The following is a 56,076-nucleotide window of genomic DNA, read 5'->3' as shown; positions in this document are numbered from 1 at the left end:
GTACCTTTGTCGAGCAGCACTGGACGTGGGAAGCCCATTTCCTCAAGCTCGAACAGGCCTTTTACGACAGCCTGAGCCCTGAAGTGAAAGCGGGCACGCCGATCCTGTCCGGCGCGGGGATCGCGGCTTGATGTCGCAAGCCATGGGGACGGCGTGGGACGGACGTGCGGCCATGTCGGTGGCCGCGCCCGATATGCTGGGGCGCATCGCGCTCGCGGTGGCGCTGGTGCTTTGCTGCCTGCCTTATCTCGTCTTTGGGCCCATCGCCGCGCCATCGCAGGTGCAGCCTTGGGCGGCGCTGCTGTGCTGGGCGTTCCTCGTGCACCGGCTTTTGACCGCGACGTTGCGCGTCACCGGATTCCACCTGCTCGTGCTGTGCTTCGCCTTGTGGTTCATGCTCTATGTTTCCGAACCCGGCTCGGTCGGTCTCGACTATTATCTCCGCCGCTCGGCCAGTTTCGTCATCTGCTGGGCGATCCTGGTCGCCGCCACCTATGTGTCGCCATCCTTGTTGTGGCGGGTGCTGGCGTTCACCTTGCCGTTGTGGACCATGTTCGCGCTGCTGGGATTTGTCAGCAAGGGGGCTTATCTGGCCGTCACGCGCCCGCTGGTTCCGACTGCTAGCGGCATCATCGGAGGACGTGGCGCCACTAGCCTGGCGCCGGAAGCCACCGATTTCGGCTTTACCATGGCGTTCATGCTGTTGCTGACGCTGGTAACGCGCAAGGCGCTGTCGCGCGACGGGGCGGTTGTGCCGGTCTGGCCGGTGGGTCTCGCGCTGTTCAACGTGCTGCTGTCCCAGTCCGGCTCCGGCTTCTTCGCGGTGATGGTGCTGGGCGGGCTATGGTATCTCACCCAGCGCACGGCGGGGCGGGGGCGCCTGTGGCCGCGCTATCTGGTCGTTGGCCTGATGGTCCTGGCCGCATTGTTCCTGATCGGCACCATTCCCGAAACGGGCATTCGTGGCGTTGACCTGATCTTGCTGACTCTGCGCTCGCCGACGGGCTTGTTGGACACGACATTGTCCTATCGCATCGTTCAGAATGCCGTCGGCATCCTCGGCATGATGGACTCGCACGGGCTTGGCTATGGGGCGGGCGCGTTCCTCAAGCTGGGGGGGGCGATCTATGCGCGGCACGACCTTGGCGCCTTCTTCGGACTGACCGGCTATTACGCGACCAGCGTTCCGCTGAGCTTCGACGGATCGCCGCTGGCTTATTTCCCGGTGCTGTTCCTCGAATATGGCCTGATCGGCCTGACATTCGCGGTGCTCCTGTTCCGCACGGTCGCCCTGTCGGGCATATCGTTTCGGCCGCTCTGCCTCGCGATGATGTTCATGACGTGGGTGCAGAGCTTTCCGGCGGCCTATCCGCCCTTCTGGCTGCTGATCGGACTGGCGCTGAACCCCGGCTTCTGGATCGCTCCGGCCCGGCAAGGCGGTGTGGCATGAGCGGCGTATCCACCAGCGCGACGGCGCGCTTCGGTTATGTCGCCGGTCTGGACGGGTTGCGGCTGCTCGCAGTGGCGATCGTCATTGTTGCACATTACCAACTGCTGCCGAGTGTTCCGGGCGGATTTGGCGTCTCGATCTTCTTCTTCATCAGCGGTTTCCTGATCTCGCGCCTGTTGTTGGCCGAGGAAAAGACCTATGGTCGGATCGCGCTCGGCCGGTTCTATGTCCGACGGCTCATCCGGCTGTTGCCGCCGCTGCTGTTGATGGGCGTGGTCGCCGTTCCACTGCTCGTGTGGATCGACCCTGTCGGTTTTTCCTGGTCACAACTGCTCCTGTCCTTCGCCTATCTCGGCAATGTCCAGAAGATCGGTGCGCGACTATTGGGATGGGATGCCGGCTATGACGCACTGGAGCCGCTGTGGAGCCTGGCGGTCGAGGAACATTTCTACCTGCTCCTGCCGCCGGTATTGCTGTTCGTACGCAGGCGGACAAGCCGGATCATCCTGCTGGCGGCGATACTGGGTGGAGCGCTGGCGTTGCGCATGGCCGTCTGGTCGATGGCACCGCAGCAGGCCGACAGCATCAACTACAACTTCACCCTGACCCGCATCGACGCGATCGGCTGGGGCGTGTTGTTGACGCTGTTGCTCGATGCTGGTGTGCTGCGCGTTTCCTGCTTCGAACGACGTGCTTACTGGCTGCTGTGGGGCGGATCGGCCGCCATGATCGCGTCTTTGGTCCACTGGGCCAATTGGTATGAGGTCGCGTTCAAATATACGCCGCAGAGTGTCGCGATCGGCGTGGCTTTCTGCGGGCTGATCTTCCCTGAGCGAACGCTATGGGTGCGTCGGATCGCCGAATGGTCGACCGTCCGCTACCTCGGACGGATCAGCTACGAGCTCTATCTCTGGCATTTCCCGATCTATTTCATCGTGGGGCATTTTCTTCCCGCGCCCAATCCACGGGCTCTCCTGTCCCTCGTCCTCACCGCAGCCGTTTCGGCATTGGCCTATTCGGTCACGACGCAGCGACTGGGCCCTCTTAGGAAACGTTATGGTAGTCATCCCGTTTGATGCCGGGCGGCGGCAATCGCCCGGCATCGCCGCCCTTGCTCGCGCTGTCGCGTCGGCGCTTCCGCTGGGATGCGGCGCGGTGCTGGCGCTGTTGAGCGGCTGCGCCCGGCCCGACATGCCCCGCGACGGTGCGGCCTATCGGGTGATCCCGGTCGTCGCGCCGGAAGCTGGGCGGGAATATGTGCTCGGCGCTGCCGATGTCATCAGCCTGACGGTGCTCAACGAACCCGATCTGAGCCTTAAGGAGGTGCAGATCACCAGTGGTGGCTATATCTCGCTGCCGTTGATCGGGCAGGTTAAGGCCAGTGGCCTGACGACCGACGGACTCGCTCATGCGATTGCCCGCCGGCTGGGACAGCACATGCTGATCAATCCCGATGTGGCCGTCAACCTGTCGACCGCCGCGTCGCTGAAGCTGGTTGTCGAGGGCGCCGTCAACAAGCCGGGCATCTACCCTTTGCAGGGCAAGACCAGCCTCTTGGGCGCGATCGCGATGGCCGAGGGAACGACGCGCGTATCGGCATTGGGAGAGGTCGTCATATTGCGCACCATCGACGGCCAGCCGATGGGCGCGGTGTTCGATGTGGGAAAGATCCGCCGGGGCAAGATGCCTGACCCGGAAATGCAGCCCGGCGACACGGTGGTGGTCGGTTTTTCCGCGCTCAAGGCGGCGTGGCGCGATGTGTTGAGCACCGCGCCGCTGGTCGCCGTTTTTCGGCCCTATCGATAAGCGCGGCACGGCCACGCGCCTGTGCCGATCGCACCCTGATCGGATCTGTCATTGATGCCCACATTTTCAAAAGCTACTCCAGTAACTGCGGCCGGCAGTGATGCGGTCGTGGAAGAATCCTGGCTCTTCTCCGGCACGCAGATCGACCTGCAGGGCGTGCGGCTCGCGCTGATGCGCAATCGCTGGTTCGTTGTGGCCATCTGCTGCGCAGGGCTTTTGCTGGGGTTGAGCGTGACATTGCTCACCACGCCGACCTATCGCGCCGAAGCCAGCCTGCAAATTGACCAGCAGGCGTCGCGCGTGCTCGACGCGCCCGATGTCGAACCCGTGCAGGCGGTGCAGGACGCAGACCGCTTCCTCCAGACCCAGACCGAAATCCTGGGCAGCCGCACGCTGGCGATCCGCGTTGCCGAGACGCTGGGTCTGTTCAAGAATAGAGCGTTTCTCGACGCCATGCGCGTCAAATGGGATGACCGCGCGCCGGGGCGGGGGGATGCCGACGCTGCGCTGCGCGAACGGGTCTTGGCAACCTTGCGCGAGCATCTGAACGTGACGCTGCCCGATGGGTCGCGCATCGCCAGGGTGACCTTCGACAGCCCCGATCCCGCCCTGGCCGCAAGGATCGCCAACGCCTTTGCCGATGCGATGATCGCCAGTAACCTGTCCCGCCGGTTCGACACGTCAGGCTATGCCCGGCAATTCCTGCGCGAGCAGCTCCAGCAGGCGAAGGAGCGTCTGGAGGAATCCGAGCGGAGCATGGTGGCCTATGCTCGTTCGACCGGCATCATTGATACCGACGCGATCAAATCGGCGAACCAGCAGACAAACGGCACCCCGTCGCTCGTCGGGGCGAGCCTGGTCGAGGCCAACAACGCCTTGTCGCAGGCCCGGGCAAGGCGGATCGATGCCGAAGAGTTTTGGCGTAACACCCAGGCGGCACCGTTGATGAGCCTGCCCGACGTGCTGTCCAATCCTGTCGTGCAGACGATGATGGAACGGCGCGCCGAACTGGATGCGAGCTATGCCGAGCAGAGTCAGCGCCGGCAGAGTGATCACCCCGACCTGATCCGCCTTCGCGGCCAGATCGCCGCGCTCGACCAGCGACTGGCAAGGCTTGCGGGGAATATCCGTGACTCGATCCGCAACCGCTTCCTGACCGCCGAATTGCAGGAACGGCAGATGCAGGCGGAAGTCGATCGACTGAAAGGTGCGACGTTGACCGAACAGGATCGGTCGATCCGCTACACGATCCTGCGGCGCGAGGTGCGCACCAACCGCGAACTCTATGACGGCCTGCTCCAGCGGTTCCGACAGGTAAGCACGGCGGCGGGCGTATCGTCCAACAACATCGCCATTGTCGACCCTGCATCGGTGCCCGAACGGCCGGTCGCGCCGCAACTGGGCGTCAATCTGGGGTTGGCGCTGTTGGGATCGCTGATCGTCGCGCTGGGCTTTGTCTATCTGCGTGAGAATCTGGATGATGCCGTGGGTTCCGTCGAGCAAACAGAACGCAAGCTCGGCGTCACCGGTTTGGGCATGGTACCGCGACTGAAGGCTGGGCTGGTGTTCCGTGAGGAACTGGAAAAGCCCAATTCGGCCCTGACCGAAGCGATCCACACGATCCGCTCGACCGTCGAGTTGTCGGACAGTGCCGGCCCCCCACGGACGACCTTTGTCACCAGTTGCGGCAAGAGCGAGGGCAAGACCAGCATCACCTATGCATTGGCACGGGATTTCGCGCAGACCGGTCGCCGGGTGCTGCTGGTCGATGCCGATATGCGCCGCCCTTCGATGCACAAGCTCTTCGGGCTGGAAAACCGGAATGGACTGGTCGACCTGCTCCGGCGCGATGCGGAGATCGCCGATGTCGTGCACTCCACGACGATTCCCAATCTCGCGTTCATCGCCACCGGCGGATCAGCGGCCAACCCGGCCGAGTTGCTTGCGCTGGGCACGCTGCCCTGGCTGATGGGCCAGTTTGAGGAGCGGTACGACCTGGTGCTGCTCGATGGTCCGCCCGTGCTGGGGCTTGCCGATGCGCCCAGCATCGCCGCCCATGTCGATGCCACGCTATTCGTCGTGGATAGCAGCAAGGCCAATCGCCGCACCATCCGCGCCGCGCTGCGCCGCCTGCATCTGAGCCGCGCGGTCCTGCGGGGCATCATCCTCAATCGGGTCGAGGTGCAGGCGTTCGGCTATGGCTATGCCTATTATAATTACAGTCATGACGACGCCCCTCGAAAGCGTTCTTGGTGGCGTCGATGATGCGATCGCCCCGAGCCTCTCGCGCCGATCCGTTGCGCGTGGCGATCATGCTGACGGTATTGGCGGGGGCGGTGCTGATCCTCGTTCGGATCATGGGCTTGCTGTCCGATCGCACGGACCCGGGGCAGCGGCTGGCGGTCTCGCTCTATGACCAGGCGGCGCTGCGGGACCTTGCGCTCGCCGAACGCGCGACCGGGCACGGGGACTCGGCCGACGCGCTGGCCGAACTGAGCGGGAAGCTGGGCTGGCGAGACGGGGAGACGCAGCGACTATTGATCGACGCGGCGATCCGACGCGGCGACGATGGAGAGGCCATGCGCCATGTCGATGCGCTGCTGCGGCGCAGGCCCGCGCTCGAACCCGCCTTGCTGCCAGCGCTGCACGCGGCCGCGGTGGACGGCCCCGGGCGAACCGCCCTGCTGCAGCGTCTGATGGCCCGGCCGGCATGGCGCACCGCGTTCTTCCAGCGGATCGACGGCATCCCGCCTGCTTTGCGCGACGCGCACGAGGCTTTGCTCGAGCTGTTGGCACGGCAGGGACAACTCGACCGGAAAGGCGAACTGGTGCCCTATGTCCAGGCGCTTGCCGCGACAGGAGAGGCGGCACGCGCGCGTAATCTCTGGCTGCGATTGACCGGAGCGGAGCAAGGGGCGGTGCTCGATCCGGATTTCCAACGGCTTCGTCTGGACAGAACAGCGGACCGGATCGCGCCGTTCGAATGGACGACGCGGCGCCAGCCGGGCGCGGACATGCAACTGGTTTCGCGGGCGGGGGGGCGTTCACTCATTGTCGGTGTCGACCGATCGGCTTTCGGCGTGCTGCTGCTTCAACAACTGGTGCTTGGGCCGCGGCGATATCGGTTGATGACTGTCACCCCATCCTATCAGGCGATGGGACTTGGCGTGCTCCGCTGGACACTGCGGTGCCTGCCCGGCGGCACCATGGTCGCCATGGCGGGGGCACCGGAGACGTTTGGCTGGCACGAGGATTTCGCGGTGCCGGTGGACGGCTGCACGACGCAGATCCTGGCGCTGGAAGCGCGGCGTGCCGATGGTCCGTCATACAGCGAGGCACGCTTCGACCGTGTCACGATCATGCCGGTCGGGGAGGAGGGTCGGTGACGTTCCACGACCGTTCGGCCGGTAGCGGTCAACTCGTCCTGCGCGCGGCGGTGATCCTAGTGGTCGCGTTCGTGCTCGGTGGTGGAGGCAGCGGCCATCCGGTTGCGGAACTGCTCATCGAGGCGGTGGCCCTGACCATACTGGCATCGCTCGTGCTGCGGCCATTGCCGTCGCGTTCGCCGGGGGCTGTCATGCCCCTGGTACTGCTGCTGATCGTCGCGGTGCTGATCGTCGCACAACTCGTGCCTTTGCCGCCCGGTTGGTGGCGCGCTCTGCCGGGGCGGTCGCTGGCCGCCGTCATCGCCGATCACGTGGGATTGGGAGATAGCGCCTATCCGATCAGCCTCGATCCCGCTGCGACGCGACGATCGCTGGTCGCGTTGTTGCCCTCCGCCGCGATGCTGACGCTGGTCATCCATATGGACCTGCGCCAGCGGACCCTGCTCGCCTGCATCGTGATCGGTTGTGCGCTGGCCAGTCTGATGCTGGCCGTGGTGCAGCTTGCGACGGCAGGGGCATGGGGGACCATCTATCCCGAAGGGCATGTCGGCTATGCCACCGGCCTGTTCGCCAATCGCAATCATCAGGCGGCGTTCCTGCTGGTCGCGACCGCTCTGACCGGCGCATTGCCACAATCGCGTTCGATGGGGGCCCTTCTGCCGCTATCGCTGGCGGTGGCGCTTGGGGCGGGGGTGATCGCCACCACGTCGCGCGCCGGATTCGTGTTGCTGCCGATCGCGCTATTGCCGGTATTGCTGGGCCAGTGGCGCATCCGCTGGTGGTGGATGGCGCCGCTATGGTGCCTGGCAGTGACCGCCGCGGTATCGCTCGCACGGCATAATACGGTCATCGCGCTGGTGGTCGAGCGGTTGCACAGCGGCAATCTCGAGCGTTTCCGCTTCTGGGGCGATAGCTGGACGGCGATCACGCGCTTTTGGCCGGTCGGGTCTGGCTTTGGCACATTCGAGACCATTTTTCGGTCGGTCGAGCCGCTTGATCATGTGGGTCCGCATTACGTCAATCACGCGCATAATGAATATCTCGAACTGATACTCGAGGGCGGTTTGCCAGCCATGCTGCTGCTGCTCCTTGCCGTTGTCTGGGCGATCAGGCGCTGCGTCGCCATTCCCCGGCTTGGCCGGGATGCCAGGCGGCTAGCCTGGGCTTCGGCAGCCGGATTGCTGGCGCTGCTGCTCCATTCGCTGGTCGATTATCCGACGCGGATTCTCGCGATCCAGTTGCTGGCCGCGATGCTGGCCGGCTTCCTTACCAAGCCTGCGCCGTCACTGTCCATGATCGGCCAGTCCATCCCTCGGCTTCGGGCGAGCTTCCTTCCATCGATCGACAAGGCCGGTTTCCGATGATCTCTCACCCGATGGCGCATGCGCTGCGTCGTATTCCCTTGCCCGTGTTGGCGCACCAACTGCGCCGCAAGCTGCGCGATCATGTCGTGCCCGTGGCGCCCCGCCATTATGCCCGTCGGCTCGCGCGATGGACCGATGCCACGCCGGAACTGCCACAACCATGCGTGTTGGATGCAGGCCTCGCCGACCTGATCGGTCGCTACTATCGGGTCGATGCCGCGGCTCGCGCCGAAGCGGCGCGCGGCACCTTTCGGCTGATGGGGCGGCAGGTCGATTTCGGCGGCATGACCGACATCGACTGGCGGTACTGCCTGCCCGAGGAGAAGGATCATCATCTCTGGCGCATGAAGCTGTGCCAGCTCGAAGTGATGCATTCTCTACTCGCGGAGGGCGATGCCGACGACGCGCAGACCGCGCTTACCCTGCTCGACGCATTTGAACGGGCGACGGGGTTCGATCTTCCGGCGCCGTTCCAGACGATCTGGTCGCCCTATGGCGCATCACACCGCATTCTGGCCCTATTGAGCGGCCTCGCCTTGGCACAAGCGCGGGGCAAGAGCGATCCGCAGCTCCATGACCGGGTTGCCGGGCTGCTGCGCCGCGACGCGGCATTCGTCCGCGCCAATGTCGAACATGATCTGCGCAACAACCATACCGAGCGCAACCTGGCGGCACTGTGTCTCTATGGCATGGCATGCGGCGGCTATGGCGGGGCGGCAAACCGGCGTCTCGATGGTGAGGTCGCGGCGATCATTGCCCAGACCATTTTGCCCGACGGCATGCAGATCGAACGATCGGCGATGTATCAGGGACTGAGCGTGATGGCGTTGCGCATTTTTGCGGCGACGCCTTTTCTGCAAGCGGAAACAAGGGCTTTAGCGCGAGATCGTGGCGACGCGGCGGCTCGCGCCTGGGCGTTGCTTTCGCATCGGGATGGGCAGATCGCGCTGTTCAACGACGCGTGGATGGGCGAGGTGCCGCCGGTGGCGAGCGTGCTGGCCGACGTTTTGCGAACTGATGGCAGTTCGTCTTTACCCGATGCGGGCTATGCGCACCTTGCCCATGGTGTGATCGATGTGTGGATGGATGCCGGGGCGATCGGGCCAGTGTGGAACCCGGGGCATGGTCATGCCGATTTCCTTGCGCTCGAACTGGATGTCGCGGGGGAGCGCCTGTTCGTCGATCCGGGTACGTCGCAATATTCGACCGGTCCGCGCCGTGCCCATGAGCGGTCGGCCGCCAGCCATAATGGTCCTTGTTTCGACGGAGCCGAACCCGTCGACTATCTGGGCTGTTTCAAGGTCGGTCGCCTCGCCGCGGCGCGGCCGCTCGACCGGAGCGAACTGGCGGGTCTGCCCGATCACACGATCGGCGGCGTATTGCGGACCGGGGCAGGCAAGGTCCGTCGGCTGGTCACGCCATTGCCAGACGGTGCGCTGCTGATTGCGGACGGTTGGTCGTCCGGACCTGCCCCGACCCGATCACGGTTCCTCATTCCAGCCGATTGGCAGATCATGATGGAGAACGCCTCGCTATTTCGTCTGTGCAAAGGCGCGACCGTGGTCTGGCTGGATATTCTGGAGGGAGCGGCCGTACTCACGCGGCCGGATCATTGGTCCCGCCACTATATGACGCTTGAGCGGGCGCACGTGCTGGACATCCTGCCGGTAAGCCATGACGATTGGCGGTTCGGCATCATGCGGCTTCGCACCACGCCGTCTGCTTCGGCAGAACGGATCGAGACGCTGCAACTGCTACGCGAACGGGTGCGTGAGGGGCTATGACCATCAACGCTGCTTTCGCATGGACATCGCTCAAACTGTGGATCGAGCGCGCCGTCGGGATTGCGCCGGATGCCCTTCATGCCTTTGTCGGCGTGCTGCTGCTCATGCTGTTCCATCTGCTCGTGCGGCGCCCGTCGCTGGGCTGGCCGTGGTTCTGTGTGCTGATCTTCGAACTGATCAACGAAGCGCTCGACATGTCTCGTCCGGCCGGAGCGACGGAAAGCGATATGGCTGCGTCGCTGCATGACCTGTGCATCACTCTGTTTCTGCCGAGCGTCCTGTCGCTGCTTTGGCCGCTGCTGGTGCGGGCCAGTCTGGGCGAACCGGTGGAACGCCCGCTGCCCTCCGCCAAGGCGGATCGAGAGGAGGGGGCGTGATGAGGCTGGCCGCGACCTTCATCCTTCACGCCTTCCAGATCGGCTATCCGGCGTTCATCACCTGGTTGGCCGCTGCGATGGCCAGTCAGGCGACCGGGTCGGAAGTCGTCTTCTATCTCGGGCTGGGATCGCTGATCCTGGTTGGGCTGGAATATGGCTTTCGCTATTCGGGCGCGCGGGAAATATCGCTGGCGCTGGGCGATGCCCCGCGCATCGCGGCACTGATCGCCGCCATCCTGCTGATCCAGACGGTGCTGTTGCTGGTCACGCTGCTGGTCGCCGGAGGGGCGATGAGCATTTCGGTGCCGGCGATCGGCATCGGCCCGGCTATGTGCGTGCTGGTGTTCATGATCATGAACGGCATCATCCCGACCTGGATATTCATCGCACTGTCCTTGCAGAAGGAGTTTCTGCTCTACACCGCGCCGGTGCGGCTGATCGGCCTCGCCGCCGCGATGACGGCGGGGCATTTCCATAGTCTGAACGGCCTGTTCCTGTCGCAATGCGTCGCCATGTTCGCAATCCATGTGGCGGGCCTGACGCTCTTGTGGCGCAGCGGCTATCTGGAGCGTGTATTGCCGCTTCGCCTCGCCACCGCGCTGCTGCGCGACGGGCGTGACGTTTTCGTGATGAAGCTGGGTGTGTTCTCCTACACCAGCGCCGGCGTGCTCGTCCTGGGGATCGTCCAGTCCCCCGAAATGGTCGGCGCGTTCGGGCTTTGCCAGCGGCTGGTGACGGCGTTGCAGCAGGCGTCGGCGCCGTTGTTCATGTCGGCCTATCCATTAAGCGTTCGCCATGTGGCGGGAGAAAAGGGGCTGGCGAACAGCCTTTTGCGGTTGAACGGCGGGGCGCTGCTGTCCTCCCTGGCGATGAGCCTGGGGATCGCGATCGGCGGTACGTCGCTGTTGCGGTTGATCCAGCTTGACCATTATGCCGGTATTCTCGACTGCATCCGGATCATGGCGCCCTTGCCCATGTTGCTGGGAATATCGACCTTCCTCGTCAACAATGCCGTCCTGGCCGCCAAGCGCGATGACATCGTTCGCACGGTCACGCTGGTGTGCGGCGGCATCGGCATTCCTGCCTATTTCGTGATGTCGCAACACTATGGCCTGATCGGCACGGCAATCACGCTGACCGCGATCGAGGGCTGCGTGGCGCTGACCTATTCGATCATCTGCCTGCGGGCGGGACTCCTTCCCCCCTTGCTTTACTGGAGGTGCCGCCATGAAAATTAGCGTCGTGACGCCGACCCTCGCGCTGGATGATTTCCTGACCGAAGCCCGGCAATCCGTCGCGCGGCAGGACATCGATTGCGAGATCGAGCATCTGATTGCCGTCGACGACCGCCATGTCGTGCTTCCCCCCGACGAGATCACGGGGCGGTTGATGACCCGCTTTGTCTACAATCGGCGGGGGAAGGGCCCCGGCGGCGCGCGGAACAGCGCGCTGGATCATGCGACCGGTGCGATCATATTCTTCCTCGACGCCGATGATCTATGGCCCGTCGACTATATCCGGCGTGTCGTTGCGGTTTATGCGGCTCATTCTGCGGTCGATTGCGTCTCGGTCGCGGGTCTGAGCTTTGGTGAGGCAATCGAACGGCCAAAGCTGACCATCCCCGCGCTGCCAAGCGGGATCATTCCCCGTACGACGATGGCATGGAACCCGATCGGTGGGCCCAGTGGGTTCAGTTATCGCCGCAATGCCGCGACCCGATCGGTCCGCTTCCAGGACGCGATCTACTTCCAGGATATTCTCTTCTATCTCGACCTGTTGCGGCAGGGGAGCGTCTTCTGGCGCGAAACGGGCGTATATTACTGGTACAGGCGTTCACCGGGGCAACTGATCTCCACCATCGCCATCGACAAGGTGCGCGCGTCGAGGATCCTGGTCGAGCAGTCGATCGCAAGGTGGTGCAACGCCGGCCTGACGCGGTGGGAGGCGGGAGTGGCCCATGTCCAGATCCAGCGCCTGAGCGCCAATCGCGAACGCCGCCGGGACTGGCGCAATACGTTGCTTCTGGTGGCGATGGCACCGGGCTGGGCCATCGCACAAGTTCGACGGCAGGCGCAGAACCGGCGTCTGGCCCAATGTCAATTGCGGGGGGCGTTGACCATGCCCGGCCGACATGCGGCATCCAGACCGGTCGGGTCGAGTCCTTTCCACGGCAAGCAGCAGGACACGATCGACCAACGAGATTAGGGTCAGGACCAATGATATGAGGATCGCGATCCTCATATCATTGGTCCTGACCCTAGTCCGATGGAGCCCATCTATCACCTGTGCGACTTAGTACCCGACCCAGAGTCGCTTTTGGTGCTCGAGCCAGAGGAGTTAGCAGGCTTACTGCTTCAGGCCTTCAAGATGAGCGGGCACAAGCAGTTTAGCCGGCATAATATCATGTTATCGTTTACGCACGGGACGCCCCCGCCGTACCAAGTACCTTACGCAAATCAAATCCCGCCTGTGATTGCCGAGGCCTGGGCATGGCTTGAACGCGAATGCTTGTTGATCACGAAGCCAACTGATCCGCTATGGCAGTTATTGAGTCGGCGCGCCGAGAGAATTGATACGCCTGCCGAATTCGAAGTTTATCGGGGCGCGAGCTCGTTCCTCCGATCTTTGCTTCATCCAAGCATTGAGAGGGAGGCTTGGCCGAGTTTCAGCCGCGGAAGGTTCGACACAGCCATATTCGAAGCATTTCGGGAAGTAGAGATTGCGGTTCGGGACGCTGCAGGTTTTGATCAGCATGACCATGGTGTCCCGATGGTGCGTCGAGCCTTCCACAAAGGCACCGGGCCTCTGGCCGAACGAAGCGTCGACGATGGCGAACGCGAGGCGACCAGTGCGCTATTCGCGGGTGCCATCGGGTCATATAAAAATCCCAACAGTCACAGGCGTGTCGGACGGGATGACGTCGCTGAAGTAGGCGAGCTTCTTTACGAGCAAGCCACCTGTTGAGGGTCGTCGAACAGAGGCGCAAGCGCTGGCAAGATCATCGGTTGGTGGATTTGGCATCTGAAGGGGACGGGGCGTGAGGCCTGGCTTCGTATAAACAAATCGGCTCTAACTGTATCAGCGTGACGCGCTGAGGCTCGGCACGTTTACGACCGATCCATTACCGAAATTTCAGATAACACCGAAGCGATGGCAGCTATCTGCCTGTAATCGCTGGTGACCCCTACGAGAATCGAACTCGTGTTTTCGCCGTGAGAGGGCGACGTCCTAACCGCTAGACGAAGGGGCCGTTTGCAGTGGAGGCGCGCAATTAGCGGGGGTGGGGTTGGGCGTCAAGCGGTTCCCGGCCGAATTATACAGAAATGTGAAAAGCGCGGGGCGACGGTCTCTGTCGCCCCGCGCTTTTCATGTCGATCAGGCGGCGTCCTTGCGGCGCTCCGCCATTTCCTCGTTCAGCATCTCGGCCAGCAGGAAGGCCAGTTCCAGGCTCTGGCCCGCATTCAGGCGCGGGTCGCAATGCGTGTGGTAACGATCGGCCAGCGACTGTTCGGTCACGTCGATCGCGCCGCCGGTGCACTCGGTGACGTTCTGGCCGGTCATCTCGGCATGGATGCCGCCCGCATGGGTGCCCTCGGCGCGGTGGACGGCGAAGAAGCCGCGCACCTCGGCCAGGATGCGGTCGAAGGGGCGCGTCTTGTAACCGGTCGCCGCCTTGATCGTGTTGCCGTGCATCGGATCGCACGACCAGACGACCGGATGGCCCTCACGCGTGACGGCGCGGACCAGCTTGGGCAGATGCGCCTCGATCTTGTCATGGCCGTAACGGGTGATCAGCGTCATGCGGCCCGGCACGCGACCGGGGTTCAGCGTGTCGAGCATCCGCAGCAGCGCTTCGGGCTCCAGGCTGGGGCCGCACTTCACGCCGATCGGGTTGCCGATGCCGCGCAGAAACTCGACATGCGACGACCCCTCGAAACGGGTGCGGTCGCCGATCCACAGGAAATGCGCCGAGGTGTCGTACCAGTCGCCGGTCAGCGAATCCTGCCGGGTCAGCGCCTGCTCATAGGGAAGCAGCAGCGCCTCGTGGCTGGTGTAGAAGCTGGTCTGCGCCAGCTGCGGCACCGAAGCCGGGTCGATGCCGCACGCGGCCATGAAGTCGAGCGCCTCACCGATACGGTCGGCCATCTCACTATATTTCTGCGCCCAGGGGCTGCGGCCCATGAAGTCATGGGTCCAGCGGTGCACCTGGTGCAGGTTCGCATAGCCGCCCTGCGCAAAGGCCCGCAGCAGGTTCAGCGTGGCGGCCGACTGCGCGTAAGAGCGCAGCATCCGCTGGGGATCGGGAATGCGCGCCTCGGGGGTGAAGGCGATGTCGTTGACATTGTCACCACGATAGCTGGGCAGTTCGACGCCGCCGACGACCTCGGTATCGGCCGAGCGCGGCTTGGCGAACTGGCCCGCCATGCGGCCCAGCTTCACCACCGGCAGCTTGGAGGCGAAGGTCAGGACGACCGCCATCTGCAGGATGACGCGGAAGGTGTCGCGGATGTTGTTGGCGCTATGCTCGGCAAAGCTCTCCGCGCAGTCGCCGCCCTGGAGCAGGAAACCCCGGCCCGCGGCCACCTCGGCCAGCTCGGCGGTCAGGCTGCGTGCCTCGCCCGCAAAGACCAGCGGCGGATAGGTCGCCAGCGTCTTGGTCGCGGCGTCCAGCGCATTCTGGTCGGGATAGCGGGGAAGCTGGCGCGCTTCGGCGTTGGTCCAGCTTTCGGGGGCCCAGTTCGCGGCCATGATCGTCCTGCTCTTTCGTCTTCTTGGTATGAGGGATCGCCCATGCGCCGAATCCGGCCCATACGCAACGAAGTTGGCGTTTGGGGCCCCCAAGTCACGCCCTTTGTTGCGCCTGATACGAGTTTGCGCCCAGCCGTGGCGGATTGCGGCGGCCCGCTTTGCGGATCACTGAGAGAAGGATTAGCAGGGGGGGGCACCATGTCGCGTAGCTCCATCCTGTCGTCGGCGGTCGTCGCCCTGTCCGCCCTGCTGCTGTCGGTGCCGGATCGGGCTCCCGCCGCGCCCCTGGTGTCGATCGCGAAATCCGACGACACCGCGCTGTTCGGGGCGATGCGCGATGCAGATCTGCGGCTGGGCGCGATCGCGTGGCGGCTGGCGACGGCCAATGCCGCCATCTGTCCTGACCGTGCGCCGACTCCGGGCCTGCTGATCCATGCGATCGACCAATATGATCCGGCGGTGCGCCGCGACCTGCCCGCGATCTTCGGCTTCGAAGGGCCCGTCGCGGTCGAGGCGGTGGTGCCGGGCAGCGCGGCGGCCAGGGCGGGCATCCTCGCCAACGACACGATCGCGGCGATCGACGGAAAGCCGCTGCTCCCCAATCCGGCGGGTGTCGCACAGGCGAACACGGCGACCCGCGACGCGGCACAGCGCCAGCTGGCGGCAGAGCCCGCCGACCGGCCGCTACGACTGACCATCATCCGCCAGGGGCAGAAGCGCGAGGTGACGGTGGCCGCGCAGCCGGGATGCCGGTCGCGTTTCGAGATGCTGATGGGGCCGGGCCTGACCGCCTCGGCGGACGGCGATATCGTGCAGATCGGTTCGCGCTTCTTCGAGAGGTTCGACGACCGGATGATCGCGGTCGTCGTCGCGCACGAATTCTCGCACAATATCCTGCATCACCGCGACCGTCTGGATGCGGCGGGGGTGAAGCGGGGCATCCTCTCCGAGTTCGGGCGCAACGGGCGGATGTTTCGCCAGACCGAGACCGAGGCGGATCGGCTGGGCGTCGTCCTGATGCGCAATGCGGGTTACGATCCGCAGGATGCGGTGCGCTTCTGGCGCGAGCATGGCGGCGAGGTCGATGGCGGTATCTTCCGCAGCCGGACCCATCCGTCCTCGTCGGCGCGCGCCGAGCTGGTGGCGGCGGAGATCGCCGCGATCCCTCCGGGTGCGCCGACGCCTTATCGCCCGCCGTTGCTCGACCAGTCGGGTAAAGCGCTCGATTGATGCGCGTGCGGGCCAAGCGCCTGCACGATCAGGCGTTTAACCAACTATTTGGAGTCGGCGGTTAGAGTTGGGGGCAATCGGGAGCGTCAGGGCTTTCGACCTGCCGGGATTTCACATGCTCTCTTCCATGCCCATACCCAAGAAAATCGGTTTGGCCTTCGCCGTCGTCCTGCTGTCCGTCCTGGTGATGATGGGCACCTTGTGGTGGGTGCTGTCACGGATCGAATCGACCAGTGCGCAGAGTGTGGCTGCGCAGGATGCCTATACCGCCACGCTGAACATGGAGGGCGGCGTTCAGCGCGAGAACAGTCAGATGCGCGGCTTCCTGATCACCGGGGACGAAGACTATCTGAAGCAATATTACGAATCGCGCGCCAGCGAGGGTGAGGCGGCGGCGATATTGGCCAAGTTCCTCGCTAGCAATCCACAGGCGCAGGCGCAGGCGGCGGACTCGCATGCCAGGATCCAGGAATGGCGGCGCGACATCTCCGACCCGCTGATCGCACGCAGCCGCACCGACCGCGAAGGGGCCCAGGCCTGGCTTCGCGCCAATAGCGAGCGGGTGCGCGTCACCTCGATCCTGCAGCCGTTGCGCGATCTGCGCACCGTGATGAAGGTCACGATGACGGCCGCGCGCGCCGATCGCAAGGCGACGCTGCGGGCGGGGCAATGGAGCCTGGTCATCGGTGGCTTGGTCATGATCAGCGTGGCGATCGCGATGGCGATGATGCTGTCGCGTGCGCTGGGCCGTCCCATCGTCCGGCTCACCGAGGTGATGGATACGCTGGCACGCGGTCGCAACGACATTGTCGTCCCGGATGCCGAGCGAGGCGATGAGCTGGGCAGCATGTCGCGCGCCGTGGTCGTGTTCCGCGACGCCGCCGTCGCCAAGGCACGCGCGGACGCCGAACAGAATGAGATGGTCGACCGTATCGGCCATGCGCTTGGCCGCCTGGCCGACTCGGACCTGACGACCCGGCTGTCGGGCTTCCCGCCCTCCTATGCGGCGATCGAACGCGACTTCAACACGGCGGTGTCGCGCCTGTCGGGTTCGCTGGGGGCGGTGCGGGTCAATGTCTCCGGGATCAACAGCGGCGTGATCGAGATGAACGAGGCCGCCGACGATCTGGCCCGCCGTGCCGAACAGCAAGCGGCCAGCATCGAGGAAACCTCGGCCGCGATGAACGAGATCGCGCAGTCGGTGACGGTGGCGGCGAACAAGGCGCAGTCGGCCGAAGTCATCGTCCGCAAGGCCAGCAGCGATGTCGCGCACAGCGAAGAGATCGTTCGCCGCACCGTTTCCGCGATCGGCGACATCGAACGCTCGTCCAACGAAATCGCCGACATCATCGCGGTGATCGATGGCCTGTCCTTCCAGACCAACCTGCTGGCGCTGAACGCGGGCGTCGAGGCGGCGCGCGCGGGTGACGCCGGCAAGGGCTTTGCCGTCGTCGCCTCCGAAGTCCGCGCACTTGCCGAACGCTCGGCCGAGGCGGCCCGCGATATCAGCGCGCGGATCACCACCACGGTCGACCGGGTGCGCAGCGGCGTGGAACTGGCCAACCGGACCGACGAGTCGCTGCGCCTGATCGCGAGCGGGATGCACGAGATCAGCGGGCTGGTCGAATCGATCGCGGGCGGCGCGTCGGAACAGGCGACCAGCATCCAGCAGGTCAATCTGGCGATCAACGACATGGACGGCGTGACTCAGGCCAATGCCGCCATGGTCGAGGAGGTGACCGCCGCCGTCCGCGCACTGTCCGCCGAAACCCATGCGCTGGACGATCAGATCAACCGCTTCCGCATCGACGAGATGGCCGCCACGCCGTCCGCCCCGATCGTGCCGATGCGTCGCGCCGCCAGCCCGGCCCCCGCTCCGGTTCGGCGCGCGGCCGCGCCGGTGCAGGGCAATTTGGCCGTGAAGCCGAGCGATGACGACTGGAGCAGCTTCTGATCGTGTCCTGACGCCGCCCTGTGGCTCTGGAAGGCCCGTGATCCCATCCGGCGGATTGCGGGCCTTTTCCATGTCCGTGCGCTTCGTCGCGGTACGGGTGCGGCGGGGGGAAGGGGGCGGGGATTGAAAGTCGCGGGCGGTCGGGGCAAGCCGCTGCCATGGATATTCCTCAACGCTACGCCGATTTCATCCAGTGGATCGGCGACGGTACCGGCATGGCCGACAGCCTGTTGCACGTTCATGCGGGCATGGCGGTGCTGTTCCTGGCGCGCATCCTGACCCGCAAGTCGCTGGCCACGCCGATCCCGCTCGCCTGCGTCGCGCTGGCCGAGGCGGGCAACGAGATTCTCGACCGCCTGCATTACGGGTCGTGGCGCTGGGCCGATACGCTGGGCGATATCGCCAACACGATGTTCTGGCCGACCGTGCTGTTCATCGGCCTGAGAATGCGATCCCCACGCGGGCGCCGCTGACAAAATCCGATTTAGTCAGTCATCGTAGCAACGCCCGATTGGTGTTACTTACCAGACTTCGGGTATGTTACTTACGAGATCAATGCCCTCTTGGGCGGGCAGCACCGGTTTCCAGTCCCAGCCCAGCGGATCGCCGTCCATCACCTCTACGCCAGCCGCGAGCAGCGTGTCGCGGATCGCGTCGGAGCGGGCGAAATCCTTGTCCGCCCGCGCGGCACGGCGATCGGCCAGATGCGACTCGATCGTCGCCTCGTCCAGCGTCGCCGCCTTGGGCCTAAGGCGAAGGTCGGCGCGGGTCAGCGTCGCCAACTGCAACCCCAGCGTGGCGTCGAAATCGCCCAGCGCCGCGAGTCGCACCCCCGGCGAGAGCTTCTTGTCGGCCAGCATCTCGTCCAGCACCGGCAGCGCGCGCGGGGTCGCGAGATCGTCGGACAGCGCGGCGTCCAGCCGCTCGCGATAGGTGGCCGCGTCGCCCTTTTCGGGGGCATCGGCACGGGTGCGCAGCCCCTCGACCGTCTGGACCAGTCGCTTGAGCCGGACCTGTGCCGCGGCCAGGCCGTCCCAGCCGAATTCCATTTCCGACCGATACTGCGCCTGGAGGCACATCAGGCGATAGGCGAGCGGGTGGAAGCCACGGTCGATCAGCGCCTGGAGCGTCAGGAACTCGCCCGACGACTTGGACATCTTGCCGGTCCGGTCGACCAGGAAGTTGTTGTGCATCCAGATATTGGCGCCGCTGTCCGCCGTGCAGCTATGGGCCTGATTCTGCGCGATCTCGTTGGGGTGATGGATTTCGCGGTGGTCGATGCCGCCGGTATGGATGTCGAACTGCGCACCCAGATATTGTTTGCTCATCACCGAGCATTCCAGATGCCAGCCGGGCGCGCCGGGACCCCATGGGCTGTCCCATTCCATCTGGCGCTGCTCGCCCGGCGCGGAGGCGCGCCAGATCGCAAAGTCGGCCGGATGCCGCTTGCCTGCGACGGGATCGATCCGGCTCTCGCCCTCATCCTCCTGATGCCGCGCCAGACGGCCATAGTCGGGCACCGTCGTCACGTCGAAATACAGGCCGTCGGGCAGGCGGTAGCAGTGCTTGTCCTCGATCGCCCTGGCGAAGTCGATCATCTGCGGCACATGCTCGGTTGCCAGCGGGAAGCGGGTCGGCTCGGCGATACCCAGGTCGCTCAGGTTCCGCTTGAAGGCATCGGTGTAATGCCTGGCGATCGCCCAGATATCCTGGCCGCTCTTCTTCGCGGCGGCCTCCATCTTGTCGTCGCCCGCATCGGCGTCGGAGGTCAGATGGCCGACATCGGTGATGTTGATGATGTGCGTCAGCGGCCAGCCCTTCCACCGCAGGACGCGCGACAGCGTGTCGGTGAAGACATAGGCGCGCAAATTGCCGATATGCGCGTAGTTATAGACCGTCGGACCGCAGGAATAGACGCGGACATTGTCCGGATCGATCGGCCGGAACGTCTCGGGCTGGCGGGTCAGGCTGTTGTACAGGGTCAGCGGGATGCTGGACGAAGAAGCGGTCGCGGTCATGCCGCCTGCCTTAGCCATGTCGGATGCGGCCCGAAAGAGGGCCCCGGTCCGGTTGAAGGCGGACCGGGGCTGGCGCGATGACAGGGGAGGCACCGCGCCGTTTCGTTCCTGCACCCGATAAAGCACAGAAACATGTCAGGGTGTCCGGCATACGGGAGTTAGCCGGACAGGCGTGCTTATAGGCGGGTCAGCCTCTCCACGGCATGACCGCTGGATGACAATGGCATTCATTTCAGGGCGCATTTCAGGAGGCTGGCATTGTGGCGGGCCGACGTGTTTGCCAGGGCGCTCATCAATCGGGCGGCGCAATTCGCGATCCAACGGGTTGTAATCGCCCTACCGCGCTGCTAGGAGCGCCCGACGATGCGGCCACAGTTGTTCTGCGGCCGCTTTATCCTGTTTTGCCGGAGCAATTCGTTTTTATGCAGATCATCGTTCGCGACAACAATGTGGATCAGGCCCTTCGCGCGCTCAAGAAGAAGCTGCAGCGGGAAGGCGTGTATCGCGAAATGAAGCTCCGTCGCCACTACGAGAAGCCGTCGGAAAAGCGCGCTCGTGAGCGTGCGGCGGCGGTGCGTCGTGCTCGCAAGCTGGAGCGCAAGCGCGCCGAGCGCGACGGCGCCCGGTAATAGACCGAGCGATCGAGGTCTCCCGCCCGATGGCCATGCTGGCCCGGGCGGGGCCTCGATCCGATCGGTGGCCGGTTCCCGATAGAGCGAATCGGCCCCTTGCCTTAAGGGTTGCCGCTCAGGGTGATCCGTTGAACGCCCACGCACAAAGCGAGAAGCAGGCATGTCCGTAACCGCTGTTCCCATTCGTCCCGTCCGGCGTTCCTATCTGGTCTGGATATGGGTGGCGGTGGCCGTCGCTCTCGTCGTGGCCGCGCTCCTGGCGCGTCAGGGCGATGCCGCCCTGCTGCGTGAAGCGCGTGGCGCGGGCGTGGTGACGACCGCTTCGGGTCTTCAGTACAAGGTGATCGAGCCCGGTCAGGGTGGTGCGCACCCGACCGCGACCGACGTGGCGCTGGTCAACTATACCGGCCGCCTGATCGACGGCACGGTCTTCGACGCCTCCAAGCAGCCGACGCCGATGCCGCTTTCGAGCGTGCTGCCCGGTTTCGCGGAAGCGTTGAAGTTGATGCCCAAGGGTTCGAAGTACCGGTTCTGGCTGCCCGCCAAGCTCGGTTATGGTGACCGTGCTAACGGCCCGATCCCGGCGAATTCGATGCTCGTCTTCGATGTCGAGCTGATCGACTTCATCCCCGAGTCGGTGCTGCGGCAGATGCAGGCGCAGCAGTCGATGATGGGCGGTATGCCCGGTGGGGTATCCGGCGGCGCTCCCGGCGCGCCGTCGCCCCGCTGATCGACCAGCCCCACATCCTGCCTTGATCGAACCGAGATCGCCGGAGCCCGCAAGGGTCCCGGCGATTTTGTTATGTGTGGCGTTCATCAACCAGCCTTGTGTCACATTCTTGAGGCAGCGCCGTGCAGTGGCCACTGCGGCTATACCCTGCGATCCGTCACCCCTTATTCCATGTCCTTCCGCCAAGGAGAGGGCATCAGCCGTCTGACGAAGGGGGGTATCTACCGAATATGTGGCCCGTCGACAGCACTGAGCAAACCTTATTCGCCCTTTGGAGGCGAGGAGTGAATATAGCGCGCCGGGACTGTCGCCCCCGTTCTGAGGGGCACTTATACTGCGCTGCAAGACGAAGTGGGGCAGGCTGCGCCTAACCGCAAACGCTCGCCAACGGCCTGTGAGCATCGGTTTTGCGACATTGCTTTGCAGAGGGTGGGGGGAGGCCCCGGTCGCGCTGGAGAAGGCGAGAGGTCAGCGGTGATGCATCGGCCGAAGCATCAAAATCTGCGGACCAAGCTCTACAAGCACGCTTCAGGGCGGACGGCAATACGGTCGACTTGGCCTCTGCCACCAAGTCGTCGCTAGAATTTGATCCACCTGATCTGAAATATTGTCCCGCCGTCCCGGCTTCCCGTCGGGGCGGTGCTTCAGCTTGACTGGATCAAAATCCCAAATTCATGTCGGAGGCGTCAGTTGATACGTAGGTCTCGCCAACACATCACAAGAGCAAGGCGACGGCATCAGTACTATGATCTTCACTAGACAAAAAAATAGCGGCCCGAAGGCCGCTATTCCTCTCAGCCGTAAGGCTGAAGCAACTTAGTTGCTGTCCGGCGAGTCGTCCGAATCGGCGACCACGACGATGCCCGCAACAACGGCAGCAGCTGCGAGAACCGCAACCAGGATGCCACCACCGGCCAGGCCGTTCTTCTTGGCAGCCGGGGCCGAAGCGCGAACCGACTTCGAAACCGAAAGGCTGGCAGCCGGATTCGCAGCCATTGCCGGAGCAACGGTCATCGAAACGGCGGCAGCGGCGACGAGAAACTTCCCAAGACGCATGTCGAACTCCCTTAAAATTGTCAGTGGGCACATGGCACGTCGACCGCGACATGGCAACCCTACCAACGTGTGTAGGGCAGTTATGCTCCCACACCGATGCGGCAATGCAACATTACTTCGCCGCACAACGGCTTATAGTGCGCTTTACCGCTAAACGGAATGCCCCGGCAAACGTTTCGCCTTGGTAAAGAGCCGTCAGGTGGAAAAAACATGACGCGTGGCATCTTCCAGCATCAGCGCGGTCAGGCGATCGCTGTGATAGGCGCCGGTATCTATACCAATTCGATGAGGCAGCATCTCCGCCTCTTCAGCCACGGTGTGACCATGGACGACCATCTTTTCCAACGGCGCGCGGTGGTCGAGAAAAGGGTCGCGAATCCAGCGGGTTTCGGCCGGCTTCTGCTCGGACAGCGGCACGCCGGGGCGGATACCCGCATGGACGAAGACATAATCGCCCATGATCAGGATTTCCTGCAGACCCGCCAGGAAATCGCGATGCGCCACGGGCACCCGCGCGTTCAGGCGGTCGGCGACTTCAGCATAGTCCAGCCGCTCATAGTCTTCCGCGCTCACGCCATAGCTTATCAGCGTCTCTCGACCGCCGATCCGGCAGAACAGCCGCAGGGCCTTGTCGTCGCCGTCGATCGCGCGAAGGAAGATTTCCTCATGATTGCCCATCAGGCAATGGACATGCGGATCGGCAGCGGCGAGCAGACGGACGCGCTCTACCACGCCCGCGGAATCGGAGCCGCGATCGACCAGATCGCCCAGGAACACCAGATGGCGCTCGGCAGGCGGCCGGGCCGCGTGATCGGCGTCGATTCTCGCCAGAATGTCATCGAGCAGATCGAGGCGACCATGAATGTCGCCGACCGCATAGACGCGCCGCCCCGGTGCCATGACCGGCACGAAGGCTGGCGCGCGCTTTCGTAGATTCAGTAACTTGGCAAGCATGAAGGGTCTGGTTTCCGCAACTCGCGGTTGTCCTTAGGCTTCCCCGCTTCCCCGTGCAATGCGGCGTGACGGTCAGGCCTGGTCGGGCCAGAGCCCCCGCGTATCCAAGACCGCCTTGCCTCGCCGCTCGTCCAGGGGAACGGATCGGAAAATATCGTGATCGACCAGAACGACCATCGCCTCGCAAGTTTCCAGCGCGGTGTCGATATCGATCAGCCGGGCGCCGGTGCCGTCAAAGGCGCGGGGCAGGGTGGTGGCATAGGGTTCGACGATATGAATGCGCTCGCCGAACCGGGCCGCCAGCGCCGCAGCGACCTTCAGCGCCGGGCTTTCGCGGAAATCGTCGATATTGGCCTTGAAGGCGAGGCCCAGACAGGCGACCGGCCCGTCCTGCGCCTCGACCATCGCGGCGGCGCTGGCGATGACATGCTCGGTCTTGCCATCGTTCACTTCGCGCGCGGTGCGGATCAGCGGCGTGTTGGCGGGGTCGGCCGCCACCAGGAACCAGGGGTCGACCGCGATGCAGTGGCCGCCGACGCCGGGGCCGGGCGACAGGATGTTGACGCGCGGATGGCGATTGGCCAGCCGGATCACCTCCCACACATCCACGCCCAGCGTATCGGCGACCAGGCTCAATTCGTTGGCAAAGGCGATGTTGACGTCGCGAAAGGCGTTTTCGGTCAGCTTCGTCATCTCCGCCGCGCGCGCGGTGGTGGTGACGCAGGCGCCGCGCACGAAGCGGCGGTAAAAGGCCAAGGCTTTGCGGGCGCAACGCGGCGTGATGCCGCCGATCACCCGGTCATTGTCGATCAACTCGACCAGGATACGACCCGGCAACACGCGTTCGGGGCAATAGGCGATGGCGATATCGGCCTGTTCGCCCGGCCGCGCCGCGCCCGGCATCCGCAGGTCGGCGCGCAGCTCCGCGATCAGGTCGCGGACCTTTTCGGTGGTGCCCACCGGCGAGGTCGATTCGAGGATGACTGTGTCGCCGGTCTTCAGCACCGGTGCGACGGCGCGCGCGGCATCGAGGACATAGGTGATGTCGGGCTGGCGATCCTGGGTGAAGGGCGTGGGCACCGCGATGACGAAGACATCGGCGGGCGCGACGGACAGCGACGCCTTCAGGCTGCCGCGCGCGACGACGCCGGACACCAGGCCGTCAAGGTCGACCTCCTCGATATGCACGCGGCCCGAATTGATCGTCTCGACGACCGAGGGAGTAACGTCGACGCCAGTCACCATGGCACCGGTGCGGGCGATGACGGCGGCGGTGGGCAGGCCGATATAGCCCAGGCCCATCACCGTGACCGAAAGCTCAGAGTCCAAGGGCATGCGCGATGATCCTGCTGATCTGCCGGGCGGTATCGCCGCGGCCATAAGGGTTGTGGGCCTTGGCCATGGCGGCATGGCGGGCGGGCTGGTCGAGCAGCGCCAGCACTTCATCGACGATGCGGTCCTCGTCGGTGCCGATCAGCCGCGCCGTGCCCGCCGCCACGCCTTCGGGGCGTTCGGTGGTTTCGCGCATCACGAGGACCGGTTTGCCGAGTGCGGGCGCCTCTTCCTGTACTCCACCCGAGTCGGTCAGGACGATATGCGCGGCGTCGAGCGCGCGGACGAAATGCGGATAGTCGAGCGGGGCGATGCGCGCGATCGCCGGGTGATCGCCCAGCACCGCGTCCATCACCGCGACGACATTGGGGTTGGGATGGACGGGAAAGAGGATGCCGACATCGGGCCGATCGGCGATCCGGCGCAGTGCGCGGGCGATCGCGGCCATGCCGTCGCCGAAATTCTCCCGCCGGTGGGTCGTCACCAGGACGATCCGCTTGCCCGCCAGTCGGTCCAGCACGGCGTCGAGGCCCCCGGCCAGTGCGGGGTCGGCGGCGATCCTTTCCCTCGTCCAGTGCAGTGCGTCGATCACGCTGTTGCCGGTGACATGGATCCGTGCCGGGTCGATCCCCTCGGCCTTCAACGCCCCCGCCGCCGTGTCGGTAGGCGCGAAGTGCAGCGCGGCGATCGGCGCGATCATCCGCCGGTTCACCTCTTCGGGCCAGGGCTGGTAGATGTCGCCCGAGCGCAGCCCGGCCTCGACATGCGCCACCGGAATCTTGCGATAATAGGCCGCCAGCGCACCCGCCATGGCGGTGGCGGTATCGCCCTGCACGACGACCATCGCAGGCCGTTCGGCATCCATGACCTCACCAAGGCCGGTGAGCAGCCGTGCGGTCAGCCGGTCGAGCGACTGGCCCGGCTCCATGAGGTCCAGATCGTGATCGGGCTTCAGTCCGGCGATATCGAGCACCTGATCCAGCATGCCGCGATGCTGCGCCGTGACGCAGATTCGCACCGGTGCCGCGCCGCTTTGCGCCAGGTCATTGATTACCGGGAACAGTTTGATCGCTTCGGGCCTTGTGCCGAAAACGATGAGGATCGGTGCAGCTGTCATCGGCCGATTCATAACCTGTCGTTTTTAAGGACACCCTAACCGCATAGGCCCCGCAATGGGCTATGTCGCTGCGCAACATATGGTTAAGGACGAAATGATTCAGGGAGGTTTCATGACGATCAAGAAGGTTCGCAAGGCGGTATTTCCGGTGGCGGGTCTGGGCACGCGGTTCCTGCCGGCGACCAAGTCTATGCCCAAGGAGATGTTGACGGTCGTCGACAAGCCGCTGATCCAGTACGCGGTCGAGGAAGCGCTGGAGGCAGGGATCGAGCAGATCATCTTCGTCACCGGGCGCGGCAAGGGCGCGCTGGAGGATCATTTCGACATCTCCTACGAGCTGGAAGCGACGATGAAGGCGCGCGGCAAGAGCCTGTCCGTCATCGAGTCCATCCGCCAGAAGCCCGGCTCGCCCGTCTATGTCCGTCAGCAGGAACCGCTGGGCCTGGGCCATGCGGTGTGGTGCGCGCGCGAGATCGTCGGCGACGAGCCGTTCGCGGTGCTGCTGCCCGACGAGTTGATGGTCGGCGGCTTCATGAAGCAGATGGTCGAGGCCTATGATCAGGTCGGCGGCAACGTCATCGGCGCACTCGAAGTGCCCGACAGCGAGACCGACAAGTACGGCATCATCTCGCCCGGCAAGCAGGACGGTCGCCTGACCGAAGTGACAGCGCTGGTCGAAAAGCCCAAGGGCAAGGCGCCGTCGAACCTCATGATCCCCGGCCGCTACATCCTGCAGCCCGAGGTGATGCAGATCCTCGACGCGCAGGAGCCGGGTGCGGGCGGTGAGATCCAGCTGACCGACGCGATGGCCAAGCTGATCGGCAACCAGCCTTTCCACGGCTTCACCTTTGATGGTCAGCGTTACGACTGCGGCGACAAGGCGGGCTGGCTGACCGCGAACCTGGCGCTGGGCTTGGCACGCGACGACATCGGTCCCGTGGTGCGGGAGTTCGCCAAGACCTTGCTCGGCTGATCCGGGTTTATCGGGTCGTGGAAGAGGGGCGGGGCCGAAAGGCCACCGCCCCTTTCTCATTTCTCCCCAAGCTTGCTTGGGGAGGGGAGCCATCGCGTCAGCGATGGTGGAGGGGCATCACCGCTCACCCCGCCGGGCGAGCCAGCCGAAGGTCAGCAGGATGACCGTCGGGCACAGCATCGTATTCCAGACGTCGAACCAGCTCGCAGGCAGATTGCCCTCGTCGGTGGCGTAGAAGGGTTGGAGCAGATCATAGGCTTCGTTGATCGTCTCGATGATCAGCACGGTCAGCCAGCAGCGCCAGTCCCAGGGCTTGCGCCGCAGGATCAGCGCCGACACGGTCAGGATCGCCATGCCCGCATAGGCGTGCAGCGTGCTGTCGGGCAGGCCGGTGACCTGGCCGATCCAGCCCTTGTCACCGGTCCAGTCGAACCAGCCGGGCGGTGGCGTGGGGCGCGCGCTCATGCCGCCACCGCATGAGGCTGCGCACAGCGACAGCCGGGGTCCTTGGGCAGGGCAAGCGTGCGGAAGCGCAGACCGAGCAGGTCGGCGATCAGGATGCTGCCCGCCGTATCGCGCCCGAACGGCGCAATGGCGCGCAGCGTTTCCAGCGCGGCCAGGCTGCCCATGATGCCCGTCACCGGCCCCAGCACACCGTCATCGGCACAGGTCAGCCCGGCCTGGTCCGCCGTGTCCCCTACGAAACAGCGGTAACAGGGCTTGTCCGCCTCCCACCCACGATAGAGCGCCAACTGCCCCTCGAACTGGCCGACCGCTGCGGACACGAGCGGAATGCGCAGCGCCAGTGCGGTGTCCGCCACCGCCAGCCGGGTGGCGAAATTGTCGCATCCGTCGAGGACTACATCGGCCCCGTCGATCAGTGCGGCGACGTTTTGCGGCGTGACGCGCGTGCGGTGCACCGTCACCGCGACATGCGGGTTCAATCGCGCGACCCGCGCGGCGGCGGCGTCCACCTTGGGGGTGCCGCAATCTTCGGTGGCGAAGATCGTCTGGCGTTGCAGATTGGACGGCTCGACCACGTCGTCGTCGATCAGGGTCAGCGCACCGACCCCGGCGGCGGCAAGATACTGGATTGCGGGCGAGCCGATGCCGCCTGCACCGATCACCGCGACCCGGCCCTGTTTCAACCGGATCTGTCCACCTCCGCCAAATTCACGCAACACCATGTGGCGGGCATAGCGGGCCAGTTCGTCGTCGGTCAGAATCATCCCGGCCATGTATAGGTGATGACGGTGCGATACCAGCGATCGCCCTCCATCATCGTGCGGTGCGCCAGATGACGGATCATCCGCTGGGTCACGCCCGCGCTATATTGCTCGACCGTGGGGCAGCCGATCGCCAGCGGCACGACGTTCTCGGCGCCACCGTCGGCGGCACTGATCCGCACGGCCAGCGGCACGACCAGGACATTCTGGCCATCGACCTGCCGCGACCGGGGACAGCGGCCCGCCGCCACCTCGCCCCGGACGAAGCGGACCATGTCGGGCTCGGCCGGGGGCAGGGTGATGGCGGTCAGCGTTGACCAGTCGTGCGGTGGCTCGGCGGCGGCGGCGGGGGGCGGCGTCACCTGGACGAGCGCGACGAGCAGCAGCGGGGCGATCATCGACCGGTCGATCCGAAGCCGCCGTCACCCCGCTGCGTCGAGTCGAGCTGGTCGACTTCCACCAGTGTGGCGCGCTGGACCGGGGCGGGGACCAGCTGGGCGATACGCTCGCCGCGCACGACTTCGAACGGCTGCTCGCCCAGATTGGCGAGGATCACCTTCACTTCGCCGCGATAATCCTCGTCGATGGTGCCGGGGGTGTTGAGGCAGGTGATGCCGTTCTTCAGCGCAAGGCCCGAGCGCGGGCGCACCTGTACCTCGTAACCGGGCGGAATCGCGATGGAGAAACCAGTCGCCACGGCGACCCGTTTGCCGGGTTCCAGCGTCAGCGACTCGGCGGCGACCACGTCCATGCCCGCCGCGCCGGGCGTCGCATAAGCGGGGAGCGGAAGCCCTTCGCCATGGGGCAAGCGTTTGAGGGCAATGGAAATCGGTGCAAGCGTCATGGTCGCCCTTGTAGCGCATCCGCGATGCGTTGCGCGAGCCCCCTGGCGACGTCGCCCTTGGCCATCCGCTCCCAGCTTTCCACGCCGTCGGCGGTGACCAGGTGGACCCGGTTCGCCTCGCCGCCGAACACGTCGCCGGACACGTCGTTGGCGACGATCCAGTCGGCGCGCTTGCGCAGGCGCTTGGCGACGGCGTGTTCGATGACGTTCTCGGTCTCGGCGGCAAAGCCCACCACCAGTTTCGGCCGATCGGGCGAGGCCGCGACGGTGGCGAGGATGTCGGGATTCTCGACCAGCGCCAGCGCGGGTGTCGCGCCGCCGTCCTTCTTCACCTTCTGCCCCGCCGCCTCGACCCGCCAATCGGCGACGGCGGCGACCATCACGGCGGCATCGGCGGGCAGCGCGGCCGCGACCTGCTCGGCCATCTGGCGCGCGGTCTCGACATCGACGCGGGTGACGCCCGCCGGTGTCGGCAAGGTCACCGGTCCGGCGACCAGCGTGACGCGCGCACCCAGATCGGCGAGCGCCCCCGCCACCGCAAAGCCCTGTCGCCCCGACGAGCGGTTGGCGATGTAGCGGACCGGGTCGATCGGCTCGTGGGTCGGACCCGCCGTGACCAGTATGTGGCGTCCCGCCAGCGGACGGTGCGCGGGGGCCAGCTTCGCGGCGATTGCGGCCATGATGGCGGACGGCTCGGGCAGGCGGCCGGGGCCGAATTCGCCGCAGGCCATCATGCCCTCGTCCGGGGTCATCACGTCGATGCCGTCGGCGCGAAGCTGTGCGACGTTGCGCTGCGTCGCAGGGTGCAGCCACATACGTACGTTCATCGCGGGCGCGACCAGCACCGGCGTGTCGGTCGCCAGCAGCAACGTCGTCGCCAGGTCATCGGCATGGCCGCCCGCCATGCGTGCCATCAGGTCGGCGGTGCCGGGGGCGACGACGATCAGGTCGGCCTCGCGGCTGAGCTGGATATGTCCCATCTCGGCCTCGTCCTTCAGGTCCCACAAAGTGGTGAAAACCTGGTTTTCGGACAGCGCGGCCAGCGTCATCGGCGTGACGAAATGGCTGCCCCCCTCGGTCAGGACGCAGCGGACGCCATGCCCCGCCTTGCGAAGCAGGCGGATCAGTTCGCAGGACTTATAGGCGGCGATGCCACCGCCGACGATCAACAGGATATGGCTCATCGCACGACTCGCGTTACGGTGATGCGCCGCCGGTCGCGTGCGGCAAGGACCAGGTCCCGTATGCCGTCGGGCGCGAAGACGATGCCAAGGAAGAACAGGGGCGACAGGCCCAGCACCATGGCGGGCGATCCGGTCGCCGTTGCCAGCAATGCATAGACGATCATCGTCGCCCCCACCCGCCGCGCCACCGGTTGCCGCCAATGCACCCAGCCCAGTGCGGCCAGCACCGCCAGCGGTACGACGACCGCCATCGGCAGGAAACCGACCGCATGGGTCGCGGCAATCGACGCGATCAGCGTGCCGGGTGCGATGGGATGGAAGGGGCCTTCCATCGCCGGATCGATCGCCGACACCAGCCCGGACAGGGCCTGGCCATGCGCCGCCAGCACCAGCAGCGCGATGGCCAGCGCGACGACCCAGCCGATCGCCTCACGCCGTGCACCCGCCCGCGCCGCGAGCACCAGCATGACGATCGCATGGGGCAGCGCCATCGGCGTCAGGATCATCGCGGCCAGACCCAGCGCCGCCGCGCTGGTGCCGCCCTCCGGCCGTCGCTGGACGAGCGAGAGGGCGATCAGGATCCCGGCCCAGCTTTCGGGTACGGTCACCATCGGCAGGTCCGCGAGCGGAACCAGCCCCGCGATCAGCAGGACGGCCAACAGCGCGGTGGCCATCTGCCCTTCCAGAACGGGCACCACCCGCCGCAGCCAGCCCGCAATCACCATCAGGCCCAACAGCAGCATCGCACCGCGCCACACCAAAGGCGGCAGCGCGGCGAGCGTGACGAACAGGGCGGGCAGCGGCACCGCGAACAGATCGGGCCGCAGCGCCCGCTCATTGTCGCGCAACGCATCCAGGGCGGCGGGATAATAGGACTGGCCATGCCGGACATGGTCCAGGATCGTGGTCGTCACCGAAGCCAGGCGCTCGGCCACCGGCTCGAACGCCCCTTGCGTGGCATAGCCTATCGCGACCAGCAGGATCAGCAGCGCCAGGACGCCCCGCGCCAGCATCGGCGACAGGCCCGTCAAACGTCCCGGCTGGCTCAACCAGAGCGGCCGGATCGTGCGGCGGAGCGGGGCGGGGGGCGTTGTGCCCTGCATCCTGACCCCTGTGGCCTTACCGGAGCACGGCCAGCGTCGCCGCCACGCCCGCCGCCGCCGACAGCATCGACAACAGCGCGTAGCGCCAGCCGCCGCCGATCCGCACGACCTCGATCTGCTTGAGCGGCGGGGCGGGAGGCTCGCCACCGGGCGCGGGGTAGCGCGCCTCGATCCGGCGGACCAGTTCGGGCAGGCGGGCCAGCGTCTGCACATCCTCGATCAGCCGGTCGGCGATCTTGGCCTCGGGGCCCAGCTCGGTGCGGATCCATTCGCGGACGAACGGGGCCGCCGAGTCCCACAGGTTGATGTTCGGGTCGAGGCTGGTCGCCACGCCCTCGACCATCACCATCGTCTTTTGCAGCAGCAGCAGGTGCGGCTGCGTCACCATGTCGAAGTCGCGCGTGATCGAGAACAGGCCGTCGAGCATCATGCCGATCGACATGTCCTTGACCGGCAGCCCGCGCATCGGCTCGCCCACCGCACGCAGCGCGGTCGCGAACTCGGCGACATTGTGATGGGCGGGGACGTAACCCGCCTCGAAATGGATCTCGGCGACGCGCTTATAATTGCCGGTGATCAGGCCATAGAGGATCTCGGCCAGCCAGACGCGTGCACGCCGGTCGATCCGGCCCATGATGCCGAAGTCGATCGCGGCGATCTTGTTGCCGGGCAGGGCGAACAGATTGCCCTGGTGCATGTCGGCGTGGAAGAACCCTTCCGCGATCGCCTGGCGCAGAAAGGCACGGACCAGCGTCTGGGCCAGGTGCGGCAGGTCGTATCCCGCCTCGACCAGCGCCGGGCGGTTGGACAGCTTGATACCGTCGACCCACTCGACCGTCAGCACCTTCGCTGTCGAGCGCTGCCAGTCGATCTTCGGAACCATGAAATCGGGCTCGGCGGTCATCGCCTCAGCCAGTTCGGAGGCCGAGGCCGCCTCGCGCCGGAAGTTCAGCTCGCGCAGGGTCCAGCGCCGGAAATTCTCGACCGTCAGGCGCGGGCGCAGGCGTGCCGCCTCGCCGCTCATCCCTTCCACCTGGGCGGCGGCCCATTGATAGGTGTCGATCGCGCGGGCGAAGTCTTCCTCGACGCCGGGGCGCAGCACCTTGACCGCGACGGTGCGGCCATCGGTGGTGACGGCACGATGCACCTGCGCGATCGAGGCGGCGCCGACCGGGGTTTCCTCGATCGAGGCGAAGAAGTGCGAGGGCGGGCGGCCCATGCTGGCTTCCATCGCGGCGCAGATCGTCGCGAAGGGCACCGGGGGCAGCTGGTCCTGAAGCCGCAGCAGGTCGTGCGCGGCGTCGTCGCCGACCAAGTCGGGGCGGGTCGCCAGCGTCTGGCCCAGCTTGATCGCCGCCGGGCCGATCGCCTGGAACGCATCGGCATAGGCGGGCTTGGCGGGCTGGCACGTGCCGAAGCGGGCGACGCGGGCCAGCCGCCGCACGGGCGCAGGCGTATGGGGATCGCGCTCGATCCCGCGCAGCGCGCCATGCCGCGCCAGCGTCCGCCCCCATTTGAGCAGACGCCACAGATGCACCACCGGCTGGGTCACAGGGCGAACCCGCCCGCGCGCCCCTGCATCAAATCTTCCACCCCGAATGGATCGCGACCAGGCCACCCATGATCGGCTCGACCTTGGTTTCGACGAAGCCCGCCTCGCGGATCATCCGCTCGAAGGTCGGCATGTCGGGGAAGCGGCGGATCGATTCGATCAGATAGCGATAGCTGTCCGCGTCGCCCGCCAGCATCTGGCCCAGCTTGGGCACCAGCTTGTGCGAATAGGCGTCATAGACTTCCGAGAAACCCGGCCAGACGGTGGTCGAGAATTCCAGGCAGAAGAACCGCCCGCCCCGCCGCAGCACCCGGTGCGCCTCCTTCAGCGCCGCCGGGATGTCGGTGACGTTGCGGATGCCGAACGCGATCGTGTAGGCGTCGAAGAACCTGTCTGGGAAGGTCAGCACCTCGGCATTGGCCTCGGTCCAGACCAGCCCGTCGAACCCGCGCTCCGCCGCGCGCTTCATGCCGACTTCCAGCATCGCCGGATTGATGTCGGCCACCGTGATGCTGGCCCCCGACTCGGCCAGGCGGAAGGCGATGTCGCCGGTGCCGCCCGCCATGTCGAGGATCTGGTCGCTGGCGCGCGGTTTCACCCGGCGCACGAAACGGTCCTTCCACAGGCGGTGCATACCGCCCGACATGGCATCGTTCATCAGGTCGTATTTGGCGGCGACGTTGGTAAACACGCTGCCGACACGGGCGACCTTTTCGTCGCGGGGTACATCTTCATAGCCGAAGGACACGGTATCGCTCATGGCTTTGCCCTAGCCCGGCCTTGCTGGCGGGGCAAACGCTACCTAGCTGTCAGGCGCACGAAAGCCATTCAGAGAGAAAATGCCCGAACTTCCCGAGGTCGAAACCACGGTCCGCGGCCTGACCCCGGTGCTGGCGGACGCGCGGCTGACCCTGGTCGAGCCGCGCCGACCCGACCTGCGCCATCCCTTTCCCGCCGACCTGCGCCAGCGGATGACGGGGGCGGTCGTCACGTCGCTGGGGCGTCGCGCCAAATATGGCCTGATCGACACCGACCGCGGCGACACCATGATCTTCCATCTCGGCATGTCGGGGCGCTGGCGGATCGATCCGGGCGAGCCGCTGGCGCATGATCACCTGCTGCTGGAGACGGGGGCGGGGCGGCGGCTGGCGCTGAACGATCCACGCCGATTCGGCTTTGTCGATCTGTGGCCGACGACGGAGCTGGCCAGCTATCCACCGTTCCTGGCGATGGGGCCCGAGCCGCTGGGGCCGGACTTCACCGCCGCCTATCTGGCGGCGGCGCTGGAGGGGCGGGCCGCGCCGATCAAGGCGATGCTGCTCGACCAGCGGATCGTGGCGGGCCTGGGCAATATCTATGTGTGCGAGGCGCTGCACATGGCCCGGATCACGCCGGGGCGAGCGGGGGGGCAGATTTCGAAGGTGCGACTCGCCCGTCTGGTCGATTCGATCCGCACGGTGCTGGAGGCCGCGATCCTGGCGGGCGGTTCGTCACTGCGCGACTATGTGCGGCCGGACGGCGAATTGGGCTATTTCTCGAAGGAGTGGCGGGTCTATGGCCGCGAGGGCGATCCTTGCGAATGCGGTGCGATCGTGCGGCGGCGAACCGATTCGGGGCGCTCGACTTTCTGGTGCTCCAACTGCCAGCGGAGTTGACGGCATCGCCGCCAACCGGTAAGGGCCCCGGCTTCAAAGCTGGTGCGTCGCGCCGCTATCCCTTTTGATCGAGATTTAGAGGTTTTCATGGCGAACACGCCGCAGGCCAAAAAGCGTATCCGTCGCAACGAGCGTCGCGCCGTCATCAACGGCAACCGCGTCAGCCGCATCCGTACCTTCGTGAAGAAGGTCGAGGCCGCCCTGGCCGCCGGTGACAAGGAAACCGCGACGGTCGCTCTGGCCGCGGCGCAGCCGGAAATGGCCCGTGGCGTTGCCAAGGGTGTGCTGCACAAGAACACCGTCTCGCGCAAGTTCTCGCGCCTGACCAAGCGTATCGCCGCACTGGCCTAACAGCCTCTCGGTTTTCGCGACGAACGAAACCCGCCGGGGGCGGTCCCCGGCGGGTTTTTTCGTGCGTCCGTCATCCAATCCTTAACGTGTCGGGCAACGTGATCCGCGGGAACCATTCCGCGTTTCGCGCAACGCCAGCTTTCACCGCGATTCGAGTAATTCGGGTTTCGGGTCGATGACGTGCGACCTGGTTAAAATGCAGCAATTTCAAGTGTTTGTGAGATAGTTGGACGGGTTTCTGCGGGCTTTTGGCTGTCAATCCGGTTTATTTCAGATTTATGGCCGGAGATGGTCTTGATCCGACCCCCTCATCGCTCATAATCGGTTTCCCAGCGGCGGTGCATCGTGCCCCGCGTCATGGACATAGCGAAGTGACAGACCGGGTCGAATCCGTTTGATTCGCCGATGGGTATCGTGTCGCCAAGTGGTTTAGAGGCCCGATCGCCCATCATGGGCGTCGGCAGAAGTGGAGTGCGCGGGTGACGAATTGGCAGGCGACGCGACCGACGACGGACCAGGCTCGTGCCTGGGCGCGCGTCCGCGCGAACCTGCGCGAATCGGCAGGCGCCCGCCTGTTCGACCAGTGGCTCAAGCCCATGGAGCTGATCGAGGGGGACGAGCCCGATACGGTTCGCCTCGCGCTCCCCTCGGCCTTCGCGACCAACTGGGTGCGCAGCCACTATGCCGACCGCCTGCACCTGGAATTCAAGGCGGTGCTGCCCGAGGTCCGGTCGGTCACGATCGAGACCCGTGCGCCGTCCAAGGTCGCGCGGCTGACCAGCGTCGAGACGTTCGACACCGCCCCGCGCGCGGCGGCCGCCGCACCGACCGCACCGGTCGAAGTGGACGAGCAGCCCTCGCTGTTCGGCATGCCCGCCCCGGCGCCGACACCCGCAGCGGCGCCGCGCCCGGCTCCCCGCGCCAAGGCCGCCGCGCCGGTGGCGGTCGCGCCCGCCCCGGTGGTGCGCGTGCCTAGCGACCGGCCGCCGCTCGATCCGCGCCTGACCTTCGACCGGTTCGTGGTCGATTCGTCGAATCGGGTCGCGTTCAACGCCGCGCTGTCGCTCGCCGAGCCGGGGCCGCCGCGTTTCAGCCCGCTGTTCCTTCATGGCGGCACCGGGCAGGGCAAGACCCACCTGATGCACGCCATCGCCCATGCCTTTCTCGAGTCGCATCCCGATGCGGTCGTGCTGTGCATGTCGGCCGAGCGCTTCATGTTCGACTTCGTCGCGGCGATGCGCGCCCGTGACACGCACAGCTTCAAGTCGCGGCTGCGTTCGGCCGATCTGCTGCTGATCGACGATCTTCAGTTCATCGCGGGCAAGGATTCCACCCAGGAGGAGTTCTTCCACACGGTCAACGAACTGGTCGGCGCGGGCAAGCGGCTGGTCATCTCGGCCGATCGCTCGCCCCAGTCGCTGGACGGGGTCGAGCCGCGAATCATCGGCCGCCTGGGTGCCGGGCTCGTCGCCGACATCAAGGCGCCCGACCTGACGCTGCGTCGCACGATCCTGAACCGCAAGGTCGCCGATCTGCCCGAGATCGTGGTGCCGACCGATGTGCTCGACATGCTGGCTTCGCGGATTCGCGGCAATATCCGCGAGCTGGAAGGCGCGCTGAACCGCGTCGTCGCCTATGCGCAGCTGACCGGCGACAAGATCGACATGGAATTCGCCGTCGCCACGCTGGGCGAGGTGCTGCGCGGGGCGCAGCGGCGGATCACCATCGACGAGATCCAGAAGCTGGTCAGCCGCCATTTCGAGTTGAAGCCGCTCGACCTGGTGTCGGCCCGCCGTGCGCGCGCCATCGCCCGCCCGCGCCAGATCGCCATGTACCTCGCCAAGCGCCTGACCACCCGCTCGCTGCCCGAGATCGGCCGCAAGTTCGGTGGGCGGGATCACTCGACGGTGATCTATGCGGTGCGCAAGATCGAGGAACTGCGCGACACCGACCGCGACATCGACAATGCGGTGCGCGTGCTGATGAAGGAACTGGAGGGCTGATGTCCTTCCGGGCGGGGTCGGGGCATGGGCTTCGACTTCGCTCAGCCTGAACGGGGTTTTGGCTAGAACCCCGTTCCCTCCCGCCGTTCAGCCTGAGCTAAGTCGAAGGCCAAGGGAATCCATATCCGCCAACACCCGGTCCAGCCCCGGCGACCGGCGAAACCAGATCACCCGATCCTCCACCCCCGCCAGCACCCGCAAGATCCCCGGCCGCACCGCGCGCCGCCATTGCCAGCAATAGCCCAGAAATGCCCAGTCCAGCCGCTCCGGGCATCCCGCCGCGCTGTCGGGACGCTGCTGCCCATGATGGCGTGCCACACGCCGCAGGATACGGGGGATCGTCACGCGGCGCGGTAGGTCGAGCAGGATGATCCGCTCGGCGCGTGCGAGCCTGTCGGCGATCGCGGGGCCATAATGCGCACCGGAATAATTGCCGTCGATCACCCAGGCGGGCTGCGCGGCGATGGCGACCATGTCGGCGATGAAGTCCTCGCGCGGTCGCGCGACCCAGCCTGGATCGTGGAACAGCGCATCAGCGTGATGGACGGGCAGGCCCAGCCGTTCGCCCAGCATCCGGGCCAGCGTCGACTTGCCACTGCCCGGCGGCCCCATCACCATGATACGGGTGATGGGGCCGGGGGGCATCAAATCTGAAGGCCCATGGTCCGCTGCACGTCGAGCAGCAGCGGCGCGGCGAGATGGCGGGCCTTCTCCGCACCCCGCTCCAGGATGCGGCCCACCTCGCCGCGATCGTCGAGCAGGCGGGTCAGCCGCTCGCGGATCGGGCCCAGCGTCGCGACCGCGAGGTCGGCCAGCTCGGGCTTGAACGCACCGAAGCCCTGGCCCGCAAACTGCGCCAGCACATCGGCGGGCGCGCGGTCGGACAGCGCGGCATAGATGGTGATCAGGTTGCGCGCCTCGGGCCGACCCTCCAGGCCGTCCATCGTCTCGGGCAGCACGTCCGGGTCGGTCTTGGCCTTGCGGAATTTCTCGGCGATCTGGTCGTCGGTGTCGATCAGCTTGACCAGCGACATTTCCGACGGGTTCGACTTGGACATCTTCGACGCCCCGTCGCGCAACGACATGATGCGCGGCGCGGCGGCGCTGATCAGCGGTTCGGGGAGGGTGAAGACCTCGCGGCCATAATCGTTGTTGAACTTGGTCGCGATGTCGCGCGCCAGCTCCAGATGCTGTTTCTGGTCCTCGCCGACCGGCACGTGCGTGGCGTTGTAGAGCAGCACGTCGGCGGCCATCAGCACGGGATAGTCGTACAGGCCGACGCTGGCGCCCTCGCGGTTCTTGCCCGCCTTGTCCTTGAACTGGGTCATGCGGTTCAGCCAGCCGACGCGCGCGACATTGTTCAGCAGCCAGCTCAGCTCGCTATGCTGGGGCACGCGGGTCTGGTTGAACAGGATCGAGCGTTCGGGGTCGATCCCGGCGGCGATCAGGGTCGCGGTCATCTCGATGGTGTTGGCCGCCATCGCATCGGGCGCGATCCATTCGGTCAGGCCGTGCAGGTCGGCGATGAAGTACATCGTCTCGCCACCCTTGGCCTGGATGTCGTCCTGCATCGCCACCCACTGCTTCACGGCGCCCAGATAATTGCCGAGGTGGAGATTGCCCGTGGGCTTGATGCCGGAAACGACGCGCATGATGGTCCTCAGTTCTTGCGGCGAACGAGCCGCTTGATGTCCGCAAGCCGGAATGCCCCGGTCGCGAAGGTGGCCACCGCATAGACGAGCATACCCGTGGCGACCAGTATGATGAGCGCACCCCAGCGTTCGAGGTTGGAGCCGGTGACATAGGGCTGGAACCGTTCGTTCAGCAGCGCCATCGCCATGCCCATCAGCAGGGCGGCGACCCCCATCCGCCACGCTCGCCGGCGAAGCTGTGCGTCGGCGACGAAATGCCCGCGCTTCGCCAGGGTGCGATACAGAAGCGCGACGTTGACGGTCGAGGCGATCGCGGTGGCCAGCGGCGGACCCATATGCTGGAGCGGCCAGATCAGGATCAGGTTCAGCACCAGATTGACCAGCATCGACCAGGTGGCGAACCGGACCGGCGTCCGGGTGTCGGCGCGGGCATAGAAGCCCGGCGTCAGCACCTTGACCAGGATATAGCTGGGCAGTCCGATCGAGAAGGCGGCGAGCGCCTGCGCGGTATAGAAGCTGTTGGTGGCGGTGAACTTCCCATGCTGGAACAGCGCAGCGGCGATCGGCTGCCCACACACGATCAGCGCGACGGTGGCGGGCAGGGTCAGCAGCAGGGCCAGCTCCATGCCGCGATTCTGCGTCTCCATCGCCTCGGCCTCGCGGCCCGCGCCCAGCATCCGCGAGATGGTAGGAAGGAGCACGGTGCCCAGGCCGATGCCGATCAGCCCCAGCGGCAGCTGGTTCAGCCGGTCGGCGGCATAGATGTACGACACCGACCCCGCAGGCAGGAAGCGCGCGGCGAGGCCGGTGGAGATCAGGAGGTTGATCTGCACCGCGCCTGCGCCCGCGGCGGCGGGCAGGATCAGCTTCATCAGCCGCTTCACGTCGTCGTTGATGACCGGGCGCTTCAACCGCAGGCGGACACCGGCGCGACGGCACGACCACCAGAGCCACAGGAATTGGAGTATCCCGGCCACCGACACCGCGATCGCCTGGTTGCGCGCGGTCGGCAGCGGGTTGTGGTCATGGAACAGAAGAAGCGCGGCGATCAGCGTCAGGTTGAGCAGGATCGGCGCGGCCGCATTCACCCAGAAGCGATTGAGCGAATTCAGGATGCCGCCCAGCAGCGACACCAGGCTTATGAACAGCAGATAGGGAAAGGTCAGGCGGTTGAGCAGCACGATATAATCGAACTGCGCGGCCGTCCCCTTGCCGTAGCCGAAGGTCTGGATCCAGGTGACGGGCCAGGCCGCCAGCTCGACCAGAACGGTCAGCACGATCAGGACGGGCAGCAGGACCGACATCGCGTTTTCGGCGAATGCCAGGCCCTGTGCCAGTCCCGACCCCGGCGTCGCCTTGTCCCCCTCTGCCACCTTGCGGTTGAACATCGGGATGAAGGCGGCGGAAAAGGCGCCCTCGGCAAAGAGGGCGCGGAACAGGTTGGGCAGGCGAAACGCGATCTGGAAGGCATCGGAGGCGAAGTTGGCGCCCACGAAGCGGAAGAACAGCGAATCGCGAACCAGACCAAGCACGCGGCTCGCCAGAGTCAGCCCGCCGACCGAGCCCAGCGCCTTGGTCAGGTTCATATGTCAGTCCCGATCAGGCGTGGCCGGTTTCCGGCGTGTTTGGCTGCGCGGTGCCCGCCTGGGCCTCGGCCTGCTGCAGATACAGCTGCGCGAAGTCGATCGGCTCGAGCATCAGGGGCGGGAAGCCGCCGTCGCGCACCGCATCGGCCAGCACGCGGCGGGCGAAGGGGAACAGCAGGCGCGGCGCTTCGCCCAGCATGAACGGCTGGATCTGGTCGACCGGCACGTTGCGGAAGCCGAAGAGACCGGCATAGCTGAGGTCGACGATGAAGGCGGTCTTGCCCTCGGACTCGGCGCGGACCTCGATCTTCAGGGTCAGCTCGTGGACGTCCTCGCCGACCTGGACGGCCGAGATGTTGAACTGCACGTCGATGCCCGGCGCGGCCTGCGCCTGATAGATGGCGGGCGCGTTCGGATTCTCGAACGACAGGTCCTTCACATATTGCGAGATCATGCCCGCGGCAGGACCGGCATCCTCACCGTCGGCGATCGGCGCTTCGAAGCCCTGCGGCAAACCCTGTTCGTCCATCGTCAATACCTTCTTGCGTAAGATCAAGGGGGTTAGGGTCTATACCCAATCAGGACGGGGATCGTGATCGCCCGCCGAAAGGCGCTGGCAAGGAGTGTGGCGCAGCAGGTAGCGGCGCTACCTGCAAGCAAGCGACGCCGTCCAGCGCCTTTCGGCGGGCGACCGCCAAAGCGGCGGGCCGATTTGGATCCAGGGCAGCGTCGCTCGTCGGTCACGATACGATCGCATCGCTCCGCTCCTCGCTCCTTGCCCTGAACCCAAATCGGCTCCGTCACGACCCCGTCCTGATTGAGTATAGACCCTAAGGGAACCGAAAGGGCGGGTTCGCGCGTTCGGCCTTATGGCCGCTTCGCGTAGCAGCGGGTCGACATGGTTTCAACCTTGCCCGCCCCCGTTCGGGGTGGCCGGGTTTTCATCTGCCGCCCTTGCGCCTATATCGGCCTTGATAGTGAAAGGCGCCTGTGTTGTTATTCTACGTCGTTCTTCTCGCGATGGTCGCGCTCTTCCTCGCGCTGAGGCTCTACAGCGTGCTCGGCAAGCGTACCGGCCATGAACAGCAGCCTTTGGCGCGCAGTGCCGATGACCGGCCGGTGGCGGTGACGCTGCCCCGCACGGCCGAACCCGCACAGGGTGCCGCTCCGGTGGTCAACCGCAACATTGAGCCGCGCGCCGAACCGGGCCTGCGCGCCGTGATCGCGGGCGAGCCTGGTTTCGACGTGGCGCAGTTCCTGAACGGTGCGCAGAGCGCCTATCGCATGACGCTGGAAGCCTTCTGGAAGGGTGACGAGGACGCGCTTTCCGAATTGGTCGAACGCGACGTGCTGGCCGCCTTTGCCGAGGCGATCGAGCATCGGCGCGAAACCGGCCAGACGCTCGATAATCGCCTAATCCGCGTGGAAAGCGCCAAGATCGTCGACGCCGCGGTCGAGGGGCGCGAGGCGCGGGTCACCGTCCGCTTCGACGCCGATATCGCCGCCGTCACGCGCGATGCCGAGGGCAATGTCATCGCCGGTTCGCTGAGCGATGCGGTCGAGACTCACGACGTGTGGACATTCGCCCGGACGCTGAAGAGCGGCGATCCGAACTGGAAGCTCGTCGACACCGACGAAGCCTGAACCGGTCTGACGGGGGAATGTCCGCGATGAGGGGGTATCGCGTCGCGGCCATGGTCGCGCTTTCGATCGGCCTGTCGGCCTGCGCCGGACGGATCGTCCCGCCCGGCGCGTCGGAGTATCCGGCGCCGCCGCGCGGCCAGACGCCGCCACGCACCGATCATCGCCCGCGACCCGGCACGATCGCAACGCTGCCCGGCGGTGTGCAGCCGGGCGGGCCCAGTGTCTCTCGCGTGCCCGCTGGACCGGCGCGCATCGTGGGCGCGACCCCCTTGCCCGCTACCCCGGTCGTCGGGGTCCCCGGATCGGCGACGGCGGCGCAGGCGGGCATCCTGGCCGGACCGCCGGTCGCGACCCTGCCGATCACCGAGGAGCAGGCCGAGGCGGCCCGCGCCGCCTTCGCTCTGTCCTGCCCCGGATTGATGCGCCGCACCGACACCAGCGGGTTGACGCAAGGCTCCGACTGGCAAGCCGCCTGTCAGGCGGCGGGCAGCGTGCCGCGTGGCGGTGCCCGTAACTTCTTCATCCGTTATTTCGAAGCGGTGCAGGTCGGTGACGGCCGCTCGCTGGCCACCGGCTATTACGAGCCCGAGATTGCGGGCTCGCGTGATCGGCGTGTCGGTTATGAGGTGCCGATCTATGCCCGCCCGCGCGACCTGGTCGATGTCGATCTGGGTGCCTTCACCGCCGATCTGAAGGGCAAGAAGGTGCGTGGCAAGGTGCAGGGCACCAACCTCGTCCCTTATGACGATCGTACCGCGATCGAGCAGGGGTCGCTGGAGGGCCGTGCACCCATATTGGCGTGGGGCGCGGACCCGATCGAGGTGTTCTTCCTTCAAATCCAGGGCTCGGGGCGGCTTCGACTGCCCGATGGCGGGATCATGCGGGTCGGCTATGACAGCCAGAACGGCCGAGACTATACCGGTATCGGGGCGCTGATGAAGTCGCGCGGGCTGCTGGGGCCGGGGCAGACGTCGATGCAGGGGATCGTCGCCTGGTTGCACGAGCATCCCGAGGAAGGCCGCGCGATCATGCGCGAGAATAAGAGCTTCGTGTTCTTCCGCGAACTGAACGGCGCGCCGCAGGGCGCGATGGGCTATGCCGTGACCGGGCAGGTGAGCGCGGCGGCGGACCCGAAATTCGTGCCGCTGGGCGCGCCCGTCTTCCTGTCGATGGATCGCCAGGACGTGACCGGGCTGTGGGTGGCGCAAGACACTGGCGGCGCGATCAAGGGCTCCAACCGCTTCGACACCTTCTGGGGCGCGGGCGAGACGGCGCGCAGCGTCGCGGGCGGCATGTCTGCGCGCGGCACCGCCTTCCTGCTGCTGCCGGTCGGCACGCTGGCGCGGGCGGGGATCACGGCTCCTGGCGGGACGGCCGGTGCGCCCCCTCAATTCTGACGAGGCGCAGCTCTGGGCGCGGGTGATGGAGACGGTGCGGCCCTTGCGCGCCGCCGTCGTTCCCGCCCGACCCGCGCCACCGCCGCCCACCATGGAGGCGGTGTTTCAGGAAACACCGGGCGCGCCGAAGGTGCGGGTGAAGGGGCGTGTGCCGCCGCTGCGCCAGCCCGCACCACCACCGCCCGCGCCCAAGAAGGGGCCGGGCGAGACGCTCGACGGCGGTTGGGACAAAAGGCTGTTGCGGGGCAGCGTGATGCCCGACAGCTCGCTCGATCTGCATGGCCATACGCTGGCGTCGGCCCATGCGCTGCTCGACCAGGGGATGGGGCGCGCGATCGGGCGGGGCGACCGGGTGCTGCTGCTGGTGACGGGCAAGCCGCCGCGCCCCGAAAGCGAGCGCCCCCATGCGCGCGGCGCGATCCGCGCGGCGATCAGCGACTGGCTGGGCGCGTCGCGCCATGCCGATTCGATCGCGGCGATCCGCAATGCCCATCCGCGCCATGGCGGGCAGGGCGCGCTCTACATCGTGTTCAGGCGCCCGCGCGAGCGATGACACCCGCATAGATGCGGGTCAGCGCATAGAGGTCGTCGACCGCTACCGCCTCGTCGACCTTGTGCATCGTGGCATTGAGCAGCCCGAACTCGACCGTCGGGCACAGCTTCGACAGGAAACGGGCATCCGACGTGCCGCCGGTGGTCGACAGTTCGGCGTCGATCCCCGTTTCGGCGCGAATGGCCTCGGCGATCATCGCGGAGAAAGGGCCGGGCTGGGTCAGGAACGCCTCGCCCGAAATACGGCCGGTCAGCTGAGCGGACGGAGCATGGCGGCGGGCGATCTCGGTGAGCCGCGCGACCAGCGCCTCGCCTTTATGCTCGTCGTTGAAGCGGATCGACAGCCGCGCCTGCGCCGATCCGGGAATGACGTTGGTCGCCGGGTTGCCGACATGCAGGTCGGTGATCTCGATATTCGATGGCTGGAACCAGGCATTGCCGGTGTCGAGCGTCACCGCCTCGATCTCGGCCAGCATCGCGACCAGTGGGGTGATCGGATTGTCGGCGAGGTGGGGATAGGCGACATGCCCCTGCCGCCCCGGCACGGTGATCCAGATATTGACCGAGCCGCGTCGCCCGATCTTCATCATGTCGCCCAATCGATGCGCCGAGGTCGGCTCGCCGACCAGGCAGAGGTCGGGGGCGACGCCAAGCTCGGCCATACGGTCGATCAGCGCGCGGGTGCCATAAACGGCCGGGCCTTCCTCGTCGCCGGTGACGATCAGCGACAACGGGATGGTCGGCTCGGTTGGGATCGCCGCGACGAAGGCGGCGACCGCGCCCTTCATGTCGACCGCACCACGCCCGTAGAGCAGGCCGTCACGTACCTCACCGGAGAAGGGCGAGCCCTGCCATCCCTCGCCGGCGGGCACCACGTCGACATGGCCCGCAAAGGCCAGGTGCGTGCCGCTGCCGCCACGCGTCGCGAGCAGGTTCTCGACCGGGCCGTCGGGCTCCTCACCCACCGTGAACCGGTCCACGGTGAAGCCGAGCGGGCTCAGCGCGGCCTCCAGCACGTCGAACACGGAGCCACGCGCTGGCGTGATGCTGTCGGCCCGGATCAGGGCCTGGGCGAGGGTGAGGGCGTCGGTCATGCCGCGCGGCATAGGCAGCGCGCGTGCGGACGGCAATGTCCGGATTGATGACGGCGACGGACCCGATGCGGCCCGGCATCGTTCGTGCACCCGACTGACAGGAGTGATGCGATGAACGATCCCGATCCCAATGGCCACACGGCCGGCAAGCGGCTGTTGCTCTGGCTGGTGATCGCGCTGGGGATCGCCGGGGTGTTGCTCTACGCCTTTACCTCGCGGGTCGCCGAACCGGCGGGTGAGCAGCGCGCGCCGTTGAACGAGGTGCCGCCAGCGGCGCGGTAAGGGGGGAGGGGGCGTCCGCCCCTCACCCCACCGGCTGCTCGAACCGCTCGATCACCCATTCCTCTTCCTGCGCGGCGGCGATCCAGTCCTGCATGAAGGGATGGCGCAGCACCGCGTCCATATAGGGCACGGCAAAGCGCGCGACGGGCAGCTGATAGGTGACGATCCGCGTCACCACCGGCGCGAACATGATGTCGACGGCGCCGAATTCGCCGAACAGGAAATCGCCACCGCCGCCAAAGCGGGCGCGCGCCTGGGCCCAGAGTTCCATGATCCGCTTCAGGTCGACGATCACGTCCTCGTCGGGCATCTGCGAAGGATAGACCTGGCGGATGTTCATGCTGTGCTTGCGGCGTAGCGCCACGAAGCTGGAATGCATTTCCGCCGCCATCGAGCGGGCCATGGCGCGCGCGGCGTCGTCGGCGGGCCAGAAACGGTCACGCCCGACCTTGTCGGCCAGGAAGTCGATGATGGCCAGGCTGTCCCAGACCACCGCGTCGCCATCCCACAGGATCGGCACCTTGCCCGAGGACGGCGCGAACTCCGCCCCCTCGCGCCGCTTGTCCCAGTCGGCGTCGTACAGCGGCACGACCACCTCCTCGAAGGAAAGGCCCGACTGGCGACAGGCGAGCCAGCCGCGCAGGGACCAGGAAGAATAGGCCTTGTTGCCGATGATGAGCTTCATGGTGACAGGCGTAACCGCCCCGCCGGATCCCCGCAACCGAACAAAAAAAGGGCCCGCCCGGGGAACCGGACGGGCCCTTTCGATCGCATCCGCGAACGCGATCAGAAGCGCGCGGTCGCCGCCACCCGGAAGAAGCGGCCGATCAGCCCCGAGAAATAGGGCTGGGTGCCGCCCGCCGACAGCGCGGGGAAGGGCGCGGTGGCGTTGAACACGTTGTCGACGATGAAGCGCAGGTTGAACTGCTCGTTCACCTTCACGCCCACCGTGGTGTTGAACACCATCCAGTCGCCGACGCCCGAGATGTTGCGGGCGTTGGGCGCCTCGTCCAGGTTGAACTTCACCTTGCCGGTATACTGGCCCTGGAACAGGACGTTGAAGACCGGGCCCTCATAGGTCAGGTTCGCGGTGCCCGAGTGGCGCGGATAGCCGATCTCGCCAGCGGCATGGTTGATGTCGCCGGTGCCGACCTGGGTCTCCAGCTTGTCGCGGTAGAAATAGTTGACCGACAGGCCGACCGTCCCCGCATTCTCCAGCCCGACGCGGCTGAGCGGCAGGCGGTAGGAGATGGTCGACTGAAGTCCGGCCATCTCATAGGCGGCGGCGTTGTAGTAGCCTTGGCGAATGGTGGTCAGCTGGCCGTCCGCGCCCCGGTTGAACAGGCCGCAGAACTGGTTCGGATAGTTGGCGGAGTCGTAGCAGGCGTTCAGGATGTCGGTGCCGTCCAGCGAGGTGATCGCATCCTTCAGCTTGATGTTCACCCAGTCGACCGCGACCGACAGGCCGGGGATGAAGCGCGGCTGTGCGATCGCACCCACGGTCCAGCTGTTCGCCTTTTCGTTGCGCAGATCGGGGTTGCCCGCGATCGTCACCGGAATGGTGAAGTTGCTGAAGTTCGAATCGAACGTCGCGGGGTTGATCCCGGCCGCGACGCAGTTGGCGCGACGCACGGTCGGGTTGGGGCCGCTGTCGACATAGCGGGAATCGCAGGGATCGTTGCCCGAGTTGAACGCACGCGAGGTCGGATTGAACACCTCGGTGATCGCAGGCGAGCGGATCGAGCGGGTGAAGTTGCCGCGGAAGGTCAGCCCCTGGAAGAAGCCGACCCGGCCGCCCGCCGTCCAGGTGACGTCGCCGCCCGACAGCGAGTTGTCGACGTACCGCGCCGCGCCGTCGAACTCGAGTGTCTTGAGCCAGCTCAGCTCGTTCTTGCTCGACACGAACGGAACGACGACCTCGCCGAACACCTCGTTGGTGTGGAACTTGCCCCGGATCGGGTCGATCGGGATGGTGCGGCCATATTGCTGGCGGCTGCCGTCCGCCTGGGGCTCGCCATAATAGAAGGCGCCCGGATCGAACTGGGTCCGCTCCTCGCGATGTTCGTAGCCGAGCGACAGCGACACGTCGTTGCCGAACAGCTGGAAGACGGGGCCGTTGATGTTGGCATTGAACACCAGCTGCTCATTGGCCGAACGCGGCGTGGCGACGGCGAAGATATAATCGCGCGCGGCCTGGCTGGCCTGGCCGATGCCCAGAATGTTGAGCGGTGCGCAGGCCCCGCCGCCGATCGACGGGATCGTTGCATTCACCACGCCTGGACGGCAGGTGATGTTGCCGGAGGCGTCGCGCACGGCGTCGATCGCGTTGGCGAAGTTCTGCTGGATCAGCTCGAAATTGCGGCCGTTGGTGACCGACTTGCCATAGACGGCCGAGGCTTCCCATTTGAAGTCGCGGCCTAGCAGCGGCACCGTGCCGTCGAACCCGCCGACGAAGCGATAGGTCTCGACCGTGGCTTCGGCGCGGCCCGTGGTCAGGTCGGCAAGGGCACGGCCCAGATAGAACTGGTTCTGGCCCGCGGGCAGGTTGGCGGCGATGGTCGCGCGATCGGTGGCCGATAGATAGGGATTGTTCAGGCTGACCAAGATGTTGCCATCGGCCGTCCCCGCATCGTCGAACAGCGCCGTGTTGTAGTTGGGCTGATCGATCAGGTTCACGCCCTTGCTGCGGATATACCACGCCTCGCCAAAGAAGCGGATACGGTCGCTGAACTGATAGCTGGCCTGGGCGCTGGCGATATAGCGTTCCGAGGTGGTCAGCAGGTTCGACTGGAGCGGCAGGTTATAGCCGTTGCCGCCGCTGCTGATGTAACCCTGACGCATCGGCGTGCCGAGGTCGAGCGGGATCAGCGTACCGTTCGGGCCGAACTGCTGCAACTGGCCCGCCGCATTGCGGATGCCCGAACGGCTGGCAAGGAAGTCGTCGGCGCTGAACGGCACGCCGCCGATGGTGAACGCGCTGTAGCGCTGGTTCGGATAGAGGACGCGCTGGAACTCGCCGGCGGTGGCGGGCGTGCCGAAGAAATAGCCCGAGGCGGTGATGTCGCGGTCGGCGGCGGTCAGGCCGGTGACGCGGTTATACTCGCCCGAGAGGGTGATGTTGCCACGCCCATCGGCGAAGTTCTTGCCCGCCAACAGGCTCAGCCGCTGGTCGGGGGCGTCGCCCTTTTGCGAGACGCCTGCCTGCGCCTGGAGCTGAAGCCCCTCGTAATTGCGCTTCAGGATGATGTTGACGGTGCCCGCGATCGCGTCCGAGCCATAGATCGGCGCACCGCCGATCGCGACCGTCTCGACCCGCTCCACCAGGCTGGTCGGGATGTTGTTCAGGTCGACCTGCGTACCGGCCGAGACGGGGCCGAAGATGCTGGCGCTGTTGGACGACACGAAGCGGCGGCCGTTGACCAGCACCAGCGTACGCTGCGTGCCGAGGCCGAAGAAGTCGACAAAGGTCTGTGCCGGGCCGAAGGACGACTGCGCGCCGACGCCGCTATTGCCCGGAGGACCGAAGGCGGGAATCTCGCTCAGCACCTGGCCGACATTGGTGTAGCCGCGATTGGCGATCTGCGCCGCGCCGACGACCTGGGTCGGCTGCAACGTCTCGAACTCGGGCCGGGCGATGCGCGAACCGGTGACGACGACATCCTGGCCAGTGGTGGCACCCTGGTCGGCCGGGGTACCCTGTGTGGTGGTGGTTTCGGGCGCGGTGGCGGTTTCTGGCGCGGCGGGCGGAACGGTCTGGGCAAAGGCCGGGCTGGCGATGACGGTCAGCAACGCAGCGACGCTGACCTCGCGCAGGGCGCGAGACCGAAGATTGAGTGACATGATACGCATACCCCAATTTTTCTGTTTATGCAGAAGGGGCTAGGTCGGCCGATGACCGACGGTCAATAAATGCGTCACGATTGCTGGCGTTTCTCGACCAGTGTCACGTCTTTGCAACAATTTCGGTTAGTTGTGTGCCTCGGCGCTAGGCAAGCAAAAAGGTCGCGGCCAAGCCGTTCGAGCCTGCCCGATGCCTGATTTGGTTCTGCCAGAACCCGCACCGGGATGGCCAGTTCCATCCCCACCAGTCGCTAGGACATGGGGAAGCCCCGCGCGAATCACTCGCCACTCGCGCGGTAATGGTGACACCGGAAACAAGGCGGCGCCTTTACCGCATTGGATCGGCTCAGCCGATCGCTTCGAGCACCGCGGCACGGAGTTGGGGGATACCCATGCCGCCCTCGCTGGACGTGGCCAGGATCTCCGGGTGGGCGGCGGCGCGCTTGCGGGCTTCGTCCTCGGTCTGCGCGACGACGGCGGCGAGTTCGCTTGCCTTCACCTTGTCCGCCTTGGTCAGGACGATGCGATAGCTGACCGCCGCACGGTCGAGCATCTCCAGGATCTCGCGATCGACATCCTTGATGCCGTGCCGCGAGTCGATCAGCACCAGCGCGCGCTTCAGCGCCTGACGCCCGCGCAGGAAGTCGTTCACCAGGAACCGCCACTGCTTGACCATGTCCTTGGGCGCCTTGGCAAAGCCATAGCCCGGCATGTCGACCAGCCGCAGCGTCGGGGGGGTGCCGACGTCGAAGAAGTTCAGCTCCTGCGTACGCCCCGGCGTGTTCGACGTGCGTGCCAGGCCGTTGCGGTTGGTCATGGCGTTCAGCAGCGACGACTTGCCGACGTTCGACCGTCCCGCCACCGCGACTTCCGGCACGATCGGATCGGGCAGATATTGCAGCGCGGGCGCGGACTTCAGGAAGGTGACAGGCCCGGCGAACAGCTTGCGCGCGGACTCGACCAGTTCCTCCGAAAAGCCGCCGATCTTGTCGGCGGTCTCGTCGGAGGGGGCGGGGGAGGAGGAAAGCTCGCTCACTTGGCGACCGGCTGCTTCAGGCCCGGATGACGGGCGTAGAGCAGGCGCTGCTGCAGGATCGAGATGCAGTTGGTCGTGATCCAGTAGACCTGAAGGCCGACCGCGAACGGCGCCATCACGAACATCAGCACCCAGGGCAGGATCGCGAAGACCTGCTTCTGCGCATCGTCCATCGGCTGCGGGTTCATCTTGAACTGGAAGTACATCGAGATGCCCAGCAGGATCGGCACGACGCCGATCGCGATGAAGTGCGGCGGGACGAAGGGCAGCAGGCCGAACAGGTTGACCGGGGTCAGCGGGTCGGGCGCGGACAAATCCTTGATCCACAGGACGAAGGGCTGGTGCCGCATTTCGATCGTCAGCATCAGCACCTTGTACAGCGCGTAGAAGATCGGAATCTGGATCAGCGTGGGCAGGCAGCCCGCCAGCGGATTGACCTTTTCCTGCTTGTAGAGGGCCATGACCTCTTGCTGCATCCGGACCTTGTCGTCCTTGAACCGCTCCTGCAGCGCCTTCATCTTGGGCTGTACCGCGCGCATCGCCGCCATCGAGGCGAACTGGCGCTGCGCGATCGGGAACATCAGCGCACGGATGGTGACGGTCAGCAGGATGATCGCGACGCCGAAATTGCCGACCAGGCGGAACAGCCAGTCGAGATAATAGAAGATCGGCTTTTCAAGGACGCGCAAATACCCCCAGTCGAGCGCGTAATCGAGCTTCGTCGCGCCTTCCTTGTCGGTGTAGCGGTCGAGCAGCGCGACTTCCTTGGCGCCCGCGAAAAAGCGGGTCGTCTGGGTGATCTGCTTGCCCGGCGCCAGCGTCTGCGGCTGGAGCGTATAGTCGGCCTGATAGGTCCCGCCCGCACCCGCGCGGAACTGACCGTCGAAGGCCTTGGCCTGGTCGGGGATCAGCGTGGCCAGCCAGTATTTGTCGGTGAAGCCCAGCCAGCCACCGGTGGTGGTGAAGCGGGTCGGGGCCTTGTCCAGGTCCTTCCAGTTCGGGCCATACTGCGCCGAGCCGTTGTTGACCGACATCGGCCCGACATGGATCGTCCATGTGTCGGGATCGGCCGAGATGCCGCGATTGACATAGCCATAGGCAGCGACCGGCACCGCCGCGCCGCCGCCATTGGCGACCGTCTGGCGGACGGTGAACATGTAATCCTTGTCGACCGACAGCGCGATCTGGAAGCGCTGGCCCGTCGCATTGGCGGCGCTCAGCGTGACCGGCTGGCCGGGGCGCAGCACCGGCGCGCTGGCGGTCCAGACGGCGTCAGCGGCGGGCGGGTTCAGCCCTTCGGTGCGCCAGCCGAAACCGGCGAAATACGCGCCTTCCGCACCGGCCGGCGACAGCAGGCGGATTGGGGCGGAATTCTTGTCGACCGTCTGCTTGTAATCCAGCAGGACCAGGTCATCGATCCGTGCGCCCTTCAGGTTGATCGATCCCTTCAGGCGCGGCGTCTCGATCGCCACGCGCGGGGTTTCGGCCAGGACGACCCGGCGATCGCGAATCGCGCTGGGCGTCGTGACGGTCGGGTTGGCGGTGGAATTGACCACCGGCACCTGCTTGCCGTCGACGATCTTGGTCGCGGGCGGATTGCTGGGGAAGAACCTGTTCTGGATGAGCGGCCATCCGAACAGGATCAGCGCCGCGATCACCGCGAACACGACAAAATTCTTGCGGTCTTCCTTCACGTCGAAACCCCAGTTGTGACGTTGGTTACGTCAGGCGTTACGTCAGGGTACCGGGTCGGGTCCGTGCCCGCCCCAGGGATGGCACCGCGCAATGCGCTTGAGCGCCAACCAGCCCCCTTTGACCGCGCCATAGCGGCCAATGGCCTGTATTGCATAGGCCGAACACGATGGTTGATAGCGACAAGTGGGCGGCAGGATCAGCGAAGGCCCCAGTTGCCAGCCCCGCGCGATCAGAATCAAGGCCCGCGCGAACAGGGTCACGCGGGCTCTTGGGAGGATGGGGTGGGCTGGCGCTGGGCGCCGCCACGGGGGCCACGCCCCTTGCCACGACCATGGTGCACGCGCGGTTCGCGCGGGCGATCATGGCCGCCGGTATCGGGCGAGGCGGCGCGGGTCAGCGCCTTGGACAGTTCGGCGGTGAGCGCCGCATAGTCGCGCTCGATCCCGCCTTGCCGTCCGATCAGGACATGGTCCGCGCCCGCAATACCCTTGACCGGCAACAAATCACGCGCGAGCGCCCGCAACCGGCGTTTCATCCGGTTGCGAACGACCGCGTTTCCGATCTTCTTGGTGACGGTGAAGCCGATTCGAATCGTCGCTTCACCGTCATCCCGCGGGCGCACCTGCAGCACGAAGCCGGGCATCGCCACGCGTCGCCCGCCATTGGCCGCGAGGAAATCGCGGCGGCGGGTCAGCGTCGTGATTACGCCGACAGCTTCTTGCGACCGCGCGCGCGACGCGCCCGGATCACCGCACGGCCGCCGGGCGTCGCCATCCGCGCACGGTAGCCGTGACGGCGAGCGCGCACCAGATTGCTCGGCTGAAAGGTCCGCTTCATCGTTCATTCCTTGGATACGTCTGAATAAAAACGGCCGCCACGAGGACGGCCTTGGTGGCAAGCCGCTTACGCAAAGCGGACTTTCAAGTCAATCGGGTGGACGCTTTTGCCGTTCGGCCATCTGCCTCTTGCGGGGCGGGGGCATCCTTTGCAGGAAAGGCGCGCGGGCAGGGAGAGCCCGTACGGGGGGGAATGGAATGGCGACGATCGTGTCCACGGTGGCCTATCTGGGGCTGGAGGCGCGCGCCGTCGAGGTGCAGGTGCAACTGATCGCGGGGCTGCCCGCCTTCAATCTGGTGGGCCTGGCCGACAAGGCGGTGGGCGAGAGCCGCGAGCGGGTGCGCGCCGCCATCGCCGCCATGGGCCTGGCGCTCCCGCCCAAGCGAATCGCGGTGAACCTGTCGCCCGCCGACCTCCCCAAGGAAGGGTCGCATTTCGACCTGCCCATCGCACTGGCGCTGCTGGCGGCCATGGGGGTGGTCGATGCCGAGCTGCTGGCCGATCATGTCGTGGTGGGCGAACTGGCGCTGGACGGGCGGATCGGACCGTCGCCGGGCGTGCTGCTGGCCGCGATCCATGCCGGGTCGCTCGACAAGGGGCTGATCTGCCCCGCCGCGCAAGGGGCGGAGGCGAGCTGGGCCGGGAGTGGGTCGGTCATCGCCGCGCCTGACCTGTTGTCGCTGATCAACCACCTGAAGGGGCATTCGGTCCTGCCGACCCCCGAGGATGGGCAGGTAGAGCAGGGGGTGTCTGGCCCCGACCTCGCCCAGGTCAAGGGTCAGGAGAATGCCAGACGAGCGCTGGAGATCGCGGCGGCAGGGGGGCACAATTTGCTGATGAGCGGCCCGCCGGGGTCGGGCAAGTCGCTGATGGCCGCTTGCCTGCCGGGTATCCTGCCGCCGCTCGATGCCGCAGAGGCGTTGGAGGTCTCGATGGTGCAGTCCGTTGCGGGGACCCTGGCGGGTGGGCGGCTGACCCGCGCCCGTCCATTCCGCGCGCCGCATCATTCCGCGTCGATGGCGGCGCTGACCGGCGGCGGGCTGAAGGCGAAGCCGGGGGAGGTCAGCCTTGCCCATCTCGGTGTCCTGTTCCTCGACGAACTGCCCGAGTTTCAGCGTGCGGTCCTCGATTCGCTGCGCCAGCCGCTGGAAACCGGCACGGTCAGCATCGCGCGCGCCAATGCGCACGTGACCTTTCCTGCACGGGTGCAATTGGTCGCCGCGATGAACCCGTGCCGTTGCGGCCATCTCGGCGACGCCGCACTTGCCTGCGCCCGGGCGCCGCGATGCGCGGCCGACTATCAGGCGAAGATCTCCGGGCCGCTGCTCGACCGAATCGACCTGTCTGTCGAGGTCCAGCCGGTCCGCGCCGTCGATCTCTTCGCGCCTGCCGCCGCCGAATCGTCGGCCACGGTCGCCGCACGGGTGGCGGCGGCGCGGGCGCAGCAGACCGAGCGCTATCGCGGGTCCCCGGTGACCGTCCGCACCAATGCGGAGGCCGACGGCGCGCTTCTGGAGCGTTGGGCGACGCCCGACGAGGCTGGCCGCACCTTGCTGGTCGAAGCCGCCGAGCGGATGCGTTTGACCGCGCGTGGCTATACCCGCGTCCTGCGGGTCGCTCGGACGATCGCCGATCTGGCGGGGGCCGAGCAGGTCGGACGCATCCACATCGCCGAGGCGCTCAGCTATCGCCAGCGGCCGCCGGTGAATTGATCGTGGACAAGCTTTGGCGTTGGATCGTTCCAATCCGCCTGATGGCGTTCGGACCACCGCTGACGTGGTTGGACATCCTATGGTCCGATCCCATGGCGTCGGGCCTGCGTGCAGCGGCATTCGTCTATGGTCTTGCGGCCATGGCAACTGCCCCGGGCCTCATCGGTCTTTCGACGCTGCCCGTAAGCGGCAGGACCAAGTGGATGGTCATGCCGCTTTATCTGACGGCAGTTGTCCTCGTGCTGCTTTATGCTTTGGTGGTTTTTGCATGCGTCGCTACGCACGATTGCCCATGATCCGGATAATCGGCGCTTGCGTGACGCATCACCCTCGTCTAGCAGCGCGGCTTCGCTGCCCCTGTGGCGAAATTGGTAGACGCATTCGACTCAAAATCGAACGCCGCAAGGCATGCTGGTTCGAGTCCGGCCAGGGGCACCATCCTACGGGGTGCAAGGTGTTGAAATTGCGCTAGTGTTGCGCTTTTTGCTCCATTCCATACCACCTTTCGTTCCCTCACTATGCGATTGTCACAGGCGTTCAAGCGCGAGCGGTGACGGTCAAGCGCCATGCCTCACGCCTCCTGATCCACCCTCCAGTGGATCAGGAAAACCATCATCCCTCAAGATGCTGATCGGGTTTGAGCCCTAGAACCGCGTGCCAATCCCTAGCCAGATGCGTGCCGGGTCGATGACGTACCCGAATCGATCATAGCTCAAGCGCTTGTCCAGCACGTTCTGCACGCCGCCATGCAGCGTGAACCGAGGCGAGACCTTGTACGAGCCGCCGATATCGACTGTTGTGTAGGATGGTGCGACGGTGGCATTGCCGCTGATCTGCGCTTCGGTGATCGCCTCTTGGCCACGGAATATACCGCGAATATAGCCGCTTAACCGAGTCGTCGGCTTCCAATTGAGCGAGGCGCTTGCCTGTTGCTTGGGCGTATCGTTCAACGCTGCACCGATATTGGCACCACTTAGTTGCTTCGAGTCCGTGAGCGTACCGGTCGCATTGACCCTCAGCGTCGCGGTCAGCGGTACGTCGATCGTTGCCTCGATCCCGCGGATCTTCGCCTTGTCGACGTTGACATAGGTGGTCGGTGGCCGCCCGATGGAGCTTAGCGGCTCACCGCTGCACCAGGCCGCGGCTGCGACACAGGTCACGCGCGTGATCTTGTCGTCAAACCGCGTGTCATAGGCCGTCAGGCTGGCCTGGAACGTGCCGCCATCAAAGAGCAATCCAGCCTCGATCGTTCGTGATGTCTCTGCGTTCAGATCAGGATTGCCATAGATCGTACCCCCGCGGCTCGACTGGCCCCAGTCCGGGAGCGTCTGGCGCAGGTTCGGCGCGCGAAAGCCTTGCGAATAGCCACCCTTCAGCGTGAAAGCCTGGTCGATATTCCACACGGCATAGACCCGCGGCGTCCAGTGCGTCCCATATTGCTGGTCGTCGTCCATCCGCAGGCCGCCGGTCAGACGCAGTCCGGTCAGCACTGTCAGCTCGTTTTCCGCAAACACCGCTACTTGCCGTCGGCTTGCGCCGTCGCGCGTCGATCCCGCCAAGAGATTGCCGACCGTGTCCGTCAGGTCCTCGTTGCGGTAATAGGCACCTACGCTCAAGGAATTGGCGGGCAGCGGCACCATCCAGATCGACTGCGCGATCGTGTTCTTGATCCGTTTGCCGTCCTGCAGGCTTTTCGCGTCCTCGAGCTGCAGATAGCTCTCCGACGTTGCAAAGCCCCAGCGGCCGGAATGACTGATCGAGCCGACATAACGTCGTTGCGCCTGAACGTTTTCCATACCCGTCGGCATCGTCGCGCTGGTCGCGACCGTTTTGCCCGCTGTCGCGGTCACGGTTTGGCGATAATAGCCCAGTTCGGCGAGAAAGCTGTGGTCGGGCCCTGCGTTCCACCCGAGCTTGCC

At 65.9% G+C, this 56,076-nt stretch carries 54 protein-coding genes and 2 tRNA genes (2 of these 56 only partly in view); 28 read left to right on the top strand and 28 right to left on the bottom strand.

Annotation, left to right across the window (positions count from 1 at the left end):
- The 12 genes from SOM26_RS09895 to SOM26_RS09840 form a co-directional block, all read left to right on the top strand.
- Positions 1-131: the end of a glycosyltransferase gene (locus SOM26_RS09895; protein ID WP_320452547.1), read on the top strand. The gene continues 1,186 nt to the left of window position 1, outside the view; 131 of the gene's 1,317 nt are visible here — the last part of the coding sequence; its start codon lies off the left edge, out of view; its stop codon occupies positions 129-131.
- Entirely contained in the window at positions 128-1,450 is a 1,323-nt protein-coding gene (locus SOM26_RS09890; RefSeq protein WP_320452546.1) for a hypothetical protein, read from the top strand. The genes SOM26_RS09895 and SOM26_RS09890 overlap by 4 nt, the downstream gene beginning before the upstream one ends.
- Positions 1,447-2,526 carry an acyltransferase family protein gene (locus SOM26_RS09885; RefSeq protein ID WP_320452545.1) on the top strand — a complete coding sequence of 360 codons (1,080 nt, stop codon included), beginning with the start codon at positions 1,447-1,449 and terminating at the stop codon, positions 2,524-2,526. The genes SOM26_RS09890 and SOM26_RS09885 overlap by 4 nt, the downstream gene beginning before the upstream one ends.
- Before the next feature lie 79 nt (positions 2,527-2,605).
- The gene (locus SOM26_RS09880; RefSeq protein ID WP_320452544.1) at positions 2,606-3,256 is read left to right on the top strand and encodes a polysaccharide biosynthesis/export family protein; all 651 of its coding nucleotides are present in this window, start codon (positions 2,606-2,608) and stop codon (positions 3,254-3,256) included.
- Between the two features lie 108 nt (positions 3,257-3,364).
- Positions 3,365-5,521: a GumC family protein gene (locus SOM26_RS09875; protein ID WP_320452543.1), complete on the top strand. Its 2,157-nt coding sequence runs from the start codon at positions 3,365-3,367 to the stop codon at positions 5,519-5,521.
- Positions 5,518-6,642: a hypothetical protein gene (locus SOM26_RS09870; protein ID WP_320452542.1), complete on the top strand. Its 1,125-nt coding sequence runs from the start codon at positions 5,518-5,520 to the stop codon at positions 6,640-6,642. The genes SOM26_RS09875 and SOM26_RS09870 overlap by 4 nt, the downstream gene beginning before the upstream one ends.
- Positions 6,639-8,006 (top strand): O-antigen ligase family protein, encoded by a 1,368-nt coding sequence (locus tag SOM26_RS09865; protein ID WP_320452541.1) that lies wholly within the window; start codon positions 6,639-6,641, stop codon positions 8,004-8,006. Before SOM26_RS09870 ends, SOM26_RS09865 begins: the two co-directional genes overlap by 4 nt.
- Entirely contained in the window at positions 8,003-9,790 is a 1,788-nt protein-coding gene (locus SOM26_RS09860; RefSeq protein WP_320452540.1) for a heparinase II/III domain-containing protein, read from the top strand. The genes SOM26_RS09865 and SOM26_RS09860 overlap by 4 nt, the downstream gene beginning before the upstream one ends.
- A complete protein-coding gene (locus SOM26_RS09855) occupies positions 9,787-10,167 on the top strand; it encodes a hypothetical protein (protein ID WP_320452539.1) in 381 nt (126 codons plus the stop codon). The genes SOM26_RS09860 and SOM26_RS09855 overlap by 4 nt, the downstream gene beginning before the upstream one ends.
- On the top strand, positions 10,167-11,405 hold the full coding sequence (locus tag SOM26_RS09850) for a lipopolysaccharide biosynthesis protein (protein ID WP_341850126.1): 1,239 nt from the start codon (positions 10,167-10,169) through the stop codon (positions 11,403-11,405). The genes SOM26_RS09855 and SOM26_RS09850 overlap by 1 nt, the downstream gene beginning before the upstream one ends.
- A 4-nt stretch (positions 11,406-11,409) precedes the next feature.
- The gene (locus tag SOM26_RS09845; RefSeq protein WP_320452537.1) at positions 11,410-12,372 is read left to right on the top strand and encodes a glycosyltransferase family 2 protein; all 963 of its coding nucleotides are present in this window, start codon (positions 11,410-11,412) and stop codon (positions 12,370-12,372) included.
- Positions 12,373-12,432: 60 nt separating this feature from the next.
- Positions 12,433-13,131, top strand: a complete 699-nt coding sequence (locus SOM26_RS09840; RefSeq protein WP_320452536.1) for a TIGR02391 family protein — start codon at positions 12,433-12,435, stop codon at positions 13,129-13,131.
- Positions 13,132-13,342: 211 nt separating this feature from the next.
- Here SOM26_RS09840 and SOM26_RS09835 read toward each other — a convergent pair.
- A tRNA-Glu gene (locus SOM26_RS09835) sits at positions 13,343-13,417 on the bottom strand.
- 125 nt (positions 13,418-13,542) lie between these two features.
- On the bottom strand, positions 13,543-14,916 hold the full coding sequence (locus tag SOM26_RS09830) for a class II 3-deoxy-7-phosphoheptulonate synthase (protein ID WP_320452535.1): 1,374 nt from the start codon (positions 14,914-14,916) through the stop codon (positions 13,543-13,545).
- Between the two features lie 198 nt (positions 14,917-15,114).
- Between SOM26_RS09830 and SOM26_RS09825 the strand changes: the two genes are divergently transcribed.
- From SOM26_RS09825 to SOM26_RS09815, 3 genes are all read left to right on the top strand, one after another.
- On the top strand, positions 15,115-16,146 hold the full coding sequence (locus SOM26_RS09825; protein ID WP_320452534.1) for a M48 family metalloprotease: 1,032 nt from the start codon (positions 15,115-15,117) through the stop codon (positions 16,144-16,146).
- A 151-nt stretch (positions 16,147-16,297) separates the two neighbouring features.
- Entirely contained in the window at positions 16,298-18,100 is a 1,803-nt protein-coding gene (locus SOM26_RS09820) for a methyl-accepting chemotaxis protein (protein ID WP_320452533.1), read from the top strand.
- Between the two features lie 158 nt (positions 18,101-18,258).
- On the top strand, positions 18,259-18,573 hold the full coding sequence (locus tag SOM26_RS09815) for a hypothetical protein (protein WP_320452532.1): 315 nt from the start codon (positions 18,259-18,261) through the stop codon (positions 18,571-18,573).
- Positions 18,574-18,621: 48 nt separating this feature from the next.
- On the opposite strand, the gene cysS is transcribed toward SOM26_RS09815, so the two are convergent.
- Positions 18,622-20,118 (bottom strand): cysteine--tRNA ligase, encoded by a 1,497-nt coding sequence (cysS, locus tag SOM26_RS09810; RefSeq protein ID WP_320452531.1) that lies wholly within the window; start codon positions 20,116-20,118, stop codon positions 18,622-18,624.
- A 422-nt stretch (positions 20,119-20,540) separates the two neighbouring features.
- On the opposite strand from cysS, the gene rpsU reads away from it, so the two are divergent.
- Both rpsU and SOM26_RS09800 read left to right on the top strand, forming a co-directional pair.
- Entirely contained in the window at positions 20,541-20,747 is a 207-nt protein-coding gene (gene rpsU / locus SOM26_RS09805; RefSeq protein WP_007404630.1) for a 30S ribosomal protein S21, read from the top strand.
- A 163-nt stretch (positions 20,748-20,910) separates the two neighbouring features.
- The gene (locus tag SOM26_RS09800; protein ID WP_320452530.1) at positions 20,911-21,480 is read left to right on the top strand and encodes an FKBP-type peptidyl-prolyl cis-trans isomerase; all 570 of its coding nucleotides are present in this window, start codon (positions 20,911-20,913) and stop codon (positions 21,478-21,480) included.
- 816 nt (positions 21,481-22,296) lie between these two features.
- Here SOM26_RS09800 and SOM26_RS09795 read toward each other — a convergent pair.
- From SOM26_RS09795 to wecB, 4 genes are all read right to left on the bottom strand, one after another.
- Positions 22,297-22,536 carry a hypothetical protein gene (locus SOM26_RS09795; protein WP_320452529.1) on the bottom strand — a complete coding sequence of 80 codons (240 nt, stop codon included), beginning with the start codon at positions 22,534-22,536 and terminating at the stop codon, positions 22,297-22,299.
- A 195-nt stretch (positions 22,537-22,731) separates the two neighbouring features.
- A complete protein-coding gene (locus tag SOM26_RS09790) occupies positions 22,732-23,490 on the bottom strand; it encodes a metallophosphoesterase family protein (RefSeq protein ID WP_320452528.1) in 759 nt (252 codons plus the stop codon).
- A 72-nt stretch (positions 23,491-23,562) separates the two neighbouring features.
- The gene (gene wecC, locus SOM26_RS09785; RefSeq protein WP_320452527.1) at positions 23,563-24,825 is read right to left on the bottom strand and encodes a UDP-N-acetyl-D-mannosamine dehydrogenase; all 1,263 of its coding nucleotides are present in this window, start codon (positions 24,823-24,825) and stop codon (positions 23,563-23,565) included.
- Positions 24,809-25,939 (bottom strand): non-hydrolyzing UDP-N-acetylglucosamine 2-epimerase, encoded by a 1,131-nt coding sequence (wecB, locus tag SOM26_RS09780; RefSeq protein ID WP_320452526.1) that lies wholly within the window; start codon positions 25,937-25,939, stop codon positions 24,809-24,811. Before wecB ends, wecC begins: the two co-directional genes overlap by 17 nt.
- Before the next feature lie 112 nt (positions 25,940-26,051).
- Here wecB and galU point away from each other — a divergent pair, with 112 nt between their 5' ends.
- Positions 26,052-26,912, top strand: coding sequence for a UTP--glucose-1-phosphate uridylyltransferase GalU (galU, locus tag SOM26_RS09775; RefSeq protein WP_320452525.1), 861 nt, complete (start codon positions 26,052-26,054; stop codon positions 26,910-26,912).
- 117 nt (positions 26,913-27,029) lie between these two features.
- Here the strand turns inward: galU and SOM26_RS09770 are convergent, their stop codons facing one another.
- Genes SOM26_RS09770 through SOM26_RS09735 form a run of 8 tightly spaced genes read right to left on the bottom strand, consistent with a single transcriptional unit; the run spans position 27,030 to position 33,581 of the window.
- On the bottom strand, positions 27,030-27,377 hold the full coding sequence (locus SOM26_RS09770) for a hypothetical protein (RefSeq protein WP_320452524.1): 348 nt from the start codon (positions 27,375-27,377) through the stop codon (positions 27,030-27,032).
- Positions 27,374-28,141, bottom strand: a complete 768-nt coding sequence (locus SOM26_RS09765) for a HesA/MoeB/ThiF family protein (protein ID WP_320452781.1) — start codon at positions 28,139-28,141, stop codon at positions 27,374-27,376. The genes SOM26_RS09770 and SOM26_RS09765 overlap by 4 nt, the downstream gene beginning before the upstream one ends.
- Entirely contained in the window at positions 28,138-28,536 is a 399-nt protein-coding gene (locus tag SOM26_RS09760) for a hypothetical protein (protein ID WP_320452523.1), read from the bottom strand. Before SOM26_RS09760 ends, SOM26_RS09765 begins: the two co-directional genes overlap by 4 nt.
- Positions 28,533-28,982 carry a dUTP diphosphatase gene (dut, locus tag SOM26_RS09755; protein WP_320452522.1) on the bottom strand — a complete coding sequence of 150 codons (450 nt, stop codon included), beginning with the start codon at positions 28,980-28,982 and terminating at the stop codon, positions 28,533-28,535. The genes SOM26_RS09760 and dut overlap by 4 nt, the downstream gene beginning before the upstream one ends.
- Positions 28,979-30,166, bottom strand: coding sequence for a bifunctional phosphopantothenoylcysteine decarboxylase/phosphopantothenate--cysteine ligase CoaBC (gene coaBC, locus SOM26_RS09750; protein WP_320452521.1), 1,188 nt, complete (start codon positions 30,164-30,166; stop codon positions 28,979-28,981). The genes dut and coaBC overlap by 4 nt, the downstream gene beginning before the upstream one ends.
- On the bottom strand, positions 30,163-31,269 hold the full coding sequence (locus SOM26_RS09745; RefSeq protein WP_320452520.1) for a hypothetical protein: 1,107 nt from the start codon (positions 31,267-31,269) through the stop codon (positions 30,163-30,165). The genes coaBC and SOM26_RS09745 overlap by 4 nt, the downstream gene beginning before the upstream one ends.
- A gap of 16 nt (positions 31,270-31,285) precedes the next feature.
- On the bottom strand, positions 31,286-32,821 hold the full coding sequence (gene ubiB / locus SOM26_RS09740; protein WP_320452519.1) for a 2-polyprenylphenol 6-hydroxylase: 1,536 nt from the start codon (positions 32,819-32,821) through the stop codon (positions 31,286-31,288).
- A gap of 28 nt (positions 32,822-32,849) precedes the next feature.
- Positions 32,850-33,581: a class I SAM-dependent methyltransferase gene (locus SOM26_RS09735; RefSeq protein ID WP_320452518.1), complete on the bottom strand. Its 732-nt coding sequence runs from the start codon at positions 33,579-33,581 to the stop codon at positions 32,850-32,852.
- A gap of 79 nt (positions 33,582-33,660) precedes the next feature.
- On the opposite strand from SOM26_RS09735, the gene mutM reads away from it, so the two are divergent.
- From mutM to dnaA, 3 genes are all read left to right on the top strand, one after another.
- On the top strand, positions 33,661-34,476 hold the full coding sequence (gene mutM / locus SOM26_RS09730; protein WP_320452517.1) for a bifunctional DNA-formamidopyrimidine glycosylase/DNA-(apurinic or apyrimidinic site) lyase: 816 nt from the start codon (positions 33,661-33,663) through the stop codon (positions 34,474-34,476).
- Positions 34,477-34,563: 87 nt separating this feature from the next.
- Entirely contained in the window at positions 34,564-34,827 is a 264-nt protein-coding gene (gene rpsT / locus SOM26_RS09725) for a 30S ribosomal protein S20 (protein ID WP_042490304.1), read from the top strand.
- Positions 34,828-35,306: 479 nt separating this feature from the next.
- Positions 35,307-36,830, top strand: a complete 1,524-nt coding sequence (gene dnaA / locus SOM26_RS09720; RefSeq protein ID WP_320452516.1) for a chromosomal replication initiator protein DnaA — start codon at positions 35,307-35,309, stop codon at positions 36,828-36,830.
- Between the two features lie 87 nt (positions 36,831-36,917).
- On the opposite strand, the gene SOM26_RS09715 is transcribed toward dnaA, so the two are convergent.
- Genes SOM26_RS09715 through secB form a run of 4 tightly spaced genes read right to left on the bottom strand, consistent with a single transcriptional unit; the run spans position 36,918 to position 40,597 of the window.
- Complete coding sequence (locus SOM26_RS09715; RefSeq protein WP_320452515.1) at positions 36,918-37,475, bottom strand: P-loop NTPase family protein; 558 nt, start codon at positions 37,473-37,475, stop codon at positions 36,918-36,920.
- A complete protein-coding gene (trpS, locus tag SOM26_RS09710) occupies positions 37,475-38,482 on the bottom strand; it encodes a tryptophan--tRNA ligase (RefSeq protein WP_320452514.1) in 1,008 nt (335 codons plus the stop codon). Before trpS ends, SOM26_RS09715 begins: the two co-directional genes overlap by 1 nt.
- 8 nt (positions 38,483-38,490) lie before the next feature.
- Positions 38,491-40,068, bottom strand: a complete 1,578-nt coding sequence (murJ, locus tag SOM26_RS09705; RefSeq protein WP_320452513.1) for a murein biosynthesis integral membrane protein MurJ — start codon at positions 40,066-40,068, stop codon at positions 38,491-38,493.
- Positions 40,069-40,081: 13 nt separating this feature from the next.
- A complete protein-coding gene (gene secB / locus SOM26_RS09700) occupies positions 40,082-40,597 on the bottom strand; it encodes a protein-export chaperone SecB (RefSeq protein WP_320452512.1) in 516 nt (171 codons plus the stop codon).
- A gap of 491 nt (positions 40,598-41,088) precedes the next feature.
- Here secB and SOM26_RS09695 point away from each other — a divergent pair, with 491 nt between their 5' ends.
- From SOM26_RS09695 to SOM26_RS09685, 3 genes are read left to right on the top strand one after another with little or no spacing between them, the layout of a single operon-like run.
- The gene (locus SOM26_RS09695) at positions 41,089-41,712 is read left to right on the top strand and encodes a Tim44/TimA family putative adaptor protein (RefSeq protein ID WP_414712045.1); all 624 of its coding nucleotides are present in this window, start codon (positions 41,089-41,091) and stop codon (positions 41,710-41,712) included.
- A 26-nt stretch (positions 41,713-41,738) separates the two neighbouring features.
- Positions 41,739-43,109, top strand: a complete 1,371-nt coding sequence (gene mltA / locus SOM26_RS09690) for a murein transglycosylase A (protein ID WP_320452511.1) — start codon at positions 41,739-41,741, stop codon at positions 43,107-43,109.
- A gap of 25 nt (positions 43,110-43,134) precedes the next feature.
- Entirely contained in the window at positions 43,135-43,662 is a 528-nt protein-coding gene (locus SOM26_RS09685; RefSeq protein ID WP_320452779.1) for a Smr/MutS family protein, read from the top strand.
- Here the strand turns inward: SOM26_RS09685 and dapE are convergent.
- Positions 43,640-44,755 carry a succinyl-diaminopimelate desuccinylase gene (gene dapE, locus SOM26_RS09680; RefSeq protein WP_320452510.1) on the bottom strand — a complete coding sequence of 372 codons (1,116 nt, stop codon included), beginning with the start codon at positions 44,753-44,755 and terminating at the stop codon, positions 43,640-43,642. The genes SOM26_RS09685 and dapE overlap by 23 nt on opposite strands.
- A gap of 111 nt (positions 44,756-44,866) precedes the next feature.
- Between dapE and SOM26_RS09675 the strand changes: the two genes are divergently transcribed.
- Positions 44,867-45,037 carry a hypothetical protein gene (locus tag SOM26_RS09675; RefSeq protein ID WP_320452509.1) on the top strand — a complete coding sequence of 57 codons (171 nt, stop codon included), beginning with the start codon at positions 44,867-44,869 and terminating at the stop codon, positions 45,035-45,037.
- Positions 45,038-45,059: 22 nt separating this feature from the next.
- Here the strand turns inward: SOM26_RS09675 and SOM26_RS09670 are convergent, their stop codons facing one another.
- The 7 genes from SOM26_RS09670 to rpmH all read right to left on the bottom strand — a co-directional run bounded on the left by SOM26_RS09670 (position 45,060) and on the right by rpmH (position 52,445).
- Positions 45,060-45,722 (bottom strand): glutathione S-transferase, encoded by a 663-nt coding sequence (locus SOM26_RS09670; RefSeq protein ID WP_320452508.1) that lies wholly within the window; start codon positions 45,720-45,722, stop codon positions 45,060-45,062.
- A 101-nt stretch (positions 45,723-45,823) separates the two neighbouring features.
- Positions 45,824-48,877 carry a TonB-dependent receptor domain-containing protein gene (locus SOM26_RS09665; protein WP_320452507.1) on the bottom strand — a complete coding sequence of 1,018 codons (3,054 nt, stop codon included), beginning with the start codon at positions 48,875-48,877 and terminating at the stop codon, positions 45,824-45,826.
- Positions 48,878-49,223: 346 nt separating this feature from the next.
- Positions 49,224-49,862 (bottom strand): ribosome biogenesis GTP-binding protein YihA/YsxC, encoded by a 639-nt coding sequence (yihA, locus tag SOM26_RS09660; RefSeq protein WP_320452778.1) that lies wholly within the window; start codon positions 49,860-49,862, stop codon positions 49,224-49,226.
- 47 nt (positions 49,863-49,909) lie between these two features.
- Positions 49,910-51,607: a membrane protein insertase YidC gene (gene yidC / locus SOM26_RS09655; protein ID WP_320452506.1), complete on the bottom strand. Its 1,698-nt coding sequence runs from the start codon at positions 51,605-51,607 to the stop codon at positions 49,910-49,912.
- A 42-nt stretch (positions 51,608-51,649) separates the two neighbouring features.
- Positions 51,650-51,862: a membrane protein insertion efficiency factor YidD gene (yidD, locus tag SOM26_RS09650; RefSeq protein WP_042490341.1), complete on the bottom strand. Its 213-nt coding sequence runs from the start codon at positions 51,860-51,862 to the stop codon at positions 51,650-51,652.
- A gap of 2 nt (positions 51,863-51,864) precedes the next feature.
- Positions 51,865-52,251 (bottom strand): ribonuclease P protein component, encoded by a 387-nt coding sequence (rnpA, locus tag SOM26_RS09645; protein ID WP_414712044.1) that lies wholly within the window; start codon positions 52,249-52,251, stop codon positions 51,865-51,867.
- Between the two features lie 59 nt (positions 52,252-52,310).
- Positions 52,311-52,445: a 50S ribosomal protein L34 gene (gene rpmH, locus SOM26_RS09640; protein ID WP_320452776.1), complete on the bottom strand. Its 135-nt coding sequence runs from the start codon at positions 52,443-52,445 to the stop codon at positions 52,311-52,313.
- A 197-nt stretch (positions 52,446-52,642) separates the two neighbouring features.
- On the opposite strand from rpmH, the gene SOM26_RS09635 reads away from it, so the two are divergent.
- From SOM26_RS09635 to SOM26_RS09625, 3 genes are all read left to right on the top strand, one after another.
- A complete protein-coding gene (locus tag SOM26_RS09635) occupies positions 52,643-54,157 on the top strand; it encodes a YifB family Mg chelatase-like AAA ATPase (protein ID WP_320452505.1) in 1,515 nt (504 codons plus the stop codon).
- A gap of 2 nt (positions 54,158-54,159) precedes the next feature.
- Positions 54,160-54,453, top strand: a complete 294-nt coding sequence (locus SOM26_RS09630; protein ID WP_320452504.1) for a hypothetical protein — start codon at positions 54,160-54,162, stop codon at positions 54,451-54,453.
- Between the two features lie 57 nt (positions 54,454-54,510).
- Positions 54,511-54,595: transfer RNA gene (locus tag SOM26_RS09625), tRNA-Leu, on the top strand.
- A gap of 206 nt (positions 54,596-54,801) precedes the next feature.
- Here SOM26_RS09625 and SOM26_RS09620 read toward each other — a convergent pair.
- Positions 54,802-56,076, bottom strand: the 3' portion of a protein-coding gene (locus tag SOM26_RS09620; RefSeq protein WP_320452503.1) for a TonB-dependent receptor domain-containing protein. It continues 711 nt past the right edge of the window; the window shows 1,275 of its 1,986 coding nt (coding positions 712-1,986); its start codon lies off the right edge, out of view; its stop codon occupies positions 54,802-54,804.

Source organism: Sphingomonas sp. CFBP8993 (assembly GCF_034044895.1).
Classification (GTDB): Bacteria; Pseudomonadota; Alphaproteobacteria; order Sphingomonadales; family Sphingomonadaceae; genus Sphingomonas.
The sequence above is the reverse complement of the archived record's forward strand: the minus strand, read 5'-3'. Positions and strand labels throughout refer to the sequence as shown.

What these genes read in the sequence shown, in the direction of transcription:
- SOM26_RS09885 (WP_320452545.1), top strand. Translation starts at nt 1,447, where the DNA reads ATGAGCGGCGTATCCACCAGCGCGACGGCGCGCTTCGGTTATGTCGCC.
- SOM26_RS09870 (WP_320452542.1), top strand. Translation starts at nt 5,518, where the DNA reads ATGATGCGATCGCCCCGAGCCTCTCGCGCCGATCCGTTGCGCGTGGCG.
- SOM26_RS09860 (WP_320452540.1), top strand. Translation starts at nt 8,003, where the DNA reads ATGATCTCTCACCCGATGGCGCATGCGCTGCGTCGTATTCCCTTGCCC.
- SOM26_RS09855 (WP_320452539.1), top strand. Translation starts at nt 9,787, where the DNA reads ATGACCATCAACGCTGCTTTCGCATGGACATCGCTCAAACTGTGGATC.
- SOM26_RS09850 (WP_341850126.1), top strand. Translation starts at nt 10,167, where the DNA reads ATGAGGCTGGCCGCGACCTTCATCCTTCACGCCTTCCAGATCGGCTAT.
- SOM26_RS09840 (WP_320452536.1), top strand. Translation starts at nt 12,433, where the DNA reads ATGGAGCCCATCTATCACCTGTGCGACTTAGTACCCGACCCAGAGTCG.
- SOM26_RS09830 (WP_320452535.1), bottom strand. Translation starts at nt 14,916, where the DNA reads ATGGCCGCGAACTGGGCCCCCGAAAGCTGGACCAACGCCGAAGCGCGC.
- SOM26_RS09825 (WP_320452534.1), top strand. Translation starts at nt 15,115, where the DNA reads ATGTCGCGTAGCTCCATCCTGTCGTCGGCGGTCGTCGCCCTGTCCGCC.
- SOM26_RS09815 (WP_320452532.1), top strand. Translation starts at nt 18,259, where the DNA reads ATGGATATTCCTCAACGCTACGCCGATTTCATCCAGTGGATCGGCGAC.
- cysS (WP_320452531.1), bottom strand. Translation starts at nt 20,118, where the DNA reads ATGACCGCGACCGCTTCTTCGTCCAGCATCCCGCTGACCCTGTACAAC.
- rpsU (WP_007404630.1), top strand. Translation starts at nt 20,541, where the DNA reads ATGCAGATCATCGTTCGCGACAACAATGTGGATCAGGCCCTTCGCGCG.
- SOM26_RS09800 (WP_320452530.1), top strand. Translation starts at nt 20,911, where the DNA reads ATGTCCGTAACCGCTGTTCCCATTCGTCCCGTCCGGCGTTCCTATCTG.
- SOM26_RS09795 (WP_320452529.1), bottom strand. Translation starts at nt 22,536, where the DNA reads ATGCGTCTTGGGAAGTTTCTCGTCGCCGCTGCCGCCGTTTCGATGACC.
- SOM26_RS09790 (WP_320452528.1), bottom strand. Translation starts at nt 23,490, where the DNA reads ATGCTTGCCAAGTTACTGAATCTACGAAAGCGCGCGCCAGCCTTCGTG.
- wecC (WP_320452527.1), bottom strand. Translation starts at nt 24,825, where the DNA reads ATGCCCTTGGACTCTGAGCTTTCGGTCACGGTGATGGGCCTGGGCTAT.
- wecB (WP_320452526.1), bottom strand. Translation starts at nt 25,939, where the DNA reads ATGACAGCTGCACCGATCCTCATCGTTTTCGGCACAAGGCCCGAAGCG.
- galU (WP_320452525.1), top strand. Translation starts at nt 26,052, where the DNA reads ATGACGATCAAGAAGGTTCGCAAGGCGGTATTTCCGGTGGCGGGTCTG.
- SOM26_RS09770 (WP_320452524.1), bottom strand. Translation starts at nt 27,377, where the DNA reads ATGAGCGCGCGCCCCACGCCACCGCCCGGCTGGTTCGACTGGACCGGT.
- SOM26_RS09765 (WP_320452781.1), bottom strand. Translation starts at nt 28,141, where the DNA reads ATGATTCTGACCGACGACGAACTGGCCCGCTATGCCCGCCACATGGTG.
- SOM26_RS09760 (WP_320452523.1), bottom strand. Translation starts at nt 28,536, where the DNA reads ATGATCGCCCCGCTGCTGCTCGTCGCGCTCGTCCAGGTGACGCCGCCC.
- dut (WP_320452522.1), bottom strand. Translation starts at nt 28,982, where the DNA reads ATGACGCTTGCACCGATTTCCATTGCCCTCAAACGCTTGCCCCATGGC.
- coaBC (WP_320452521.1), bottom strand. Translation starts at nt 30,166, where the DNA reads ATGAGCCATATCCTGTTGATCGTCGGCGGTGGCATCGCCGCCTATAAG.
- SOM26_RS09745 (WP_320452520.1), bottom strand. Translation starts at nt 31,269, where the DNA reads ATGCAGGGCACAACGCCCCCCGCCCCGCTCCGCCGCACGATCCGGCCG.
- SOM26_RS09735 (WP_320452518.1), bottom strand. Translation starts at nt 33,581, where the DNA reads ATGAGCGATACCGTGTCCTTCGGCTATGAAGATGTACCCCGCGACGAA.
- mutM (WP_320452517.1), top strand. Translation starts at nt 33,661, where the DNA reads ATGCCCGAACTTCCCGAGGTCGAAACCACGGTCCGCGGCCTGACCCCG.
- rpsT (WP_042490304.1), top strand. Translation starts at nt 34,564, where the DNA reads ATGGCGAACACGCCGCAGGCCAAAAAGCGTATCCGTCGCAACGAGCGT.
- SOM26_RS09715 (WP_320452515.1), bottom strand. Translation starts at nt 37,475, where the DNA reads ATGCCCCCCGGCCCCATCACCCGTATCATGGTGATGGGGCCGCCGGGC.
- trpS (WP_320452514.1), bottom strand. Translation starts at nt 38,482, where the DNA reads ATGCGCGTCGTTTCCGGCATCAAGCCCACGGGCAATCTCCACCTCGGC.
- murJ (WP_320452513.1), bottom strand. Translation starts at nt 40,068, where the DNA reads ATGAACCTGACCAAGGCGCTGGGCTCGGTCGGCGGGCTGACTCTGGCG.
- secB (WP_320452512.1), bottom strand. Translation starts at nt 40,597, where the DNA reads ATGGACGAACAGGGTTTGCCGCAGGGCTTCGAAGCGCCGATCGCCGAC.
- SOM26_RS09695 (WP_414712045.1), top strand. Translation starts at nt 41,089, where the DNA reads ATGGTCGCGCTCTTCCTCGCGCTGAGGCTCTACAGCGTGCTCGGCAAG.
- mltA (WP_320452511.1), top strand. Translation starts at nt 41,739, where the DNA reads ATGAGGGGGTATCGCGTCGCGGCCATGGTCGCGCTTTCGATCGGCCTG.
- SOM26_RS09685 (WP_320452779.1), top strand. Translation starts at nt 43,135, where the DNA reads ATGGAGACGGTGCGGCCCTTGCGCGCCGCCGTCGTTCCCGCCCGACCC.
- dapE (WP_320452510.1), bottom strand. Translation starts at nt 44,755, where the DNA reads ATGACCGACGCCCTCACCCTCGCCCAGGCCCTGATCCGGGCCGACAGC.
- SOM26_RS09675 (WP_320452509.1), top strand. Translation starts at nt 44,867, where the DNA reads ATGAACGATCCCGATCCCAATGGCCACACGGCCGGCAAGCGGCTGTTG.
- SOM26_RS09670 (WP_320452508.1), bottom strand. Translation starts at nt 45,722, where the DNA reads ATGAAGCTCATCATCGGCAACAAGGCCTATTCTTCCTGGTCCCTGCGC.
- SOM26_RS09665 (WP_320452507.1), bottom strand. Translation starts at nt 48,877, where the DNA reads ATGTCACTCAATCTTCGGTCTCGCGCCCTGCGCGAGGTCAGCGTCGCT.
- rnpA (WP_414712044.1), bottom strand. Translation starts at nt 52,251, where the DNA reads ATGCCCGGCTTCGTGCTGCAGGTGCGCCCGCGGGATGACGGTGAAGCG.
- rpmH (WP_320452776.1), bottom strand. Translation starts at nt 52,445, where the DNA reads ATGAAGCGGACCTTTCAGCCGAGCAATCTGGTGCGCGCTCGCCGTCAC.
- SOM26_RS09635 (WP_320452505.1), top strand. Translation starts at nt 52,643, where the DNA reads ATGGCGACGATCGTGTCCACGGTGGCCTATCTGGGGCTGGAGGCGCGC.